This window comes from Hymenobacter aranciens (genome assembly GCF_030580865.1).
In the GTDB taxonomy this organism is placed as follows: domain Bacteria; phylum Bacteroidota; class Bacteroidia; order Cytophagales; family Hymenobacteraceae; genus Hymenobacter; species Hymenobacter aranciens.
Genome location: NZ_JAUQSY010000002.1, coordinates 114,368 through 170,263 on the forward strand (window position 1 = coordinate 114,368; position 55,896 = coordinate 170,263).

55 protein-coding genes (2 of these 55 only partly in view) are annotated in these 55,896 nt (G+C 62.0%); 18 read left to right on the forward strand and 37 right to left on the reverse strand.

What is annotated here, in order from left to right; all coding sequences use genetic code 11:
• Positions 1–594 carry the beginning of a hypothetical protein gene (locus Q5H93_RS02650; RefSeq protein WP_305004933.1) on the reverse strand. 1,017 nt of this gene lie to the left of the window's left edge, so the window shows 594 of its 1,611 coding nt (coding positions 1–594); its start codon is at positions 592–594; its stop codon lies beyond the left edge, outside the window.
• Positions 595–732: 138 nt separating this feature from the next.
• On the opposite strand from Q5H93_RS02650, the gene Q5H93_RS02655 reads away from it, so the two are divergent.
• A complete protein-coding gene (locus Q5H93_RS02655; protein ID WP_305004934.1) occupies positions 733–2,394 on the forward strand; it encodes a hypothetical protein in 1,662 nt (553 codons plus the stop codon).
• Between the two features lie 29 nt (positions 2,395–2,423).
• Here the strand turns inward: Q5H93_RS02655 and Q5H93_RS02660 are convergent, their stop codons facing one another.
• Positions 2,424–3,149 (reverse strand): spheroidene monooxygenase, encoded by a 726-nt coding sequence (locus tag Q5H93_RS02660; RefSeq protein WP_305004935.1) that lies wholly within the window; start codon positions 3,147–3,149, stop codon positions 2,424–2,426.
• Between the two features lie 169 nt (positions 3,150–3,318).
• A complete protein-coding gene (locus Q5H93_RS02665; protein ID WP_305004936.1) occupies positions 3,319–3,834 on the reverse strand; it encodes a pyridoxamine 5'-phosphate oxidase family protein in 516 nt (171 codons plus the stop codon).
• A gap of 130 nt (positions 3,835–3,964) precedes the next feature.
• Between Q5H93_RS02665 and Q5H93_RS02670 the strand changes: the two genes are divergently transcribed.
• Positions 3,965–4,561 carry an acyl carrier protein phosphodiesterase gene (locus Q5H93_RS02670; protein WP_305004937.1) on the forward strand — a complete coding sequence of 199 codons (597 nt, stop codon included), beginning with the start codon at positions 3,965–3,967 and terminating at the stop codon, positions 4,559–4,561.
• Positions 4,562–4,683: 122 nt separating this feature from the next.
• Here Q5H93_RS02670 and Q5H93_RS02675 read toward each other — a convergent pair whose 3' ends face one another.
• The 7 genes from Q5H93_RS02675 to Q5H93_RS02705 form a co-directional block, all read right to left on the reverse strand.
• A complete protein-coding gene (locus tag Q5H93_RS02675; protein WP_305004938.1) occupies positions 4,684–5,199 on the reverse strand; it encodes an FKBP-type peptidyl-prolyl cis-trans isomerase in 516 nt (171 codons plus the stop codon).
• Between the two features lie 261 nt (positions 5,200–5,460).
• A complete protein-coding gene (locus Q5H93_RS02680) occupies positions 5,461–7,443 on the reverse strand; it encodes an AAA domain-containing protein (RefSeq protein WP_305004939.1) in 1,983 nt (660 codons plus the stop codon).
• Between the two features lie 145 nt (positions 7,444–7,588).
• Positions 7,589–9,892: a beta-1,3-glucanase family protein gene (locus Q5H93_RS02685; RefSeq protein WP_305004940.1), complete on the reverse strand. Its 2,304-nt coding sequence runs from the start codon at positions 9,890–9,892 to the stop codon at positions 7,589–7,591.
• Between the two features lie 363 nt (positions 9,893–10,255).
• Entirely contained in the window at positions 10,256–10,615 is a 360-nt protein-coding gene (locus tag Q5H93_RS02690; RefSeq protein ID WP_305004941.1) for a hypothetical protein, read from the reverse strand.
• Between the two features lie 129 nt (positions 10,616–10,744).
• The gene (locus Q5H93_RS02695) at positions 10,745–11,395 is read right to left on the reverse strand and encodes an alpha/beta hydrolase (protein ID WP_305004942.1); all 651 of its coding nucleotides are present in this window, start codon (positions 11,393–11,395) and stop codon (positions 10,745–10,747) included.
• Between the two features lie 5 nt (positions 11,396–11,400).
• Positions 11,401–11,898 carry a cytidine deaminase gene (locus Q5H93_RS02700; protein WP_305004943.1) on the reverse strand — a complete coding sequence of 166 codons (498 nt, stop codon included), beginning with the start codon at positions 11,896–11,898 and terminating at the stop codon, positions 11,401–11,403.
• Positions 11,899–11,960: 62 nt separating this feature from the next.
• Positions 11,961–13,085, reverse strand: a complete 1,125-nt coding sequence (locus Q5H93_RS02705) for a hypothetical protein (protein ID WP_305004944.1) — start codon at positions 13,083–13,085, stop codon at positions 11,961–11,963.
• A gap of 114 nt (positions 13,086–13,199) precedes the next feature.
• Here Q5H93_RS02705 and Q5H93_RS02710 point away from each other — a divergent pair, with 114 nt between their 5' ends.
• The 4 genes from Q5H93_RS02710 (at position 13,200) to Q5H93_RS02725 (ending at position 17,093) form a co-directional block, all read left to right on the forward strand.
• The gene (locus tag Q5H93_RS02710) at positions 13,200–14,546 is read left to right on the forward strand and encodes a saccharopine dehydrogenase family protein (protein ID WP_305004945.1); all 1,347 of its coding nucleotides are present in this window, start codon (positions 13,200–13,202) and stop codon (positions 14,544–14,546) included.
• Between the two features lie 78 nt (positions 14,547–14,624).
• Positions 14,625–14,984 carry a TlpA family protein disulfide reductase gene (locus Q5H93_RS24115; RefSeq protein ID WP_369810979.1) on the forward strand — a complete coding sequence of 120 codons (360 nt, stop codon included), beginning with the start codon at positions 14,625–14,627 and terminating at the stop codon, positions 14,982–14,984.
• A 242-nt stretch (positions 14,985–15,226) separates the two neighbouring features.
• Entirely contained in the window at positions 15,227–16,189 is a 963-nt protein-coding gene (locus Q5H93_RS02720; RefSeq protein WP_305004947.1) for a hypothetical protein, read from the forward strand.
• Positions 16,190–16,400: 211 nt separating this feature from the next.
• A complete protein-coding gene (locus Q5H93_RS02725; RefSeq protein ID WP_305004948.1) occupies positions 16,401–17,093 on the forward strand; it encodes an ABC transporter ATP-binding protein in 693 nt (230 codons plus the stop codon).
• A gap of 68 nt (positions 17,094–17,161) precedes the next feature.
• Here Q5H93_RS02725 and Q5H93_RS02730 read toward each other — a convergent pair whose 3' ends face one another.
• The gene (locus Q5H93_RS02730) at positions 17,162–20,920 is read right to left on the reverse strand and encodes a fibronectin type III domain-containing protein (protein WP_305004949.1); all 3,759 of its coding nucleotides are present in this window, start codon (positions 20,918–20,920) and stop codon (positions 17,162–17,164) included.
• 107 nt (positions 20,921–21,027) lie between these two features.
• Positions 21,028–21,750: a tRNA1(Val) (adenine(37)-N6)-methyltransferase gene (locus Q5H93_RS02735; RefSeq protein WP_305004950.1), complete on the reverse strand. Its 723-nt coding sequence runs from the start codon at positions 21,748–21,750 to the stop codon at positions 21,028–21,030.
• Positions 21,751–21,876: 126 nt separating this feature from the next.
• Between Q5H93_RS02735 and Q5H93_RS02740 the strand changes: the two genes are divergently transcribed.
• Entirely contained in the window at positions 21,877–22,956 is a 1,080-nt protein-coding gene (locus Q5H93_RS02740; protein WP_305004951.1) for a T9SS type A sorting domain-containing protein, read from the forward strand.
• Positions 22,957–23,089: 133 nt separating this feature from the next.
• On the opposite strand, the gene Q5H93_RS02745 is transcribed toward Q5H93_RS02740, so the two are convergent.
• From Q5H93_RS02745 to aroQ, 5 genes are all read right to left on the reverse strand, one after another.
• On the reverse strand, positions 23,090–24,229 hold the full coding sequence (locus Q5H93_RS02745) for an acyltransferase family protein (RefSeq protein WP_305004952.1): 1,140 nt from the start codon (positions 24,227–24,229) through the stop codon (positions 23,090–23,092).
• A complete protein-coding gene (gene rnhA / locus Q5H93_RS02750; protein ID WP_305004953.1) occupies positions 24,226–24,711 on the reverse strand; it encodes a ribonuclease HI in 486 nt (161 codons plus the stop codon). The genes Q5H93_RS02745 and rnhA overlap by 4 nt, the downstream gene beginning before the upstream one ends.
• Positions 24,712–24,880: 169 nt before the next feature.
• Entirely contained in the window at positions 24,881–25,441 is a 561-nt protein-coding gene (locus Q5H93_RS02755) for a MarC family protein (RefSeq protein ID WP_305004954.1), read from the reverse strand.
• Between the two features lie 217 nt (positions 25,442–25,658).
• Complete coding sequence (locus Q5H93_RS02760) at positions 25,659–26,735, reverse strand: aminotransferase class V-fold PLP-dependent enzyme (RefSeq protein ID WP_305004955.1); 1,077 nt, start codon at positions 26,733–26,735, stop codon at positions 25,659–25,661.
• 362 nt (positions 26,736–27,097) lie between these two features.
• Positions 27,098–27,544, reverse strand: a complete 447-nt coding sequence (aroQ, locus tag Q5H93_RS02765) for a type II 3-dehydroquinate dehydratase (protein WP_305004956.1) — start codon at positions 27,542–27,544, stop codon at positions 27,098–27,100.
• A 189-nt stretch (positions 27,545–27,733) separates the two neighbouring features.
• Here aroQ and Q5H93_RS02770 point away from each other — a divergent pair, with 189 nt between their 5' ends.
• Positions 27,734–29,170, forward strand: coding sequence for a dihydrolipoamide acetyltransferase family protein (locus Q5H93_RS02770; RefSeq protein WP_305004957.1), 1,437 nt, complete (start codon positions 27,734–27,736; stop codon positions 29,168–29,170).
• A gap of 125 nt (positions 29,171–29,295) precedes the next feature.
• Positions 29,296–29,484, forward strand: a complete 189-nt coding sequence (locus Q5H93_RS02775; RefSeq protein WP_305004958.1) for a hypothetical protein — start codon at positions 29,296–29,298, stop codon at positions 29,482–29,484.
• Positions 29,485–29,552: 68 nt separating this feature from the next.
• On the opposite strand, the gene Q5H93_RS02780 is transcribed toward Q5H93_RS02775, so the two are convergent.
• Positions 29,553–32,183 carry a valine--tRNA ligase gene (locus Q5H93_RS02780; RefSeq protein WP_305004959.1) on the reverse strand — a complete coding sequence of 877 codons (2,631 nt, stop codon included), beginning with the start codon at positions 32,181–32,183 and terminating at the stop codon, positions 29,553–29,555.
• A gap of 193 nt (positions 32,184–32,376) precedes the next feature.
• Positions 32,377–32,727, reverse strand: a complete 351-nt coding sequence (locus Q5H93_RS02785; RefSeq protein ID WP_305004960.1) for a 4Fe-4S dicluster domain-containing protein — start codon at positions 32,725–32,727, stop codon at positions 32,377–32,379.
• A 306-nt stretch (positions 32,728–33,033) separates the two neighbouring features.
• Here Q5H93_RS02785 and Q5H93_RS02790 point away from each other — a divergent pair, with 306 nt between their 5' ends.
• Together Q5H93_RS02790 and Q5H93_RS02795 are read left to right on the forward strand one after the other, a co-directional pair.
• Entirely contained in the window at positions 33,034–34,047 is a 1,014-nt protein-coding gene (locus Q5H93_RS02790; protein WP_305004961.1) for an acyl-CoA reductase, read from the forward strand.
• Between the two features lie 101 nt (positions 34,048–34,148).
• Positions 34,149–34,454, forward strand: coding sequence for a hypothetical protein (locus Q5H93_RS02795; protein WP_305004962.1), 306 nt, complete (start codon positions 34,149–34,151; stop codon positions 34,452–34,454).
• Positions 34,455–34,538: 84 nt separating this feature from the next.
• Here the strand turns inward: Q5H93_RS02795 and Q5H93_RS02800 are convergent, their stop codons facing one another.
• The 18 genes from Q5H93_RS02800 to Q5H93_RS02885 all read right to left on the reverse strand — a co-directional run bounded on the left by Q5H93_RS02800 (position 34,539) and on the right by Q5H93_RS02885 (position 53,279).
• Positions 34,539–35,423: a nucleoside phosphorylase gene (locus tag Q5H93_RS02800; protein ID WP_305004963.1), complete on the reverse strand. Its 885-nt coding sequence runs from the start codon at positions 35,421–35,423 to the stop codon at positions 34,539–34,541.
• 152 nt (positions 35,424–35,575) lie between these two features.
• The gene (gene trhO / locus Q5H93_RS02805) at positions 35,576–36,520 is read right to left on the reverse strand and encodes an oxygen-dependent tRNA uridine(34) hydroxylase TrhO (RefSeq protein WP_305004964.1); all 945 of its coding nucleotides are present in this window, start codon (positions 36,518–36,520) and stop codon (positions 35,576–35,578) included.
• Positions 36,521–36,621: 101 nt separating this feature from the next.
• A complete protein-coding gene (locus Q5H93_RS02810; protein WP_305004965.1) occupies positions 36,622–37,254 on the reverse strand; it encodes a NeuD/PglB/VioB family sugar acetyltransferase in 633 nt (210 codons plus the stop codon).
• 86 nt (positions 37,255–37,340) lie between these two features.
• Complete coding sequence (locus tag Q5H93_RS02815; protein WP_305004966.1) at positions 37,341–38,648, reverse strand: hypothetical protein; 1,308 nt, start codon at positions 38,646–38,648, stop codon at positions 37,341–37,343.
• A gap of 17 nt (positions 38,649–38,665) precedes the next feature.
• Positions 38,666–40,000, reverse strand: coding sequence for a DUF2851 family protein (locus tag Q5H93_RS02820; protein ID WP_305004967.1), 1,335 nt, complete (start codon positions 39,998–40,000; stop codon positions 38,666–38,668).
• Positions 40,001–40,067: 67 nt separating this feature from the next.
• The gene (gene lolA1 / locus Q5H93_RS02825; RefSeq protein ID WP_305004968.1) at positions 40,068–40,712 is read right to left on the reverse strand and encodes an outer membrane lipoprotein periplasmic chaperone LolA1; all 645 of its coding nucleotides are present in this window, start codon (positions 40,710–40,712) and stop codon (positions 40,068–40,070) included.
• A 185-nt stretch (positions 40,713–40,897) separates the two neighbouring features.
• Positions 40,898–43,960: a DNA translocase FtsK gene (locus Q5H93_RS02830; protein WP_305004969.1), complete on the reverse strand. Its 3,063-nt coding sequence runs from the start codon at positions 43,958–43,960 to the stop codon at positions 40,898–40,900.
• Between the two features lie 298 nt (positions 43,961–44,258).
• Entirely contained in the window at positions 44,259–45,164 is a 906-nt protein-coding gene (locus Q5H93_RS02835; protein WP_305004970.1) for a site-specific tyrosine recombinase, read from the reverse strand.
• 227 nt (positions 45,165–45,391) lie between these two features.
• On the reverse strand, positions 45,392–46,459 hold the full coding sequence (locus tag Q5H93_RS02840; protein WP_305004971.1) for an SDR family oxidoreductase: 1,068 nt from the start codon (positions 46,457–46,459) through the stop codon (positions 45,392–45,394).
• Positions 46,460–46,591: 132 nt separating this feature from the next.
• A complete protein-coding gene (locus Q5H93_RS02845; RefSeq protein WP_305004972.1) occupies positions 46,592–47,485 on the reverse strand; it encodes a helix-turn-helix domain-containing protein in 894 nt (297 codons plus the stop codon).
• A gap of 62 nt (positions 47,486–47,547) precedes the next feature.
• Positions 47,548–48,573 carry an Atu2307/SP_0267 family LLM class monooxygenase gene (locus Q5H93_RS02850; protein WP_305004973.1) on the reverse strand — a complete coding sequence of 342 codons (1,026 nt, stop codon included), beginning with the start codon at positions 48,571–48,573 and terminating at the stop codon, positions 47,548–47,550.
• A 1,067-nt stretch (positions 48,574–49,640) separates the two neighbouring features.
• A complete protein-coding gene (locus tag Q5H93_RS02855; RefSeq protein WP_305004974.1) occupies positions 49,641–49,937 on the reverse strand; it encodes a hypothetical protein in 297 nt (98 codons plus the stop codon).
• Between the two features lie 217 nt (positions 49,938–50,154).
• Positions 50,155–50,685 carry a hypothetical protein gene (locus Q5H93_RS02860; RefSeq protein ID WP_305004975.1) on the reverse strand — a complete coding sequence of 177 codons (531 nt, stop codon included), beginning with the start codon at positions 50,683–50,685 and terminating at the stop codon, positions 50,155–50,157.
• Between the two features lie 83 nt (positions 50,686–50,768).
• Complete coding sequence (locus Q5H93_RS02865) at positions 50,769–51,596, reverse strand: hypothetical protein (RefSeq protein ID WP_305004976.1); 828 nt, start codon at positions 51,594–51,596, stop codon at positions 50,769–50,771.
• A gap of 48 nt (positions 51,597–51,644) precedes the next feature.
• Positions 51,645–51,896 carry a hypothetical protein gene (locus Q5H93_RS02870; RefSeq protein WP_305004977.1) on the reverse strand — a complete coding sequence of 84 codons (252 nt, stop codon included), beginning with the start codon at positions 51,894–51,896 and terminating at the stop codon, positions 51,645–51,647.
• 12 nt (positions 51,897–51,908) lie between these two features.
• Positions 51,909–52,535 carry a hypothetical protein gene (locus Q5H93_RS02875; protein WP_305004978.1) on the reverse strand — a complete coding sequence of 209 codons (627 nt, stop codon included), beginning with the start codon at positions 52,533–52,535 and terminating at the stop codon, positions 51,909–51,911.
• A 13-nt stretch (positions 52,536–52,548) separates the two neighbouring features.
• A complete protein-coding gene (locus Q5H93_RS02880; protein WP_305004979.1) occupies positions 52,549–52,845 on the reverse strand; it encodes a hypothetical protein in 297 nt (98 codons plus the stop codon).
• A gap of 20 nt (positions 52,846–52,865) precedes the next feature.
• Positions 52,866–53,279: a helix-turn-helix domain-containing protein gene (locus Q5H93_RS02885; RefSeq protein ID WP_305004980.1), complete on the reverse strand. Its 414-nt coding sequence runs from the start codon at positions 53,277–53,279 to the stop codon at positions 52,866–52,868.
• Between the two features lie 27 nt (positions 53,280–53,306).
• Between Q5H93_RS02885 and Q5H93_RS02890 the strand changes: the two genes are divergently transcribed.
• The 7 genes from Q5H93_RS02890 to Q5H93_RS02920 form a co-directional block, all read left to right on the forward strand.
• Positions 53,307–53,642: a hypothetical protein gene (locus Q5H93_RS02890; protein WP_305004981.1), complete on the forward strand. Its 336-nt coding sequence runs from the start codon at positions 53,307–53,309 to the stop codon at positions 53,640–53,642.
• Between the two features lie 10 nt (positions 53,643–53,652).
• Positions 53,653–53,781 carry a hypothetical protein gene (locus Q5H93_RS02895; protein ID WP_305004982.1) on the forward strand — a complete coding sequence of 43 codons (129 nt, stop codon included), beginning with the start codon at positions 53,653–53,655 and terminating at the stop codon, positions 53,779–53,781.
• Complete coding sequence (locus Q5H93_RS02900) at positions 53,778–53,990, forward strand: hypothetical protein (protein WP_305004983.1); 213 nt, start codon at positions 53,778–53,780, stop codon at positions 53,988–53,990. Before Q5H93_RS02895 ends, Q5H93_RS02900 begins: the two co-directional genes overlap by 4 nt.
• A complete protein-coding gene (locus tag Q5H93_RS02905; protein ID WP_305004984.1) occupies positions 53,987–54,433 on the forward strand; it encodes a glucosaminidase domain-containing protein in 447 nt (148 codons plus the stop codon). Before Q5H93_RS02900 ends, Q5H93_RS02905 begins: the two co-directional genes overlap by 4 nt.
• Positions 54,434–54,693: 260 nt before the next feature.
• Positions 54,694–55,227 (forward strand): hypothetical protein, encoded by a 534-nt coding sequence (locus Q5H93_RS02910; protein WP_305004985.1) that lies wholly within the window; start codon positions 54,694–54,696, stop codon positions 55,225–55,227.
• A 234-nt stretch (positions 55,228–55,461) separates the two neighbouring features.
• Positions 55,462–55,695 carry a hypothetical protein gene (locus Q5H93_RS02915; RefSeq protein ID WP_305004986.1) on the forward strand — a complete coding sequence of 78 codons (234 nt, stop codon included), beginning with the start codon at positions 55,462–55,464 and terminating at the stop codon, positions 55,693–55,695.
• 194 nt (positions 55,696–55,889) lie between these two features.
• On the forward strand, positions 55,890–55,896 hold the 5' end (the start) of the coding sequence (locus Q5H93_RS02920) for a replication initiation factor domain-containing protein (RefSeq protein ID WP_305004987.1). The gene runs 1,109 nt beyond the window's last position; 7 of the gene's 1,116 nt are visible here — the first part of the coding sequence; its start codon is at positions 55,890–55,892; the stop codon falls past the right edge of the window.

Genomic DNA, 55,896 nt, shown 5'->3' on the forward strand with positions numbered 1-55,896 from the left:
GAAGCGCTCGGAGGCCGGGCCGAGGTCGGCAGCATCGGGGCGCACATACACCAAGCGGGGGCGGGCGTGGGCCACGCCCGCCGCTGCCGCCAGCGGCGGCACCGTGAGGGCGGCGTAGGGGTTGGCCGCCGCGGTGGCATCGCGCACCACGTTGAGCAGAAAGGTGCGGCGCAGCCAGCCGGGCAGGGTTTTGCTGGGCTCTTTGTCGAGGGCACGCAGGGCGTACTTGCGGCCCTGGGCGCCGTTCAGCGTCATGCTGATGCTCTGGTAGCCACCACCCACTTTGCCCGCCTGCAGGCCGCCGGGGGCGGCGGTTTTCAGGTTTAATATCGGCGCCAGCACCGGGGCGGCCCACACTGCCCGGTAGTGCCGTCCCATAAACCAGTGGTACACCCGGCCGTGCCGGTCGTAGTGCCGCCCGGCGGTGGCCAGCACGGAATCAGCTTCTTGGGGAAGGGGAGAGGCTGCGGCCGTACCCACGCGGGCATCGGCCTGGGCAAAATTGCGCCGGGCACAATTACTCAGACCACCAGCAAGCAGCAGCAGAAAAAGCAGGCGAAGAAAATGGGTAATAGGAGTGGGGTAAACAGGCATCCAGGGCTACGCGAAGGAGGTGCGAATGCTCTTAAACGCAGCCGGGGCGCAAAAGTCAGCGCCGGGGCGCATTTTGGTTAATTGAAAAGCAGGCCCGCCCGAAAAGCTGCGCCGCGAACACAACCGTAGGGCCCGGCTTTGCGCTATACCGGCGCCGCCCGCGCCCCGGCCGGGGCGCGGCGTTTCCCCGACAAGCTGCCCGTGCCTGCTCCTGCTCCCGTGTTTACCTGGATACTGCTGCTCGGTAGCGGCGTCGGCCTGTGGGGCTGCGCCTCGGTCCGCAACACGGCCGGCGGCTCCCCCGAGTGGGCTGCCGACTCGGCCACAGTGCGGGTGGCGGCCGGGCCCGAGTATCAGCGCGGGGCCAGCGGCCGGTTTTTCTGGGGCGAGCACTACCGGGCGGTGTGGGCCGCCCCGGTTACGGTGCCGGTGGTCACGCTGGCCAATGCCCTGCCCGGCGGCCTCGTGCCGCTGCAGGCCGGCGGTAGCTACCAAAGCCAGACCCTGCGCCTGCGCAGCCCCGCCACCGGCCGCGAGTACGTGCTGCGCTCCGTCGACAAAGATGCCAGCAAGGCCCTGCCCGCCGGCCTGATGCGCAGCCTGCTGGGCGGCGCCATGAAGGACCAGACCAGCGCCTCGCTGCCCTACGGCGCCTACATCGCCGCCCGCCTGGCCGAGGCCGCCGGGGTGTATCATACCAATCCACGCCTGGTTTTTCTGGCCGATGACCCTAAGCTGGGCGAGTTTCGGAAAGCTTACGCCCACGCGCTTTATCTGCTCGAAGAGCGGCCCGACGGCGACCAACGCGCCGTGCCCAGCTTCGGCCGCTCGACCCAGGTGGTGAGCTCGGCGCACATGCTCACGGCCATTCACCAGCGCCCCAGCCAGCAGGTGGCGGCCCGCGCCTACCTCCGCGCCCGCCTGCTCGACGTGCTCATCGGCGACTGGAGCCGCCGCGAGGACCAGTGGCGATGGGCCAGCTTCCCCACGCCCGACGGCGGCACCGAGTTCCGCCCCATCCCCCGCGACCGCGACCAGGCCTTCTTCAAGTTCGACGATGGCCTCCTCACTTGGCTGATTTCCTGCGTCCGCCCGCGCTTCCAGACCTTCCGGGCGAATATCCGCCCCGGCGTGGTCGACGACCTCACCGAAGCCGCCCGCAACATGGACCGCACCCTGCTGGCCTACCTCAGCGAAGCTGACTTTCAGCAGGAAGCCGACTCCCTGCAAAGCCGCCTTACCGATGCCGCCCTCACGCACGCCCTCACCGCCGGCCCCGCCGAAACCCAGGCGTCGATTGCCGCCGATTTCCTGCCCATCCTGCAGGCCCGTCGCGCCCAACTGCCCGGCGTGGCCCAGCAATACTACCACCTGCTGGCCCGCGAAGCCTGGCTCATCGGCACCGACGCGCCCGAGCGCTTCGTCCTCCGCGCCGAGGGCCTCGGCCGCGTCAAAGTGCAGGTTTTCAGTACTGCCGACAGCATCCGGCCCCGCCTGCTCGGCCAGCAAACCTTCGACGTGCGTCACACCCGCCGCGTCGATTTATTTGGCCTCGGTGGCGACGACGTGTTTGAACTGCGCGGCCCGCTGCGCCCCGGCTTCGCCATCGGTTTCCACGGCGGCAATGGCCACGATGACGTAAATGCGCAGGGCACCGCTGGCTCCTCCGGCCTTACCTGGTATACCAGCAGCAACCCCGACCCAGTGAAGCCCAAGGATGTGCGCGTGAAGATGGACCCGGATAAAGGCGTGAATTATAATGCGGCCAGCTGGTTGAAAAGGTATCGGCTGGATGATTAATAGGTGTTGGGTAACCGTTATCCGAATACCTAAAACCTAACACCTGATACTGGATTCTTCCCATCTATCATTCCGGAACTTCCGATTACCCAAAACCGCGCAAACAGCTCTTCCTTATACCACTGCTCCTTGCGCGTGAGCTGAATAACCTCCCGGTGCCGGGCATCGCGGTACGCATACTGCTGCATGACCGCCACCGAGTCCCAGATGCTGAACGTGGCCTGCCGCACCAGCGGCAGCTCCCCCAGCCCGATGGCCAGCCGCACGCCCGGCACCGTGGCCAGCGCCGCGCTCGTCGGCTCCACGAAACCCCAGAAGCGTGGCACCTTGCGCCAGCGAATGGCGGCGCGGGTGAGCACGGCCACGGGGGCATCGGCCGGCAGCTCGGCCGCAGCTCCGCAGTCGAACGGCTGCTGCCCATCCCAGAGTCCGTGGGCCTTCAGCGGCGCCAGCTGTGCCTGCCACATTTCGCGGCTGCGCTGCTCATACTCCTGCCACAGCGGGTGTTGCTGAAAAAAAGCCTCGGCCGCGGCCGCCGATTCCCACACCGCCAGCAAGCCGTAGCGGTCAAAATTCGGCCAGCTGCCGAAGCCACTGGCTGCGCCGCTGCCTAGCAGCTGGAAAAACCGCAGGCCCGCCACCCGCCGCAGCTGGCGCGGCGAGGTGCCCATCTGGGCCAGCCCCCAGCGCCGGTTGCCGGGCCGAAGGGTAAAAATCGTAAGCGTCGTCAACGCGCCGCCGTGCCTCTGCGTCATCTGCGAAATCTTCTGCGTCCTCTGCGGTGAAATCCGTTCGGGCGCCTTTACAAAGAAAAGGGCCGGAATCGCTCCCGGCCCTTTCATTGAGTTATGAGTTTTAAATTATGAATTATGAGTTATCAGAACCGCAACTCATAATTCATAACTTAAAACTCATAACTAAAACCTACTTAACCTGCACCTGGGCGTGCTCGTTCACGTCATCGTCCTTGCTGCGCTCACCGGTGGCCAGCGCCCGCACGTAGCCATAGGCCTGGCTGAGGAAGCTGCTGGGCGAATCCCAGTACTCGCCCTTGTCGATGTCAATCTTGAGCACCGTGATGTTCGGGTCGTCCTGGCCTTTTGGGAACCAGGCGCGCATGGGCTCGCTCCACAGCTCCTTGATTTTAGCCTCGTCGCGGTAGGCATTGGCCTTGCCCGAAATGGACACGTACACGTTATCGTCGGGGTTGGCGTAGCTCAGGTTCACTTGGTGGTCGCGGTTCACTTCGTATACCTTGGCCGAGTCGGCATCGGTGAGGAAGTACAGCGCGCCGTCGCTGCCGTGCTTAATGGTGCCCATCGGTCGGCTGCGGAGCTGGCCTTGGTCGTCGGTGGTGGTGAGCATGGCAATACGCACGCTCTCAATTTTCTTAAACAGCTCGTTAACGTCGTGAATGACGGGGGATTTCTCGGATGACATACGGATGGGTGGTTGGTTAGGAAAGGTGAAAGAAGCAGCCGCCAGCGAGCCGCTGCCCGTTCCTTTACGGCCCGTGCGCGCCCGGGGTTAAATAACCTGACTCACCCCCGTCGGTTTCTACCGCAGCCCCATGAATTTCCTCGCCCACCTCCTGCTCGCCGGCCCGCCCACCGCGCCCGACTATGTCGGCCTCCTCGTCGGCCAGTTCATCGCCGACAGCGTGCCCGGCCGCCAGTTCGAAAGCTACCCGCCCGCCGTGCAAGCCGGTATCCGCCTGCACCGCGCCATCGACACCTTCACCGACCAGCACCCGGTGGTGCGCCGCAGCACCCAGCGCCTGCGCGAAGCTGGCTACGGCAAGTACGCTGGCGTGGTATCCGACATCTTCCTCGACCACTTTCTGGCCCATAATTTCCGCGAATATTCGCCGGAGTCGTTGCCTGCTTTCACCCAGCGCATCTACGCGCTGCTTAAAACGCAGCAAGCCCTGATGCCCGAGCATGCCCAACGCACCTTGCACTACATGGCCCTGCACGACTGGCTAAGCGGCTATGCCTTGCTGGCCGGCATCAACCGTGCTCTCAACGGCCTCAGCCAGCGCGCCCGGCCCGGCTCGGGCATGGAAACGGCGGGGGAAGAGCTGCAGCGCAAATACGCGGCGTATGAGGCTGATTTCCGGGAGTTTTTCCCGGAGCTACAACAACTGGTAGAAAGTATGTTAAAATAGAACGTGTCATGCTGAACGCAGTGAAGCATCCTCTCGCGCCAGAACCAGTCGTTTGGGCGTGAGAGGATGCTTCACTGCGTTCAGCATGACAGTTCTACTAGTCAGCCGAAAACAAATAGGGTCTAGTGGTGGTGCCCGCCTTCGCCATGTACGTGGCCGTGGTCGAGCTCCTCGGCCGTGGCCGGGCGCACCGATTCCACTTTGCCGTCGAAGTGCATCACCATGCCCGCCAGCGGGTGATTGAAATCCATCTGCACATTGGTGTCGCCGATGCTTACCACTTTGGCCTGCATGTGGTTGCCTTCGTTGTCGGCCATGGGCAGGAAGTTGCCGGGCTGCAGCATCTCCTCGTCCAGCTTGCCGTCGATGAGGAATACTTCCTTGGGAATTTCCACCACGGCCTGCTGGTCGTATTCGCCGTAGGCTTGCTCGGGCGTGAGGCTGAAGCTGAACGAGTCGCCGGCGTTTTTGCCGTCGAGCTGGCGCTCAAATTCCTCCGGCAAGCCGCTGAGGCCGAAGATGAATACCATCGGCGCATCGGCCTCGGCCGATTCTACGAGGACTTTCTGTTGGTTTTCGTCGGTCACGCTCAAGTCATAGGTGATGGTGACGACGGTGTTTTCGCTGATGGCAGCCATTGGGTAGGAGTGAGGGTTAATTGGTGGGACGAAGTACGGGAATTGTGCGGGAATGGGCGAAACTCCCCTCCTTGGAAAGGAGGGGATGTCAAGCCGTAGGCTTGACGGGGGTGGTTCGCCCGGTCGCGCCGGTAGGTGGCGTCTGGGGGGTTGCTGGTGCAAAAGAATTACTGCGTCGTTCTAACGGCGCGAACGGGCGAACCACCCCCGGCGCTCTTCGCGCCTCACATCCCCTCCTTTCCAAGGAGGGGAGTTGTCGTTCTATTCCTGCAGCTCCCAGGCCGTGCGGTAGCCGCCAATCAGCTCCACGTACTCCAAAAATGCTTTGTAAAACGGGTGCGACCCCAGCGTCGACGAGTCGCCGATAAGCAGAAGCTTCTTGCGCGCCCGCGTCATGCCTACGTTCATACGGCGGATATCGGAGAGGAAACCGATTTCTCCGTGCGAGTTGCTGCGGGTGAGGGAGATGGCAATGATGTCACGCTCCTGGCCCTGGAATGAATCGACGGTGCCTATGCTCAGCTGCCGGTGCAGCAGCAGGCCGCTGAGCTCGTCGTTTTCCTCAACCGCATCTTTCAGATAGTTGATTTGGGCGCGGTAGGGGGCGATGACGCCGATGCTGAGCGGGTCGTCTTCGTGGTCGGCGGCGTCGTAGGGTTCCAGCAGCTGGGCCAGGCGCTTGAGCAGTAAGTCAGCTTCTTCCGGGTTGGCGGTGGAGCGGCTTTCGGGGATGGTAATTTCCTGCATGCCGAAGCCGGCGGTGTCCAGGAATTCGACGGGCAGGTCGGGGGCGAAGCGCAGGTCGTAGGCATCGAGGCCGGCGTGGGCCACGCCTTCGTAGGCTTCGAGGCGGCCTTCGTAGAACTGCTCGCTGGAGAACTGCATAATCTGCTCGTGCATGCGGTATTGCACGGTCAGCATCTTGCTGACCTCGGGCTGGCGCTTGATACACTTCTCAAATAGCGTTTCGCGCAGGGCCCCGGCTTTGTCGCTTTTCACGGTGGGCGGCAGCTGCTGGTGGTCGCCGGCCAGCACCACGCGCTGGGCCTTGGCAATGGGAATCCAGCAGCCCGGCTCCAGCGCCTGCGCGGCCTCGTCGATAAACACCGTTTCGTAGTTGAGGTGGCGGATGGCGCGGTTGCTGGCGCCTACCAAGGTGCAGGTAATCACCTGCACCGACTCCAGCAAATCCTCGGTGATGTAGCGCTCCAAATCGTCGGCCTGCTGGAAGAGCAGGCGGGCTTCCTCCTTCAGTTGGCGGCGCTGCTGCTGCTCCTCCCAGCCGAAGTTGCGGACGTGCTTGCTGGCGGTTTCGCGGTATTGGTCGGCGGTCTGGCGCATGGCGCGCATCTCATTATAGCTCTTGTGCGCCATAATCTGGGCGTCGAGCGTATGGTCGAGCAGCAGGTCCGAAACCCGCGAGGGGTTGCCCATGCGAATGACGTTGACGCCGCGCTCAGCCAGCTTTTCGGTGAGCAAATCCACGGCCGTGTTGCTGGGCGCGCACACCAGCACCCGCCGCTCGCGCCGGATGGTTTCCAGAATGGCCTGCACCAGGGTGGTGGTTTTGCCGGTGCCGGGCGGGCCGTGGATGATGGCCACGTCCTGCGCCGCCAGCACGTGCTTCACCGCCGCCAGTTGCGAGGCATTCAGTGGGCTGGGGTAGAACAAGTCGCTGGCTTTTTCTTCACGGAAACGGGCAGGCTTGGCACCCAGCAGCACATCGCGCAGCTCGGCTAATCGGTCGCCGTAGGCGCCCATCACCTTGCCCAGCGCGTAGTCCATCTCGCGGTAGCTCACTTCATCAAAAGTGAGGTCGATGCCGAGCTTGCCCCCTTCGTCGAGCCAGTCGGGCAGCTCTTCCTTATTGGTGGCCAGCAGCAGCTTATTGCGCCGCACGCTGGTGATAACGCCGTTGAGCGTGGGCCGGTCGGTGGCCGAGCGGCCGGGAATGTTACCAAACAGCGCGGCATTCTTGCCCACCTGAAACAGGTGCAGCCCTTGCTGCCCGGCGGGCCGCTCCAGCTCCAGCACTACCTTGCCGCCGAAGCCCACGTCTTCCTTGGTAATCGTGACCGGGTACCAGGTCAGGCCGCGTTGCTGGCGCTCCGAGATGCTGGCCTTGGCGTTCTTGATTTTGAATTGTTCGAGGTCTTCGGCCTGCTCTAGTTTCAGCAGGGCCTGGACGTTGCGCAGCTCCTTTTCGAGGGCGTAGGGCGCGGTGTAGTCGGGTTGTTCGGGCAAAATATCTTCGTTTGAAGCTGCAATAACAGCGAAAACGGGGAAAGGGTGGCAAGAACAGCTAATTTGGCGTTGAACGAGCCCGCATAAAAAAGGCGGCCCGGAAACCGGACCGCCTTTTTGCGTGAAAGAATAGATTAAGTGTGGCTTAGAGCTTCGTGAAACGCTTGGTGACGGTCTGCTTATCAGCGGTGGTAACTACCAGCATGTACAGACCGGCGGGCAAGTTAGCCACATTCAGCGTATTCCCGAGCTGGCCGCTGCCCACGGCCTGGCCCACCGAGTTGAGCAGGCGGTAGCTGCTGCCGGCCAGGGCGGGCGTGGTTTCGAGCTGCAGCTTTTCGGCCACGGGGTTGGGGTACAGGCTCAGCTGGCTGGCCAGCTGGTCGTTGGCGGTGGCCAGCGGGCGGGCGCCGGCGGCTTTCGTGATGCGCACGTAGTTGAGGTTGTAGCCGCCCGTTTGGGCGTAGATGCCGAAGTTGTAGGTGCCGGCGTTGATGGTCACGTTCTTCGATACCGTGGTCCAGTTCTGCCAGCCGCCGGTGCCGGCGATGGTCGAGTTGCCGAACTGGATGTTGCCGGCGTTCAAATCCGAAGAGATGGTGCCACCGCTGGCGCCGCTGGCCACGCGGTATTCGATGGTGTAGGTGCCGGTGGTGGGGAAGTTGATGCCGTTCCACACGAGGTAGTCGCCGGCATCAATGTAGCCGGCATTCTGGCCGCCGCCGACGTCGGTGCAGGCTTCCATGGTCATGCCGTTGTTCACGTTGGCGGCTTCGGCCTGCAGTGTCACGCTGAAGGCCGACGAGGCCGCCACGAAGTTCAGCCAGTTCACGTTGCAGCCGGTGGAGGCCGAGGCGTGGAGGCGCAGGGTCTGGGTGCCGGCGGGCAGGGTTACGTTGGTGCTGATGGTCTGCCAGTTCTGCCAGCCGCCGGTGTTGCCCACGTTGATGGAGCCCAGCACGGTGCCGCTGCTGTTGCGCAGCTGCAGGGTGGCGCCGCCGTTGGCGCTGGCCACGCGGAACTGCGCGGTGTAGGTGCCGGCGGTAGCCACGTTCACGCTGTAGTCGAGCCAGTCGCCGGTTTCGTACCAGTCCACGTTGCGGCCGCCGCCAGTGTCGGTGGTAACTTCAGAATCGGTGCCTTGCTGGGCGGTAAAGCTCTCGGCCTCAATCTTGCCGGGGATGGCCTGCGGCGTAACCGAGCCCGCGAAGCCGCCCCACACGGCTACCACTTTGGTGGGCGCGGTGTTTTGCAGGGTCGACGACTGGTCGTTCACGTCGTCATAAGCAAAACCGTAGCTGAAGTTATCCACGCTGATGCCGGGCAGGTGCCAGAAGCGGGCGTAGTAATTCATCGGGGCGGTCTGGAAGTAGGTCGAGGCATTGTAGAAGTCCTGCTGGCCGGGGCTGCCCGCAGCCGTGCTAATAATGTGACGGTTGATGGCCGCCGCTACCTGCGACTGCACCACCAGGTCTACGGTTACGTCGCTCACGCCGGTGGCGAGGGCGCCGCGGGCTTCCAGCATGTCAAGCTGCGTGGGCTTGGAGGGAATGATGCCCGTGCGGCCCGTGAAGGCGCCCGACTGGCCCACCACCACGAGGCGGTTGTTGGCATCGACGCGGCCCTTGAACACGCCCGCGTTACCGGCGTAGAAAATCAGGTCGGTCGTCTTGTACTTGGTCCAGATGGCGTCGATGTAGGAGTTGAAATAACCAGCCTGGGCGCCGCCAGCCTGGAAGGCGGGCGACTTGCCGGGGCAGTAGATGATGCCCGTGCTCGCGTTAGCCAGGCTCTGGAACTCGCTGGGGACGTTGGCCTGGTAAGCGGCCAGAATCTGGGCGGCGGTTTTCAGCTCGCCGGTGCGCTTGTAGTAGCCGCCGCCACCGAAGAGTTCCAGGCCCATAGGGTAGTGGAAGGCATCGACGCGGGACGTGTTGCAGAAGATGCCGCCGGCGTTGTTAGTCAGCTCAATTATCTCGTAGATGAGGCCCTTGTTTGGGTCGTTGGGGTTTTGCGGGTCGGGGGCCGAGTAGCCCGAGGGCGCGCCGCTGGCGCCGAAGAAGTAGAAGTACAGCTGCGACTGGCGCGAGATGTAGACCCGGCAGCCGGCGATGTAGGGCAGGTTAAACGTCTTGTTCGGGATGGTGCTCAGCTTGAAGAAGCAGTTGGCATACTTCGAGTTGGCGCCGGGGCCGGTGTTGCCATTGTAGGTGGGGCCCGTTACGGTGTTGTAGCTGCTGCTCATGGGCAGCACCTGGCTGTTGGTGGGGTTTATCCAGCAGTGATTGCCGTTGCCGTCGATGCCCACGATGGCCACGTACAAATCCGCGTCGGGCGTGGTGGAGGCGTTGGTAATCTGGAAGGGGAGGGCCGGGTTGCCGGCCCAACTGGCAAAGGGCAGTAGCAGCGCTACCAAGCCCAACAGGAATGAAAGTGCGGGTTTCCTCATGGTGGTGGGAGTTTGGTGATGAAGAATGGTGAGATGGTAACTACTCCGGCCGGGAGCAGCTTCACTCGTTACCAGCCGCATCGGGCAGGTGGCAGCGGGCGAAGCCGGACCAAATGTAGGGCGGCGTGCGAATAAAAAAAATGCGAACAAACGGCCTTTAAAGCTCATTTTTCGCATCTTTTTCGCTTACTACACACGTGGCACCCGCTTACTGCACCCGCCGGGCTGCCTTTTTTGCAAAGCAGTGCCTGCAGTCCCGCACAACACCTCTGCAAACGTTCCCGGGCACCTTTGTTTAAAAAACAATGCTGCGTGCCTAACTTTTTTTACCTGCCCTTCAGCAAGCCGCCCCCGGCCCGGGTCTTACTCAAAATAATCGGACGGGTCGGTCTGATTAAGATACTTCCGGAACTTCTCAAAATCGCCGAAATACGGCAATACGCAAGCCATAAACTCGCGCACGGCGGCCGGGCTGTCGGCATACAGCAGCAGCGTTTCGCCCACCGAGTCGAATTCCAGGTGGTTCAGTAGGTCGGGCCGCTCATCCTCGATGATAGTTTCAAGGTGCTCCTGCCAGCTGGTTACCCCGCCGCCGTAGCCAAAGTCCTCAAAGAGTTTGGCGTAGCCGTCGAGCTCGCCCACGGGTGCCAGGATGGCAAACTGCCGGGGCGAGTCGGTGGCGGCTTTGGCAGCGGCCACTTGGAAAGGGAAAGTCAGTGTCATGCCGGCAAGATAGCAGCTTCGGCGGCCGCAAGCGGGCTACTTGCGCTGCCGGAGTTTGCCGGCCTGCCGTAGCAACGGCTCCTGGCCATTCCTGCCCTGCTCCGTTTCAGCTCACCTGGGCTTATACGCCTAGCGTCCAGCCAGCCGCCTGATAATGGGCCGCTTCAACTCGTGGTAGCCCTCAAAGGTGCGCACCGCAGGCCGGCCACCCAGCTGGGTGAGGTATTCGGCTTGCTGAGCCAGCTTCTCGGGACCGAAATACCCGTCGGAGTCGCCGGCCACCAGCGTTAGCTTCAGATTGGTAAGCAATAAGGTAGCGGCGGCGGGTTCGATGTCGGCGGGAAAGTCGCCGGCCCACAGCACGAGATGGGCGGGGCGGCGGCCGGTGTGGGCCAGCCAGCGGCTCACGGTGGCCGTGCCTTGGGAGAAACCCACCACGGTGAGTTGCACTTCGGGGCCGCACTGGGCCAGCAGGTGCTGGGTGAGACTTTCGAGGTAGGCTACGTGGTCGGCAATTTCGCTCAGGCGGTCGTCGCTGGTCATCCACGACGCACCCACGCGGCCGCTCGTGCCCTGCAGGTAGAAACGCGACAGGCCTTCGGGGGCCACCACCACGGTGCTGGGGTCGTCATCGGCCAGCCAGGCAAAGTGACGCACGAAAAAGTTGGCCAGGCTGCCGTAGCCGTGGCATACTATCCACAGCTCTTTGGTATCGGCCGAGGGGGTGCCCCGCTGCTCGTAGCGCGCCGTGCGCGGGGTGGTGAAGTGAAAATCGGGCATGAAGCTTAGACGCTGGGCAAATCGTCGGCCGCAAAGTTAAAGGGCATCAAATCGACCAGCGCGGCGAAGCGCAGGATGGTGCCGTGCCGGCTGGGCAGCAGCAGCGGAATGGGTTGGCCCTGGCGCGCTTCCGATTCCAGCATCACCTGGCGGCAGGCGCCGCAGGGCAGGGCCGCCCCGAAGTCGCCCTGGGCCGGGCGGGCCGCCACGGCCATGCCCACGATGGGCGCGTGCCCCGGCTGGCTGGCCGCCAGGCCAAACAAGGCGGTGCGCTCAGCGCAGAGGCCCGAGGGATAGGCGGCGTTTTCCTGGTTCGTGCCTTGGAAAATACTACCGTCGGCCAGCAGCAGGGCGGCTCCGACGTGGTAGCCGGAGTAGGGCGCGTAGGCGTGGTCGGTAGCGGCGCGGGCGGCTTCCCACACGGCCTGCTCGGCGGGCGTGAGGTCGTGGGCGGAATCCAGCTCTTCGTAGGGCAGGTGCAGCGTGCGGGCGTGGCGGGCCATATAAGTGGCAGAAAATTAGGGGCGGCGAAGATAATGCGAAAAATGCGCGCGTTGCGGGCAGGTTATTTTCGGGTCAGGAGCTTGCGTTCGAGCAGGAGAGTGGTCAGGGGGCTGTCGGGGCGGAGGATGGGCAGGAGCGTTTCGTAGGGAATTTCTACTTCGATGGTCTGGTCGGCGTGGTAGGGGCCAGGAAAGCTCAAGCTTTCGTCGTCACGTTCATCGTAGGTAAAGCTCAGCCCCGTAGCGGTTACCAGGAAGCCGCTGGCGGGTAGCTTGCCATTGGCGCCCACCTGGTCGTAGTGAGGGTTTTCCCAGACGGGCTTCAGCTGCTGTAGCAGCAAGCGGCGCAGCTGCGGCCCGTAGTTGGACCGCAGCAGGTCGGGCAGGGCAAGGCGGCGGCCGGTGCGCAGGTCGTAGGTGCTGCGGCGACTCCGTTGGTGAGAGTAAGCATCGTCGTCGTAGTGGAGGGTGTTGAAATGCTCGAACTGCACCACCGAAAACAGATAGTTGCTGTTGTACAGCACGTACTGGTAGCCGGTGAAAGAATAATCCGACCGTACCTCCTGCTTCACGCGCAGCAGGGAATCGAGATAATGGCCCATGCGCCGGACGGGGGCAGGGCGGCGGAGCGCCTGCTGAATTTGGCGAGTAGCAGCGGTAAGCGGCTGGCGGAGCCGTAGGTAGCTCTGGTGAAAAGTAGCGGAGTCGATGTTGGTGTTGGGATGATAGGGGCTGACCACGAAGCGGTTGAGCTCCCAGGTTTCCTCATCGTAGGCGAGCGCATCGGCGTAGGTTTCGTGCAGGGCGAGCGGCAGGCGGCGTTTGCCATCCGGGCTGCGCCAGGTGCCGCTGAGCTGGACGCCGATTGGCTTGTTGAGCTCAAAATAGCCGGTGGTAGCAGATTCCACGGTTTCGCGTAGCGTTAGCTGATTTCTTTTAGTAGGGCCTTTTTCTGAATACAGGTGCAGTTCCCGGCCCCGGCGGTCATAGTAATAGCTGCCGGAGTAGCCCCAGCGGTTCGAGTCCAGCTGCAGCGTCACGGCTTGCCCGCCAATAGTGCCGCGCCAGCGGCGCGGGCCGTGGTCGGTGTAGTGCTCCAGGCGGTTGACGGGCAGGCGTTTGGCTTGCCCGCACACATTCAAAGTGTTGAGCAATAAGGCAGCCAGCAGCCAGTGGAAGCCTGTCATAAGCCTGAGGTGGTGGAGTGGTGAAAACGCCCGGTGAAGGCAAGGGAGTAATCGGGTAAAGATACTGGCCAGGCCCAGTGGGATGCTATTCGGCCGGTCCCGTACTTTTGCCCGATGAATTCCCGTCTGCTACTTCTCGGCGCGGGCCGCTCGGCCTCGTCGCTCATTCAATACCTGCTGCGCCACGCGCCCACCGAAAACTGGTTTCTGACCGTGGCCGATGCCAACCCGGCCCACCTCGCGCCGGTGCTGGCCGCGCACTCCGAATACGCCCGCGTGCTGCCCTTTGCCCTGGAGGATGAAACCCTGCTCGACCAGCTGGTGAGTGAGGCCGACGTGGTGATTTCCATGCTGCCGGCGCTGTTTCACCCGGTGGTGGCGCGGGCCTGCCTGCACCACGGGCGGCACCTGGCCACGGCCAGCTACGTGAGTGCCGAAATCCGGGAAATGGGGGCTGAGGCGGCGGCGCAAGGGCTGACGTTTCTGATGGAATGCGGGCTCGACCCGGGGCTCGACCACATGTCGGCCATGCGCGTGATTGAGCACATCCGGGCCCGGGGCGGGCGGCTCACGTCGTTCAAAAGCTACTGCGGCGGCCTGCTGGCGCCGGCGGCCGAGGGCGACAACCCCTGGAAATATAAATTCACCTGGAACCCGCGCAACGTGGTGCTGGCCGGGCAGAGCACGGCGAAGTATCTCGAAAACGGCCACCTGCGCTTTATCCCGTACCAGCAATTGTTTGCCCGCACCGAGACGCTGGCCGTGCCCGGCTGGGGCGAGTTTGAGGGCTATGCTAACCGCGACTCGCTGAGCTACCGCGCACCCTACGGGCTCGACGACATCCCGACCATCCTGCGCGGCACCCTGCGCCGCCCCGGCTACTGCGCCGCCTGGCACGCCCTGGTGCGCCTGGGCCTGACGGACGATGCCGTGCGCCTCGGCAACGCCGATACGCTAACGTGGGAGCAGCTTATCGAAGCCTACCTGCCCATTGCCAAAGCCCCGGGCCTCGACCTGCCCACCCGCCTGGCTGCTTACCTGAACCTGGCCCCCGAAAGCGAGGAAATGGGTCGCCTGCACTGGCTGGGTTTGTTTTCGGACCGCCCCGTGGGCTTGCCCGATGCCACGCCTGCGCAACTGCTGGAAAAGCTGCTGACCGAAAAGTGGGCCCTGCAACCGCACGACCACGACCTTATCGTGATGCAGCATTTGTTCGAGTTTGAGCTGGATGGGCAGCGGCGCCGCGCCACCTCCTCGCTGGTGGTGACGGGCGACGACGCCACCCACACCGCCATGGCCAAAACCGTAGGCCTGCCGCTGGGCATGGCCGTGCGCCGCCTGCTGCGCGGTGAGCTGACGCAGCGCGGGGTGGTTATTCCGGTGCAGACCGATTTATACGAGCCGATTCTCAATGAATTGGCGGCTGATTACGGCATCACCTTCGTGGAGGAGGAAAACTAGCCTTCGCTCATAAAGGCTATGACCTGGGGCTGGGTAAGGCGCAGTGTGCTGGGCAGCGCATGTATGCTGCTGACCCCCATGACCCAGGCGCAGCCGGCCCCTGCGGGGCAACATAGCGCACGCCCCAGCGCGGGCGTTTTGATTGCTGCACTCACTGAATTGGGTGGCCATGCGCAAGAATACGGCCATCGTGCGGATGGCTGCCACCGGCGACTTCAGCACCACTACCTCGATTTTTGGGCCAACTGGTGCAAGCCCTGCCAGGCCGGGCAGCCGGTACTGCTGGCCTTGCGCCGGCAGTTTGCCGGGCGGCCGGAGGTGGTTTTCGTGGGAATTTCCATCGATACCAACCTGGCGCCCTGGCGCAGGAGGCGGCGACTGATGCGCCGCTGGCCCTGCAGCGGCAGTTTATTAGCCAGCCCGGCGACACCGCGCTAGGCCAGCTTTTCCAACAGGGAGAGGTGCCCCAATACTGGCTGCTGGGAGCCGACGGGCGCATTCTGAACAGCCGCGCGCCCCGTCCGTCGCATCCGGGCGCGGCGGCGGCCATTGAAGAAGCTATTCGCCAGAACCAGGTGCAGGCAACCGGTGACTCGCGCAAGGCATCCGGAAAGTAGAAATTTCCGGCTTGTGGATTTGGGCAGCTCAGGTAGCTGGCCGTGCCTCCCAGTTGCTCACTTATGCAAACGCTCTCCATTTACTTGAAGCTGCGCGGCCGCCTGCTGGGCCGGCAGCTGCGCGAAATCGGCTGGCTGCGCCTGCTGCTGCTGTTGCCCTTCCTGCTGATGGCGGGTAGCAAGGCGCTGGCCGCGCTGGCCCCGCACCCACTGGGCCGCTGGGTGGTGCCGGGGCTGGTGCTGGCCGGGCTGGCCAGCGCCCACCGGCAGCGCGCCGACTTACGCTTTCTGACCACGGTAAACCCTGCTTTCCAGCCGTGGCTGGCCGTGGAATATGCGCTGCTGGCCTTGCCGGTGGCTTTGGCCTTGCTGGTGATGGGCGCGTACGCCAGTGCCGGAATCACCTTGCTGGTAGCCCCGCTGGCGGCCTGGGCGGGCGCGGCCAGCGCTGGCCGCTCGACCCGCCAGCGGCCACGTAGTCTGCTTCGTAGCGAAGCCTTTGAGTGGGTGAGTGGCCTGCGCGCTACCCGGGCCGGGCTGCTGTGGCCGGCGCTGCTGGCCTTGGCCGGGTGGCAGCAGGCCACGCCGCTGGGGCCGCTAGTGGCGCTGGGCGTATGGCTGCTGGTAGTGCTGGGCAGCTACGGCACCCCCGAGCCGCTCACGATGCTGGCCCTGACGGGCAGCAGCGCCCCGGCAGTACTGCGCCGCCGCTTGCTGCTGGGTTTGGGCTACGCCGGGCTCACGGCGGCGCCGTTCGTCTGGCTGCTGGGCTGCGCGGGCGGCGTGGGAGCGGGGCTGGCCGTAGGGCTGGCCTGGCTGGGGCTGGTGGCGCTGATTATCCTCACCAAGTACGCCTTCTATCCCAACGGCCTGCAAATCCGCATCTCGCAGGCGCTGCTCATTGCCATCACCTTCACTTTGCCCGGCCACCCGGCCTATCTGCCGCTGCTGCTGGTGGCGGCGGGCGGGCTGTGGTGGCAAAGCCAGCGCCGGCTGCGACAGGTGCTGGGGGGAGCGCAGACTTAGGGGTTGCGCTATCCAGTAAGTCCAACTCGCAGGTTCACCCAGATGCCATACGAAGCAGAAATACCCCCTTCAGTCACGCCCGCTAAGGCCCGGCCTGCCATGCCACAAATTTATTCTACAGAAAAATTTGTGTGAAGAATTGCCACAAGTTTTTCTGTAGAGAAAACTTGTGGCATGGCAGACTGTGCCAAATCCAAACCTCCACTACTCAATGCTTGAAATCCGAAACCTCCGCAAAGCCTACGGCCGCCACCAGGTGCTGCACGATGTGAGCCTGACCTTGCATCCCGGCCGCATCCACGGCCTGGTGGGGGCCAACGGCGCGGGCAAAACCACGCTCATCAACTGCCTCTACGGCCTGGAAACCGACTTCGAAGGCTCCATTCGCGACACCGCCGGCCCTGAGTTGCGCCAGCGCACCGGCCTGCTGCCCTACGAGCCCTATTTCTATCCCCGCCTCACCGGGCGCGAGTACCTGGAATTCTGCCTGCAGGCGCGGGGCCGCCCGGTGCCCGATTTCACGGGCTGGAACCAGCTGCTGGAGCTGCCCCTTGACCAGTACGCCGACGAATACTCGGCCGGCATGCGCAAGAAGCTGGCCCTGCTGGCGCTGCTGGTGCAGGATTTTCAGTACCTCATTCTCGACGAGCCCTTCAACGGCCTCGACCTCGAAGCCAACCTGCTGCTGCGCGAAATGCTGAAGCGCCTGCGACAGCGCGGTACCAGCATTTTGCTCACCTCGCACATCCTGGGGGCCATGACCGACGTGGCCGATGAAGTAACCGTGCTGGTGGCGGGCCGGGTGCGCCGCCACTACCAGGCCGACGAGTTTGGCACCCTCGAAGCGGATTTGCTGGCCGATTTGCACGGCGAAAAGCTGGCCCAGCTGGCGGCGCTGCTGTAGCGGGCAATGGTAACCGGCAGTTGGTGGTAGCGCGAAGCCAGTGCCTCGCGCTACCACCAACCGCGGCGCTATTCTACGAGCAGGCGCTTCGTGGCCAGGCCTTGTGCCGTAACCACCTGCACGAGGTAGAAACCGGCGGGCAGCGTGGCCAGGCTCAGGGTGAGGGAGGTATCGGCGGCGCTGGCGGGCAGGGTGGTGCTTTGCAGCACCTGGCCCAGCGCATTGCTCAGCTGCACTACCGCGCCCCGCCGGAGCAGCAGGGTGCCGGGCAGGGTGAGCGTGGCCTCGTGGTGCGCCGGGTTGGGGTGCAGGCCCAGCTGCGCGGCCAGGGCGGCGGAGTGGGTACCCAGCGGCGCCGTAAGGGTGGTAGTAGCCGAGGAACCATTGTTGTAACCGCAATCCGTAGCTACCGCAAAGGTGTAGCTGACTCCCGGCACCAGCGTCAGGGTGACGGGGGAGATGACCGGCGCGGGCACTACCTGCAGCGAGCCGCCGCTGGCAGTGTAGTTCACGGCGTAGCCCCGGCCGTTGGGCGGGCCGGTCCAGGCAAAGCTGTAGGTATTGGCGCGGCCGGCGACGGGCGTCAGGGTAAGGTTGGTGGCGGGGGCGCAGGGCAGGGCGGTGCTGGCCGTGGCGCACAGCGGCGGGGCCGAGGTGGTGCCGCCGGCGCAGTTGCTCACCAGGCACACCTCGTAGCTGGTGTTGGGTGTCAGGCCGGTAATCGTCAGCGGCGAGCTCACGTTCGCAACGGTAACGGTGGGGCCGCCCGCCGTGGGAACGTAGGTGAGCGTGGTGCTGCTCACGCCCGGCGTGCCCGGGGTAAAGCTGACATCGAGGCCGGTGAGCGGATTTAGAAAGCTGGTAGTGACGCTAAGGCCAGTGGGCGGCGGACAAATCGCAATGCGCGGTACGCAGTTGAGCGTCAGCTCGAACGTGCCAAATGCCGGGATAGACTGCCGGGCACTCACGAAAATATAGTACGTGGTACCAAGCTGGCTCAGAAAATTGTACTGACCATACTCCGGGTTGGCCGGGCAGCCCGAGTTGCCCGAGCTTTGCCCCACGCAGGTCAGAGCGCCGCAGGTACCGCTGAATACCCGGATGGAATTAGGAAAGTCGGTGAGTGGCCGGCAGGTGCTCAGCTTGATGCTGTCGCCGGTGCCTACGAAGCGGTAAAACAAGCCCGCAGAGCCACTACCGCCACAGGACGTGGCCGGCAGCGTCACGGGATGAGCATTGAAGGTCGAGGCAATAATGGTTTGCCCGCAAACGACGGGCAGCGCGCCGGCGCACTCCTCGTTGACGGGCCCCACCGGCGTGGTGCTGAAGGTCAGCGTCACGGGCAGGCTCTGGCCGCTGCCGCAGCTGCTCACGATGCTGGCCGTGTAGGTGGTGCTCGGCAGCAGGCCCGTGAGCGGAATGGGCCGGGCCGTGGTCGTAAAGGTTGAAGTGAAGCCCCCGGCGCTGGTGAGCGTGACGGTGTAGCCGGTGCTGCCCGCTGCCGGCGAAAACATCAACCGGGCCGAGCTGGCGGTCAGGGCTTCCACACGGGCATTGGTAATGTTGTTGCACGCGGCGGGCTCGCTGATGCAGATGGCAAACGTGTCGGCCGGAATGCCCAGCAGGTCCTCATCGTAGCCCACGCGCACGTAGTAGGTCGTGTTAGGCGTCAGATTGCGCAGGATGAGCGGCGCCGCCGCCTGCGCCACGCCCACCGGCCCGCTGCTGCCCGTGGTGCAGCCTAGCTGCGCGAAGGTGCCGGTGCAGCTGGCAGCGCTGCCCGCCGCCAGGTGCGTGGCCGCGGCCCCCGTAACGACAATGCTGGCACCCTGGCTGCCCGCCCCGGTAGCGGGCGTCGTGAACGTGAACCACACGTCGCGCGACGGATTCTGCGCGCCGCACAAGCCCAGCGCCGCCACCGACTGGGTGGCCCCCACCAGGGTGCCGGTGACCGGGGCGGTGCAGCTGGCGCCGCCCATCGGCACGGCAATGGCGCCGCAGGGCTCGTCGTTGGCCAGCAGCTGGGTTTGAATGGATACCGGTCCGCTGAGGGTGCTGGGGCCGTCGGCGCCGCAGTCGCGGCGCACGTAGAAGTCGTAGGCCTGGCCGGGCGTCAGGGCCGTGGCCGTGTAGGTGGTGCTGCTCAGGCCCGGCACCCGCGTAGCGCCCGGGGCCGAGGTGCCCGGCACAAAGCCCGCCGGGCCATATTCAACAATGAACGTGCCGCCCGGGCCGGTGGCCTGCCAGTCGAAGCGGACCTCCGTCCGGCTCAGCAAAGTAACCTGCAGGGCCGTGGGAGCGGGGCAGGCCGGGGCCGGCGTGAGGCAAATGGAGAATTGACTGATGGTGCTGGGGCCGCTTATGTACGACGTAGTACCTCCCGACACGGCCAGGAAGTACGTGGTGCCCGGGCTCAGGCCCGCCACCGTGAGCGGCGGAGCCACCGACAAACCATCCGAGATGCTGCACCCCAGCTCGGTGAAGGGGCCATTGGCGCCATTCAGGCTGCTGAATACCCGCAGAAAGCTTCCATTGACGCGGTTCGGGGGGCTGGCTACGGTGGCGGTGATGCCCCGGCTGCCCGGCCCGGTAGCGGCAGTGGTGAAGGAAAACCATACATCCCTGGAGCTGGCGCTGTTGGCCGAGCAAGGGGAGGCCCCGTAGCCGTTGGGCACGGTAGCGGTGGCCTGGCGCAGCGAGCCCACCACCGGCTGGCAGGTGGCCGCCAGGGGCAAGGCTACCGCCCCGGCCGGCTCGTCCTGCGGATTGCCGGACATAAACGTGCGGGTGATAATCGTGCCCGGCCCGCCACTGGCGCAAATGGCCTGCAGCGTGACGGTGTATTCCGTAAGCGGGGTCAAGCCAGTTAGTTGGATAGGTGTCGTGGTCGGGTTGGGCGTGAGCGTAGTAGCCGGGCCGCCCGCCGTCGGGGCATACGTCACGAGGTAGCTGAGATTACCCGGCCCCGGCAAAAACTGCAGCTGCGCCGTAGCCGCCGTGATATTAGCCAGGTCCACGTTGATAGGGTCGCCGCAGGCGGGCGGGTCGGCTATGCAAATCGTGAAAGGGCCCAGGCCTACATTGTATTGCGATACCCGCAGGTAGTAAGTAGTATTAGGCGTGAGGGTGCCCAGCACCAAAGGCGGCGCCGTCTGGCTGGTGAATGTACCAGCAGTACAGGCTATTTCGGTGAGCGGAGCGCCGCAGCCGCCCCCCGCAAATAGGCGCAGCTCGCCGGCCGTGGCGCCCGCGACGGTGATGGTCGCGCCCGTGCTGGCCGGTCCCGTTGCCGCCGTGGTGAAGCGGTACCATACGTCAAAGGGCCGCGTGTTCGAGCAGCCGGCTTGGGAGTACCCATTGGCCGGGCTGGTGGTGGCCCCGACGAGCGTGCCGGCGGTGGGCTGGCAGGTGGCTCCGCTCAGCGGCAGCACCTGGGCCGTGCAAGGCTCATCGTTGAGCACAGACGTAGTGAACGTGAGGGTAGAGGCCGGACTGACGCCGCCCCCGCTGCAATTGCTGCTCACGCTGACGGTGTACCTGGTGTTGGGCAGCAGGTTGGTAAGGCTCACCGGCGGGGCCGTCGGGTTGGGGCTCACGACCACCGCCGTGGTGCCGCCCGGATACGTGTACGACACCGTGTAGCTCAGCGCCGCGCCCGGTCCGGTGAAAGCCAGCGTGGCGCCGGTGCCCGTGAGGTTGCTGACGGCCAGGCCAGTCGGGGCCGGGCACTGCCCCCAGGCCATTGATAAGCAGCCAAACCACAGCAGCACCGGCAGCAGCTGGCGGCAAATGGTTGAAATGGTAGATGAAGTAAGGGTTGTTTGCACAGCAGAAGTGAGAGATGAGGTGAAAAATCGGCACTAGATACGACCTTTTCTGCGAAAGCCCGCTTACAACCGGCACCCTTGGGAGCGGCTTACGGCTAGCCGGTTGCCTAAAGCGCCAGGTAAAACCCCGCCAGCAGCGCCCGAAACGCCGGCGAGTAGTCCTCGCCCGCCGTTGCCCGGATAGCCAACTCGGTTTCCACTACCGGCCCCGCCACCCGCCGAAACCCCACGATGTGCCGGAGCACGCGGCTGCCCGCCCGGTGCCGCACCACCAGCCGCGTGGCCGGGTGCAGCTGCACCTGCCCGGCCTCCCGCTCGAAAGCGGCCATCTCAAGGGGCGGCAGCAGCACCGTCAGCAGGCCGTTTGAGGCGAGAAATTCCGCCGCGAAGCCCGCCAGCTCAGCAAAGGAAAGCGTATCGGGCGCGGTGTGGCGGGCGGTGCTGCGCGCCGCATCGGGCGAGCGCAGCGACTGCTGGAAAAACGGCGGATTGCAGATAATGTGGCTAAATGAAGCTGGCTGTGTGCCCGCATAAGCGGCCAGACTCAGCGGCTGCACGCGGATGCGGCTGGCCCAGGGGCTGGCGGCTACGTTTTCGGCAGCTTGGGCAGCGGCGGCTTCGTCAATTTCGATAGCTTCGATGTCCACGCCGGGGTGGCGCTGGGCGGCCATCAGCGCCAGCAGGCCGGTGCCGGTGCCAATGTCGAGCAGGCGGGTGGCGCCGTGCAGGTCGGCCACGGCGCCGAGCAGGCAGGCGTCGGTGCTCACCTTCATGGCGCAGGCCGCCTGCGCGATGCGGAACTGCTGGAACTCAAAGTAGTCGTTGGGCATAAGCTGCAAACATACTGCCTGCCTATGCGGGCCGCTGAACAAAGCAAAACCTTTTTAGAGATAGGAGGTTCGGGGTGAGGTATTCCATACGCTTTCACTTCATCTTCTCATCACTTACTTGCCCCTATGAAGCCAACACGTTTACTTATTGCCTTACTGCTGCTGCTGCCCGCCCTGCGCACCGTGGCGCAATGCTCCTTCACACCCACGGTTACGCCCAATAACCTGATTTTGTGCCCGAATTCACAGGATACCATCTGGACGCAGGCCTACGATTCTTACCAGTGGTATAAGGACAACGTGCTGCTGCCGGGCGCCACCAACCGCTACTACGTGGTCGATGCTTTCCAGGACTCCGGCAGTGAGTTTAAGGTGGCAGCCACGCAGGCGGGCTGCACGGCCACCTCGGCCAACGTGCTCGTCGATGGCTGGGCGTTTCTGCCGGTCAGCGTGGTGTCGCGCGGCGGGGCCACGGGCTTTGCCATCGACCCCAACAACGGCTCCGTCATTCTCTGCGACTCGACGCGTCTGCACGACCGGGACACGCTGTATCTGAGCGTAAACGCGCCGTACACCACGAACATCAAGTGGTACCACAACGGCGCCTTGCTGCCGGGCGCCAGCAGCCCCACCCTGACAATAGCGGAGACGGGAAGCTATTACGTGGAAGGCGCACCGGCCAAGTGCCCGAACTACGTGCAGCGCAGCCTGCCCGTGGATGTGGTGGTGCGCCAGCCCACCCGCCCACTCATCACCCAGGTGGGTTCGCAGCTGCAGGCCAATCCGCCCGCCGGGCAGGCACTGAGCTCCTACCAGTGGTACCTTAATGGCGTGGCCATCGGGGGCGCTACCGGCAACGTGTACAATCCTACCGCCCTGGGAACCTACTGGGTACAGGCCGAGGACCCGTACTGTCACACCATTTCGAGTCCGTTTCAGCTCACCACACTGGCCGCGCGCGGCAGTGCCCTGGCGCAGCAAACTAGTGTGTATCCGAACCCCACCCGTGGCGTGGTGTACCTCGCCTCGCCCCTGCGCCTGACGGCTACGCTCTACTCGCTCACCGGCCAGACGGTGCGCGCGGCGGCCCCGGCCACCAGCCTCGACCTGAACGGCTTGCCCGATGGCATGTACCTGCTGCAACTTCGCGGGCCGGATGGGACCATTGTGAAAACCGAGAAGCTGGTAAAAGTCGCGCAGGAATAACCGGCCGGCCTGGTTTCGCGACGCCAAAGCCCCGTTTCCCCGCCGGAAACGGGGCTTTTTTGTAGCACCGTGCCCGTTCAGGCCGGCGTAGCGGCGGAGTTCATTAGTTCATAAGCAGTTTAGCCGTCACCAGCTAGCCCGGCAGCTGCGGGGCGCCTTTGTGGCGATGCCAGCGCTGCAGCAGCCAGCGGTGGGCCGGCTTTTCCAGGCCATAGTACAGCCCGATGGACGCCAGCCACAGCAGCGCCAGCAGCACCAGCGTGGCTACCGGCGGCGCCAGGGCGGGCACCAACCAGGGCCGCAGCCACTGCGCCACCACCCCCATGTGCAGCAGATAGAAGCAGTACGAAGCGCGCCCCAACAGCTGCAGCGGGGCCGAGCCCAGCCCGCGGCTTAGCCAGGTGGTTTCGGTGGCCAGGCCCACCAGCAGCAGGCCGGTGGCCCAGGGCAGCAGCAGGTTATTGGCCAGCGCGCCGGGCAGCACCACGATGCTCACGCCTACACCCGCCGCGTGGTGAATACCCGTCAGCAGCGCCACGGCTAGCCCCAGCGCCAGGCTGCCCAGCAGCGTCAGCCGCCCGCGCTTCGGGGTTTGTTCCGGCGTTTCCCGGAAAAAAAACCAGGCGAAGCCCGCGCCCACCAGGAACTCGGTCAGGCGGCCGAATATCGTCGCTTTCAGCACGAACATGTAAGTGCCCAGCCCCGGCAGCAATGCATAAACGCCCAGGCCCAGGCCGGCCAGCCCCAGCGCCAGCAGCGGCCAGGCCCGGCGCGGCCCGAATCGCCAGCCCAGCCAGAACAGCACCGGCGCCAGCAGATAAAAGCCTTCTTCCACCGTGAGCGACCAGGCCGGGCCGATGCCGGTGAGATACCATTCTTCGGTGAGGCCTTTGAGCAGCGTTACGTTCACGATATACAGCTTCAGCCACTTACCGAACGCCTGGGGCACCTCGAAATAGCTGGCGAGGAAGGTGGCCGTGGTCAGCACCACGTACACCGGCGCGATGCGCGCCACCCGGTGCACCAGGTAATCGAGCCAGACGCGGGGCGTGAAGCGGCGGCTGGCGTAGCGCCGCGTGAGCAGAAAGCCGCTCAGGGTGAAAAACACCGACACGCCAATGTGCAGCTCGCTGATGACGGCCCGGAAGTCAGTAGCCAGCTTAGGCGAGCTAAACCACGCCACCCCGCGCTGATGAAACATAAACACGGCCAGCGCCGCCAGCGCCCGCAGGCCCGTCAGGGCCGGGTAGTACGCTGGGGAGGTTTGCCTCATAGCAGGGGAGCGGCGGCCACGATGCGCTCGTAGCCTTCGTCGGGCAGCAGGCCTTTGCCGAGGGCGCTTTGCACGGCCAGCACGTCGCAGCGCTCGTTTTCGGCGTGGCCGGCGTGGCCCTTTATCCAGCGGAAGGTGACGGTGCGCTGCCGGTACACTTTCAGGAAGCGGCGCCAGAGGTCTTCGTTGGCTTTCTTGGCGAAATCGGGCTTGCGCTCCCAGTTGAACACCCAGCGCTGAACCACGGCATCGACCACGTACTTGGAATCGGACACCACCAGCACCGGGATTTCGGGGCGCGTGACGGCCTCCAGGCCCACTATCACGGCCAGCAGCTCCATGCGGTTGTTGGTGGTGAGGCGAAAGCCCTGGGTGAGCTCCTTTTCGTGGGGGCCATAGCGCAGGATGGCGCCGTAGCCCCCCGGGCCGGGGTTGCCGCGGGCCGAGCCGTCGGTGTAGAGGTGAATGGTGGGGGAGGACATGGGAGAGGAAGGGAGACGGAGAAAAAATCAGAACGTCATCCTGAGCGCAGCGAAAGGACCTCGCCCGCTTCGTTGAACGATGACGGCAGAACGATTTTGATTACTGCCACACGAGGCGCGGGCGAGGTCCTTTCGCTACGCTCAGGATGACGTTCTATCGAAGACGTTCTTAAAAATTCGCTTTAAATAGCTTGATGGCAATAGCCAGCAGAATCACCCCGAACACGCGGCGCAGCACGTTCTCGCCGGCCTTGCCGAGCTGGCGCTCAATCCAGGGGCTGGTTTTGAGCACGACGTAGACGAACACCAGATTGAGCCCGATGCCGACGAGGATGTTGGGCACCGAGTAGGCGGCGCGCAGCGAGAGCAGCGTCGTCATGGTGCCGGCGCCCACGATGAGCGGAAACGCCAGCGGCACAATGGAGCCGGTGCTGTCGTTGAGGTCCGACTTAAACAGCTCAATGTTGAGCGTCATCTCCAGGCCGATGAGGAAGATAATGACCGCGCCCGCCAGGGCAAAGCTCTGGTTATCGACCCCGAACAAGCCCAGAATACTCTGCCCCAGAAACAGGAACGTGACCATGATGCAGCCCGCCACGAAGGTGGCCAGCTCGGGCTTGATGCGGCCCTCGCGCTGCCGAATCTGGATGATGATGGGGATGGAGCCGATGATGTCAATCACGGCAAAGAGCGTGAGGGTGACGGATAGGATGTGCTTGAAAACGAGCATAGGCAGAACGAAAACTCCCCTCCTTGGAAAGGAGGGGATGTGAGCCGCGAAGAGCGGCGAACGGGGGTGGTTCGCCCGCTCGCGCCGTTAGGGGAAGTTAGTGGTGGCGGGAGGGTCGTTCTAGCGGCGCGACCGGGCGAACCACCCCCGTTCAGCCTGCGGCTGAACATCCCCTCCTTTCCAAGGAGGGGAGCTTGTCGTTCTTTCAGCCCTTTACCTACCCCGGAAACTCCTTCACAAAAAACTGCACCAGCGCCTCAAACGCCGCATCGGGCACGGCGGGGAAGTTGGCGATGCGGATGGTGGTGTTTTTGAGGGGGCCGTAGCCGCTGCCCAGGTGCAGGCCGGCTTCCTTGGCTTTGGCCTTGATTTCGTCGATGAGGGCGGCCTCGCCGCGCAGGCCGATGACGGTGGTGGAGCGGGTTTCGGGGTTGGTGATGAGGGGCGTGAGGGGCGTGTTGTGCTCGAAGAAGGCGTAGAGCTTCTCGGCGCGGTCCACGAGGTGCTGGTGCACGGTTTTGATGGGCTCGCGCTCGGCCAGCACCCGGCCCAGGAGGTAGATGCCCAGCACGTTGGGGGTGTAGTTGGTCTGGTGGTTGAGCATCTGCGAGAGCATGGCCGGCAGGGCATTGTAGTGGGCGCGGTCGTTGACGGCCTTGGCCTGGGCCACGGCGCGGGGCGAGAGCACCAGGATGCCCAGGCCGGCGGGCAGGCCGAAGCACTTCTGCACCGAGGCCAGCCACACGTCGGCCTTGATGAACTTGAGGTTGATGCCGGCCATCGAACTGGTGGCATCCACGGCCAGCAGGGCGTTGCCGAGGCGGTTGAAGAGGTTCAGGATAAAGCCCTCGCGCAGCTGGGTGGCGGTGCTGGTTTCGTTCTGGGTGATGGCCACGAGGTCGTAGCTGTCGAGCGGCTGGGGCAGGGTGGCGAAGTTGGGCACCTCATCGAGGCCGAAGACCACGCCGGTGCTCTCGGGGCGCTGGGCCTGGGCGTATTTCAGCCACTTGTGGCCGAAGTCGCCGTTGTAGAGGTGAAACGAGCGGCGCGGGGTGAGGCTCTGCACCAGGATTTCCCAGCACTCGGTGGCCGAGCCGGTGAACAGGACCGTGTAGTCCTGCGGGATGTTGAGCTTGGTTTTGAGGTCGGTCACGGTCTGGCGCACCAGGTTGGTGACCTTTTCGGAGCGGTGCGGGGCGGCGAGCCAGCCCTCGTCAAAAGCGTCTTGCAGGTAGCCGCGCACGGCGGGATAAACGGCCGAAGGACCGGGGTTGAAGGTGTAGGTAGCAGCCACGAGGCGAAAGTTTAAGGGTTGAAGGGGAACGCGGCGCAGGCAGTTCCGACTCCACAAAGGTACGGCAGGGGGGAGGGCCGGCCGAAGGATTTACGGCCTTTATTGGAACAGAAAAGCAAGCACGGCTAGCCAAATGTTTGGCCGCGCACGTTTGGCGTCAGAACCAGGCCGTCCCGCATCCGGGGAAGGCATCCTTGGCCCCAAACCAAGCCATCCAAACGTCGGGGAGGCCATCTTTGGCGCCAAAACCCTCATCCCACATCCGGTGACGGCATCTTTGGTCTCAAAACCTTCATCCTACATCCGGTGAGGCATACTTTGGGGCCAAAGATGCCTTCCCCGGATGTGGGATGGCTTCTTTTTCACACCCGAAACCCTACCCGCTTGGGCCGCTGCTGCTGAAACCAGTGCAGCGCCAGCCGGTAGCTTTCGAGCCCGAAGCCACTGATGCTGCCCGCGCAGTGCCGCCCGAGGAGGCTCTTTTGCCGGAAGTCCTCGCGGGCGGCCAGGTTGCTCAGGTGCACCTCCACGACCGGGGTGTTGATGGCCGCCACGGCATCGGCCAGGGCCACGCTGGTATGGGTGTAGCCGCCGGCATTGAGCACCACGCCGTGGTAGCTGAAGCCCACTTCGTGCAGCTTATCAATGAGCTGGCCCTCGTGGTTCGACTGAAAGTGGGTGAGCGTAAAGTCGGGGAAGGCCGCCGTGAGCTCGGGGAAGTAGTCCTCGAAGGAGCGGTTGCCGTAGATGCCGGGCTCGCGGCGGCCGAGCAGGTTGAGGTTGGGGCCGTTGAGGAGGAGAATTTCCATGAGAAGGGGAGGTCGTTGTAGCGCGAACTTTGTAGTTCGCGTCCCGGAACGCCCAATCGGCGCGGGGACGCGAACTACAAAGTTCGCGCTACAATGGCACACGGCGCTTGGCGGCGGCGCGGCAAGGGCTACCTTTGCCCCACCAAATTCCCATCCCACGCTTTTCCTTTTCTAAATCCCGCACACCTTATGGCACGAGTGGAAATGACGATGCCCAAAATGGGCGAATCCATCATGGAGGGCACCGTCCTGAAATGGCTCAAACAAGTCGGCGACGCCATCGAGCAAGACGAATCGGTGCTCGAAGTAGCCACCGATAAAGTCGATACCGAAGTCCCCGCCATCTACGCCGGCACGCTGGCCGAAATTCTGGTGCAGGAAGGCCAGGTGGTGGCCGTGGGCGCCCCCATCGCCATCATCGAAACCGAGGCCGGCGCCGCCACGGCCGCTCCCGCTGCCGCCGAAGCTGCTCCCGCTGCCCCGGCCGCCGCCGCCACGCCCGCCGTGCCCTACCTGCCCGAAGCCGGCGACCCGCAGGCCGCCCAGCAGGCCACGGCCACTACCGGCGGCACCTACCAGCCCGGCCGCTTCCTCTCGCCGCTGGTGCTCAGTATCGCCCGCGAAGAAGGCATCCCGGTAGCCGACCTCGACTACCTGCCCGGCACCGGCAGCGAGGGCCGCATCACCAAAAAAGATATTCTCGACTACGTGGCCAAGGGTAAGCAGTCGCTGCAAGGTGCCCCCGCCACCGTGGGCGACCAGCCCCGCGAAACGCCCGCCCAGGCCTCGCACGCTCCCGTCAACGAGGGCACGCCCAAGCCCACGGCCGCGCCCAGCGCCCCGGCCGCGGCTCCTGCCGCCCCGGCCGCTCCCCAGCCTGCCGCCACCGGCAGCAAGCCCGCCCCGTCGGTTTCCGGCGGTCAGGAGCTCATCGAAATGGACCGCATGCGCAAGATGATTGCGCAGCGTATGGTCGATTCCAAGCGCATCTCGCCGCACGTTACGAGCTTCGTAGAAGCCGACGTGACGGAAATCGTGAACTGGCGCAACAAGCATAAGGACGGTTACAAGAAGCGCGAGGGCGAAAACCTCACCTTCACGCCCATCTTCATTCAGGCCGTGGCGCGCGCCATCCAGGATTTCCCGATGATTAACGTCTCCATCGATGGCGACTACATCATCAAGAAGCGCGACATCAACATCGGCGTGGCCGTGGCCCTGCCCAGCGGCAACCTCATCGTGCCGGTCATCAAAAACGCCGACCAGCTCAACCTCAACGGCCTCAGCAAAAAGGTGAACGACCTGGCCACCCGCGCCCGCGCCAACAAGCTCAAGTCGGAAGACCTCGAAGGCGGCACCTACACCCTGAGCAACGTCGGCTCGTTCGGCAACGTGATGGGCACGCCCATCATCATGCAGCCGCAGGTGGCCATCCTGGCCGTGGGCGCCATCAAGAAAAAGCCCGCCGTCATCGAAACCGCTCAAGGGGATTTGATTGGCATCCGCCACTTCATGTTCCTCTCGCATAGCTACGACCACCGTGTGGTCGATGGCTCGCTGGGCGGCATGTTCGTGCGGAAGGTAGCTGATTACTTGGAGCAGTTCGACCCGAATACGGCTATTTAGGTCGATGTGGTAGTACGAATTCCGCGCAGCGGTTCGTACTACCACTCTGTCGTTGTTAAAACCGCGCAGCCGACAAAGTGGTAGTACGAACCGCTGCGCGGAATTCGTACTACCACACCGCTCCCATGAAAAACATCCTTTTCCTCATCGCCCTCGTGCTCTCGCTGGGCCTCATCGGCTACCTCTCGCTCCAGCTCAATAACGTGGAAAAGCGCCTGGCCCTGGCCGAGCAGCGCTTTGCTGATTGCCAGCAGGTCACCTTCAAGCTGCAAAACCAGCTTGCTATGGAGCACAAAGAGCAGCAAGGGAAATAAGAACTGCGCATAAAAAAGGCGGCCACCCCAAACCGGGATGGTCGCCTTTTTTGCGTCCAAATAAAGACTTACAGCCCTTTCAGCGCCGCTTCCAGCGCGGCGATTTTCGCCTCCGCGTCGGCCAGCTTCTGGCGCTCGCGCTCCACAAGGTCAGGCTTGGCGTTGGCCACGAATTTCTCGTTGCTTAGCTTCGCCGAGGTGGCTTTGTGGAAGCCCTGGGTGTATTCCAGCTCCTTTTCGAGCTTCACCCGCTCGGCGGCCAGGTCGATGTGGCCTTCGAGCGGGATGAAGAACTCGCTGCCACCCTGCACGAAGCTTACCGCCCCGGCCAGCCCGGTTTCGGCAAAACTGAGCTCCGAGAGGCCGCCCAGCTTGCGGATGATGCCTTCGTAAGCTGTGAACAATGACTGCTCGTCGGTTTTGGCGATGAGCTGCAGGGGCTTGTTGGGGCCGAGGCTCTTCTGGTTGCGCACCGTGCGGATGCCTTGCACCACGGCTAGGGCCTGGTCCATACCGGCGATGATATCGGCGCTGTCGGCTACCGGCGCCGGCTGGGGCCAGGCGGCCACGGTCACGTAGTCGCGGGCGTCGCGCGCGGCCAGCTCGTGCCACAGCTCCTCGGTAATGAATGGCATGAAAGGGTGCAGCAGCTTGAGCAGGCTTTCGAGGTAAGCCTTGGTCTGGCGCAGCGTCTCGGCGTCGATGGGCTGCTGGTAGGCGGGCTTAATCATTTCGAGGTAGTTGGCGCAGAAATCGTCCCACGTCAGCTTATACACCGTCATCAGCGCATCCGAGATGCGGAATTTCTCGAAATGGTCGTCCAGCGTCGTCACCGCGTCGGCCAGCTTGGAGCCGAACCAGGTTACGGCCTTTTCATTGGCGAAGGGCAGCGTTTCATCCACTTGCCAGCCGCTGATGAGGCGGAAGGCGTTCCAGAGCTTGTTGCAGAAGTTGCGGCCCTGCTCCACCAGCTTTTCGTCGTAGAGCAGGTCGTTGCCGGCCGGGGCCGAGAACAGCATGCCCGTCCGCACCCCGTCGGCCCCGAACTGCGCGATGAGGTCGAGTGGGTCGGGCGAGTTGCCGAGCTGCTTGCTCATCTTGCGGCCCTGCGCGTCGCGCACGATACCAGTCAGGTACACGTTCTTGAACGGGATTTCCTGGCGGAATTCCAGCCCGGCCATAATCATGCGCGCCACCCAGAAAAACAGGATGTCCGGCCCCGTCACCAAATCGTTGGTCGGGTAGAAGTAGCTGATGTCGGCATTGTTCGGGTCCTTGAAGCCGTCGAACACCGAAATAGACCACAGCCAACTCGAAAACCAGGTGTCAAGCACGTCCTCGTCCTGGCGCAGGTCGCTGAGTTGCAGGCTGGCATTGCCGCTCTGCTCGCGCGCCTGCTCCAGGGCCTCGGCGGGCGTGAGGGCCACCACGAACGAGCCGTCGGGTAGGTAGTAGGCCGGAATCTGCTGGCCCCACCACAGTTGCCGCGAGATGCACCAGTCGCGCACGTTTTCCATCCACACCCGGTAGGTGTTTTTGAACTTGGCAGGGTGCAGCTTCACGGTATCGTTTTCTACCACGTCGAGCGCGGGCTTGGCCAGATGCTCCATTTTCAGGAACCACTGCAAGCTCAGCTTCGGCTCAATTACGGCCTTGGTGCGCTCCGAGGTCTGCACGATGCTGGCGTACTCCTCGATTTTGGCAAGCAGGCCGGCGGACTCCAAATCGGCCACGATGTTGCGGCGGGCCGCAAACCGGTCCTGCCCCACGTACAGTACAGCCTTTTCGTTGAGCGTACCGTTGTCGTTCAGGATGTCAATAACTTCCAGGTTGTGCTTCACGCCCAGGTTATAGTCATTCAGGTCGTGCGCCGGGGTCACCTTCAGCGCGCCGGTGCCGAAATCCACACTCACGTACTCGTCGAAAATCACCGGGATTTCGCGGCCCAGTAGCGGGATGCGTACCTTTTTGCCGGCGAGGTTTTTAAACCGCTCGTCGGTCGGGTTCACCGCCACGGCCACGTCGGCCATGATGGTTTCGGGGCGCGAGGTGGCCACGGTCAGGTACTCGCCCGGCTGGCCCACGATTTCGTAGCGCAGGTGGTACATCTTGGCCGTAACGTTCTTCGGAATTACTTCCTCGTCCGAAATAGCGGTGCCGCCCTGCGGGTCCCAGTTCACCATGCGCACACCGCGGTAGATGAGACCCTTGCGGTACAAATCCACGAACACTTTCAGCACGGCCTCCGTCAGGTCGGGCTCCATCGTGAAGCGGGTGCGGTCCCAGTCGCAGCTGGCGCCCAGCTGCTTGAGCTGCTCCAGGATAATGCCGCCATACTTGTCTTTCCAGGCAAAGGCGTGCTCCAGGAACTGCTCCCGCGTCAGGTCTTTCTTCTCGATGCCCTGCTCTTTAAGTAAAGCAACTACCTTAGCCTCAGTGGCAATGCTGGCGTGGTCGGTGCCGGGCACCCAGCAGGCCTCCTTGCCCTGCATGCGGGCGCGGCGGATGAGCACGTCCTGAATGGTATTGTTCAGCATGTGGCCCATGTGCAACACGCCGGTCACGTTGGGCGGCGGGATGACGATGGTATAAGGCTCTTTCGCGGGGTTGGGACTGGCTTTGAAAAAGCCCTGCTCCTGCCAGCGCTGGTACCATTTGGCCTCAACGTCGGTGGGAGAATAGGTGGTGGCTAGGGACATGGTGGGGTAAGATATTTGGGCAAAGGTAACTGTCATGCTGAACGCAGTGAAGCATCTTTTCACGCCAGAAGGACGGCATCGCAAAGATTTGCTGCCTCGTTGAGGCGTGGGAGGATGCTTCGCTGCGCTCAACATGACAGAAAAAAGGCCGCTCCCTTGCGGAAGCGGCCCGATTTGTTGACGTTACTGGCTTCTAAGCAGCCAAGTGCAGCCATTCTTTTTTCTCCAACAAGCGCTCACGGGACTCGCGCAGGTCGGGGTCGTCGACGCAGCAATCCACCGGGCACACGGCGGCGCACTGCGGCTCCTCGTGGAAGCCGACGCACTCGGTGCACTTATCCGATACGATGTAATAATACTCGTCCGACACTGGCGTGTGGGGCTGCACGCCGGTTTCGTGGCGGCCGTCGGCGGTGGTTACTTCCTTAAGCGAAGTGCCATCGGCCCAGCGCCATTGGGCGCCGCCTTCGTAGATGGCATTGTTGGGGCATTCCGGTTCGCAGGCACCACAGTTGATGCACTCGTCGGTTATCATGATGGCCATAGGGCGTCGAAAATCTAATCTGGCAGGGTTAAAACCAAAGCGTATGCGCGGGGCTTTACGTAAAAAGCGCGGCCGTGGTCAGGCGTTTGGGCCTGCAAAATTACGGAACACGCGCCGGGTTCGTATCGTTTGGCCGAAATTTGTATTTCCAGCACGTCATCCTGAGCGCTGAAGGCGCGAAAGGACCTCGCCCGCGCCGGTCGCGGCAGTAAATAATTACTACCACAGAGAAGCGGACGAGGTCCTTTCGGCTCGCTGCGCTCACCTCAGGATGACGTTCTTACTCGTTTCGTACTTACAAACTGCATGAACCACTCCGACCGCCTCGCTGCCTTCGCCGCCCTCGGCCAGCGTCTGGCCACTATCTCTACCGACGAGCTGACGCCCCTGGCCGCCCGCGCCCGCAACCAAAACTCCTGGTTCGACCTGCCCAATGTGACGGCGGCCGTGCGCGGCATTGCCCACCTGCTGGCCGAGGAGCCCCTGCGCCATTGGGCCGCCCGCTACCCGCCCGAGCCCACGGCCGTGCGCCAAATCGGCGTGGTGATGGCCGGTAATATTCCCATGGTCGGTTTCCACGACATGCTCTGCGTGCTGCTCAGCGGGCACATCCTGTTAGCCAAGCTCAGCGCCGACGACACGGTGCTGATGCTGTGGCTCATGGAGGAGCTTGCTGCCATTGAGCCCCGTTTCAAGGAAGCTATCCAGGTGCTGCCGCGGCTGAATGCGGCCGATGCTTTTATTGCCACAGGCTCCGATAATACGGCGCGTTACTTCGAGTTTTACTTCGGGAAGAAACCGAACCTTATCCGCCGCAACCGCACCAGTGTGGCTGTGCTCACGGGCCAGGAAACCGACTCGGAGCTGGCGCTGCTGGGGCCGGATATTTTCCAGTATTACGGCCTGGGCTGCCGCAATGTGAGCAAGCTCTTCGTGCCCGAAGGCTACAGCTTCGTGCCGCTGCTCGATGCGCTGCAAATCTGCGAGGGCGTGCTCAACCATCACAAGTACCAGAACAACTACGACTACAACAAGAGCATCCTGCTGGTGAATGCCGTGCCGCATTTCGACAACGGTTTTCTGCTCATCACGCGGGGGCTGGCGCTGGTATCGCCCATTTCAGTGCTGCACTTCGAGGAGTATGCCCACGAGGTTGATTTGGCCGACAAGCTGACCGATTCGGCCGAGCGCATTCAGTGTGTGGTGTCGGCGGCGGGGCGGTTTGCGGGCAGCTTTCCCTTTGGGCGGGCACAAAATCCGGGCGTGGCCGATTATGCCGATGGTATCGACACGATGGAGTTTCTGGCTACGCTAACCTGAAAAACTTCTGCTAGCAAATAGCCGCATCCTGGTAATTTTGCGTTAATTCGAATTTAGAAAGGCCCCGCACCGGGCCTCTCCGTCGCACCAAAAGCTTCACTATGTCTTTTATCCCTGACGCCGCCACCGTCGAAACCGTAGAGAAAGAAGAAATTACCACTCTACACTTCGGCCACGACGACGTACTGCACGACCTGCCAGCCCAACAGCGCCGCCGCCACGATGCCGAGCGCGCCGCTACTCTTGGCAATGCCTATCACGGCAAGCTCGACATTTACTTTCAAACGGCCGATGGTGCTACCAAGCGCGTCGCCACTACGGTTTGGGAGGTCGACAGCGAATTTGTAAGCCTTAAATCCGGCATTGCGCTGCCATTGCGGGCCGTACTGGGCTTCGATTTTTACTAAAGCTGCACCTATTAAGCAAAAGCCCTGACGGGGCACCACCGATTGGTGGTGCCCCGTCAGGGCTTTCGTTTGTAACAGCCACGCTTATACTCCCGCGCTGACCAGCCGCTGCAATGTCTGCTCAATCAGCGAATCGGTCAGGGCCGTTGGGTTTTCGGCAAACTCGCCGGTGGCGCGGTTGGCCAGAATGGCGTTCAGCGACAGTACTTCGTGGCCCAGCAACTGCCCCAATGCGTAGTAGCCAGCCGTTTCCATCTCAAAATTGCTGAGACGGAACTCGCCCTCGGCGCTGTGGTGGCGGAAATCGCGCAGGCGGGCTAGGTAGTCCGGTTGGCGCAAATCGAGGCGCAAAACGCGGCCCTGGGGCCCGTAGAAACCGGGGCAGGTGAGGGTGTTGCCGGTGAGCATGCCAGCGCCAAGCTGCTCGCGCAAAATATCGGAGCCACGCACTACGTAGGGGGCAAAGGGTAGCTGCAACGACTGTTGCAGGCCGCGGGCAATTTCTGTTTCCAGCCCCGTTTCCACCAGCGGGTAGAACTGCATCAGGCTGTCCATACCCACGGCAAACTCAGTGGCCAGCAACGACCCCACCGGCACATCGGGCTGCAGGCTGCCGCTAGTGCCCAGCCGGATAATGCGCAGGCTGATGCGCTCCTCGGCCGGCCGCACGGTGCGGGCCATGAAGTCGATATTGACCAGCGCATCCAGCTCATTAAGCACAATATCAATGTTATCGGTGCCCATGCCGGTGCTCAGCACCGTGAGGCGCTTGCCCTGGTAATACCCCACGTGGGTCACGAATTCGCGGTGCGTGATTTCCGTTTCCAGCGAGTCGAAGTGCCGGCTCACCTGGGCCACCCGGGCCGGGTCGCCCACGGTCAGGATGGTGTCGGAAATGTGGTCGGGCTGCAGGTTGAGATGGTATATACTACCATCAGGGTTGAGAATGAGCTCGGATTCGTGTAGCATCAGCGGCGCTTGTGCAAAGGTGGGGTGGGAGGAAAGGGGGCTTTACGTAAACGGAGTTAAAAGTTGAGAGTTAAAAGTTAAAAGTTAAAAACCAGTACGAACTGATTTTTAACTTTTAACTCTCAACTTTTAACTTCCGCGGTACGAAGGCGCTATGAGGCCTTATAAGAGGCCAGGCCCTGGGCGGGATTATAGTGGTTGCTGATTTTCGGGTAGGTGCCGGTGCCGTCGTACGGCCGTTTGTCCGGATGCTCGGCGCAGGCTTCGGAGCAGGCGCCCTGCAGCTGCCCGGCGCAGGCTTCGCAGAGCGGCAAGTGGGCGTTGCAGTGCGGGTTGGCGCAGTTCACCATGCGGTCGGAGGGCGTGTGGCAGTGGTGGCACTCGCTGATGATGGTGGGGTTGACGCTGTTGACGTCCACGGCCACGCGGCCGTCGAAGACGTAGCACTTGCCGTCGAAGTCCTCGCCGCCGGCCTCCAGGCCGTACTTGATGATGCCGCCGTGGAGCTGGTACACGTTTTCAAAGCCTTGCTCCAGCAGGAAAGCGCTGGCTTTCTCACACTTGATGCCGCCAGTGCAATACGTCAGAATCTTCTTGTCCCTAAACTCCTGCAGGCGCTCTACACGCTCCGGGAACTCGCGGAAGTTCTCAATGTCCAGCGTCACGGCGTTTTTGAAGCGGCCGAGGTTGTACTCGTAGTCGGAGCGTACGTCCACAATCACTACGTCGTCGCGGTCCTTCATGGCCTTAAACTCGGCCGGGGAGAGGTGGGTGCCGGTGCGCTCGTAGGGCTTGATGTGCGGCAAGTCGACGTGCACAATCTCGGGCTTCACCCGCACGTGTAGCTTCTGGAAAGTGTGAGCTGGGGCTTCTTCAATCTTGAATTCCAAGGCCTCAAAGCGCGGGTCGGCCTTCACGGCGGCCATATAGGCGGCGCAATTCTCCACGGTGCCTGATACAGTGCCGTTCAGCCCCTCGCCGGCCACGATGATGCGGCCGCGCAAATCGAGGCTGAGGCAGAGGCGGTGGTGCTCGTCGCGGAACTGCTCGGGGTGCGCGAGCGGGGTATAACAGTAGTAGAGAAGAACGTGATACATGATGAGTTATGAGTTAAAAGTTATGAGTTATGAGTTGGCGGCTGTGAGTAGAGTTTACTCGGGCAAACTCATAACTCATAACTTTTAACTCATAACTCTTCTCACACTTTCGCTGCTGGGTTGCCAAATACCGTCTGGCCCTTAGCCACATCGGCCACCACTACCGAGCCGGCGCCAACGCGGGCTTTATCGCCGATTTTCACGCCGGCTACCACCACGGCGCCGGCGCCGATAAAGGCCGATTCGCCCACCGTCACGCCCGCGCCCACGAGGGCCCCGCTGCCGAGCTGCACGTAGTCGGCGAGGGTGGCTTTGGCTTCTACAACGGCATTGGCACCCACGAGGCAGCCGTCGCCGAGGGTGGCGGTGGCGGCCACCACGGCATTGGGACCGATGTAGTTACCGTGGCCTAGTGTGGCGTGTTCCGATACGCTGGCGCGCTGGTGAATGGCATTCACCGGCACGGCTTCATACTCGGTGCGCAGCATTTGGGTGAGGCTGCGGCGGCTGGCGGTGTCTTCGGTGGCTACGAATACTTCACATTTCTTACCCAGCAGCTTCAGCAGTTCGGCATCGTCGGTGTTGCCCATCACGGGCACATCGAGTAGTTCGCTGTTTTGAAGGGTTTTATCGTCGTCGAGCAGGCAGTAGACCACTACTTCGTTCGAGAGAAAGGCATCGAGGGCGGCGGTGCCTACGGCTTGGGCGCCCAGGATGATAACGGGATTTTCCATGAAATCGGGATAGCAGGATTGGCAATTGCCCTGCCAAAAGGCGGATAATCGCAGGGCAAAGGTACGGCGCAACGCCGCGCAGCCGGTTAACCCGGATTGCTGGCGCCGGGTTTCCGAAGAGCAGGGCCGGCGTTCAGGCGTAGGCGAGTCAGCACGGCGGCCGCGTAGTCATTTTGCAGCAGCAGCAGCAGCAAAAACGGCAGCAAGCCACTGCGGTAGCGGCTAAGCGAGCCCAGATTGGGGGTGCTCAGGCCCAACAACACTGCCAGCGCCAGGCAGTAGATGCCCAGCGCCAGCCCCAGCGCAAACGGCAGGTGCCCGGCCTGGCCCCGTAGCCCGGCCACCGCTGCCACCGTCAGCAGCGCTAGTAGCACGAGGTTTTCGAGGCCGCCCATCAGGTAAGGTCCTTGCCACGATTCGCCCAACCAGGGGCGGGTGAGGGCATTGAGGGCGGCCAGGGGAGCGTGTTGCAACATGCTTTCGGGCGTAGGGCGCAGGTCGGGGTATTCGAAGTGCGGCCGATTGAGCGAAGCGTGAAGGTGACGGTCGTAGATGCGCACGGTCTGGTTAGTCAGCTTGTTAAGGCGGAAAGCCACGCTGACTTCGGCCGCCAGCCAGGCACCACCAGCCAGTATGCCAATCAGCAGCAGCGTCTGCGCCCAGCGGCTCCGCGCCACCCCCAGCGGCTGAAGCAGGCGCAGCATTGCCAGGCCCACCAGGGCCCCCAACAAGGGCATGGCAAAGAAATAGCGCGTCTTGAAATACACTATTGCCAATACTAACAGCCCGATAATTTGAGCAGTACGCTTAAGAGCTGACGTTTTTTCAGTTCCCCAGAATAGCCGGATAACCAAGGCCAGCAGGCCCGCTCCGCTACCCAGAAATACGGCCTCCTTGCTAATGCCCGTAGCCCAGAACAGTACCGTTGGCCAGAGCACAAAAGCCACCAGCCCTGCGCCGGCCGGCGTGCCGGGCAGGGTGCGGGCCAGCTCGCGGGCAAGTAGCCAGCAGCCCAGAAAGCTCGCCAGTGCCAGGTATAAACCATTCAGCACCGTCGAACCAGCGGAGAAAAGATTCAGAAATCCCAGTAACTTCATGATAAAAAAAGTGTTGGACATTCCGTAGTACACCAGGTGCAAATCCTGGAAATGTACTTCGTTGCCCAGCAGCGTCTGTAGTGCCGCTCCCGGCGAGGCCCAGAATTGGTCGGTCAGCAGCTGGCTGCAACCCGCCATGAACGCGGCATCCTTTATTGGGTGCCAGCCTTTGAGGCCGCCCACGAGCAGGCGCCCGCCCAGGCCCAGCAGCAGCGCCGCCCGCCACGGCCTGTCAACCGCTTGCCACTGCCGCCGCAGCCACGGCAGTAACCAGGTCAGCAGTAATACATTCAACACAATTGCCAGCGCAATACTCATCCCACAATGCGAGGTTGGCGCACCAAACGACTACCGACGGCGCAGTGCAGGCAGCGGCGCGGCGCGCAGTAATTTTTATGCAAAGAAAGCAAGCCCTGTGAGTCGGCTGCCGAGCGGTGCGTAAAGCCCAGGGCCTCGTACACATCCGTAAATTGATTATGCTCAGCGGGTAGTTCTGTCAGCAGTGCGACGCTGCTTTCGACCAGCGCCGACTGGCCTACGTGGCGGGCATAGGCCACGCGTAACGGTAGCACGACGTTGGTAATGAGCAGGTCGATGCTGCTTTTGCCCAAGCTGGGCACCTTGCCGGCCCGGCCCGGCCGGAAGTGCGTGCGCCAGTATTCCGGGGCCGGCGCCTGAAAAAACTCCGCCAGCGCCGCCACGCTTTGCGCAGTAAGCAAAGCGTCGAACAAGGTTGGCCGGGCGTGCAGCAAGCCCACTAGTTGCCCCAGGCGCACGGGTGGAAAATTGGCTGGTCGCAGGCGCAGATAGTTCCACTCGTGCACTGCCAGGGCGGCCTCGGTTAAGTCGTATTTGTGGCGCAGAAAGGCATATTCCTGCTTCAAATCCTGAATGTAAGCATCAGCCTCGGTTTCTTCATTATCAACCAGAAACCCGGCCTGGCCGAAGAGCAATGCCTCCAGCTGGCGCTGGTCGTGGCGGTGGCGGCGCAGCACGGCCAGCGGTAGGGATTTGGCCAGCCGGGCCAGCGGTTCGCTGTTTTTCTGGAAGCCGAACGCAGCCATCAGGGCATGGTAGGCGGTGGCCTCCCAGTCGTCGCCGAGGTGCTGGTGGAGCGCCGTTAGCGCATCAGCTTTGAGTTCGACGCGCTCCAGCAGTGCCCGCTCTACCATCATGGTGCGGGTAATGTCGGGCACCTGGCTCAGCAGCGGGGCGCAGGGCAGGGGAGCGGCGGCGGGGGCCTCCATCAGCTGCTGGTAGCGGCGCAGCAGCTCGGGCGCAATACGTGGGCTGAGGGCCAGGGCCGGAATCGGGCTGCCGTTGGTGCGCGTCACGTCGGCGTCGTGGCTGCCCACGACGTGCAAAACTACCTGGTCGTATTTCGGGTCCAACTGGTGATTATGACGCTCCCAGTCGGAAGCCCGAAGGTGTATTTCGACCGCGCCATTCCACTCCACCTCGCCCACCCGCAGGCGGGCACCGAGGAAATCGGGTCCTGCGTCGGCGTTGCGGTGGCCGGGCTTGAGCACCTGAATTTCCTCGCCGCCGGCCGTGCGCAAGTCGGTTTTGTCGAAGTACTGGTACTGCCAGAGGTAGTGGAGGAAATCTTCTTTCATGGGCTGCCCATTCTGCTCCGCAAAGTAAGACAAAATAGTAACAAAAGCGGCCCGCTTCCAGGGAAACGGGCCGCTTGATAACTCTTCAGGAAGCTGGATGCTAGCGCAAATCCACCACTTTCACGCCTTTATACTTGGCCTTGTCGAAACTGAAAGTGCTGGCCGTCACCGGCACGTTGGGCTTGAAGTTTTTGATGGTGAAGGTGTAGCGGTTGCCGTTTTTCTTAAACATCTCCCAGCTTTTCACCGAGTTGTCCTTCTTGCGCACCTTGATGCGAACTTTGAACACGTCGTTCGTACGGCTTTCGGGCGTCAGCTCAATCACGTCGATAGCCTCGCCGGCTTCGGTAGCCGCCTGGGCGTAGGTGTATTTGTAGCCCTTTTTATACATGGTATAAATCTGGGAGGGCGACATGTCTTGCGCGTCGGGGTCAGTGTCCGAGATGTTTACCTCGTTCTCATTCTTGAGGTACGTCCAGGTAGTTTTGCCGTCGTTAATGACTTCCTGGCCGCTGAGCTTGAGGCGGAATTTCTGGCCAGCCACGATGATGTTGCCGCTCAGATTCTGCTTTACTTTGGCCGAGGTGTTTTCCAGCGTCTGGGTAAAATCGGCTTGGTAAGATTTGTAAGCCTGGTACTTGGTGCTCATGGCATCCAGAATTTTGCCGGCTTTGGGGTCTTGCTGAGCCACGGCGGGCAGGGCCAGCGTGGCCGACAGCAGGAGGAGGGAGAGGGTTTTCGTCATGAGGTAAGAAAGAAGCGTTTCGCGCTTGAATTGCGCTGAGTACGGAAACGCTTTACAAAAGGCTGGCCAAAGTTAAGCTCATCGGCAAAGAGTCGGACTTAAAAGTTGCGGGTTAAAAGTTAAAATCCCTGACTTCCGCAAAAGAGGCCAGGGATTTTAACTTTTAACCCGCAACTTTTAACTTTCTAAACCAGCGACTTCAGATGCATCTCCAGCGCATACTCGTCCGGAATGAGTACGGCCCGGGCCTTGCTGCCCTCAAACGGCCCCACAATGCCGGCCCGCTCCAGTTGGTCTACGAGGCGGCCGGCACGGTTGTAGCCCAGCTTCAACTTGCGCTGAATAAGTGAGGTAGAGCCTTGCTGGTGCAGCACGATGCAGCGGGCCGCTTCCTCAAACATCGAGTCACGCTCGCCGCCATCATCTTCGTCGAAGCTGCCGCTGCTGTCGCCGTCGGCGCCGGCTACTTCGGGCAGCAGGTAGGCGTCGGAGTAGCCCTGCTGCTCGCCGATGAAGTCGCAGAGCTTGTCCACTTCGGGCGTGTCAATGAAGGCGCACTGCACCCGGATGAGGTCGGAACCGGCCGAGAACAGCATGTCGCCCTGACCGATAAGCTGGTCGGCCCCGCCGGTGTCGAGGATGGTGCGCGAGTCGATTTTGCTGGTCACCTTGAAGGAAATCCGGCAGGGGAAGTTGGCCTTGATGATGCCGGTGATAACATTCACAGAGGGGCGCTGGGTGGCCACAATCAGGTGAATACCAATGGCACGGGCCAGCTGGGCGAGGCGGGCAATGGGCTGCTCGACCTCTTTGCCGGCCGTCATCATGAGGTCGGCCAGCTCGTCAATCACCAGCACGATGAAGGGCATGTAACGGTGGCCTTTCTTGGGGTTCAGGCGGCGCTCCACGAACTTGGCATTGTACTCCTTGAGGTTGCGGCAGCCGGCTTCCTTGAGCAAATCGTAGCGCCGGTCCATCTCCATGCACAGCGAGTTGAGCGTGTGCACCACCTTCTTGGTGTCAGTGATGATAGGCTCCTCGGTGTCGGGCAGCTTGGCCAGGAAGTGGCGCTCGATTTTATTGAAGATGCTCAATTCCACCTTCTTGGGGTCCACGAGCACGAATTTCAGCTGGGCGGGGTGGCGCTTGTAGAGCAGCGAGGCCAGAATGACGTTCAAGCCCACCGATTTACCCTGACCGGTGGCACCAGCCATCAGCAAGTGGGGCATTTTAGCCAGGTCGGCCACAAACACCTCGTTGGTGATAGTGCGACCAAAGGCCACCGGCAAATCCATCTCGGAGCGGGCAAACTTCTCGCTGCCCAGCACCGAGCGGATGCTCACCATCTCCTTTTTCGTGTTCGGTACTTCGATACCGATGGTCCCTTTGCCGGGGATGGGCGCGATGATGCGAATGCCCAACGCGGCCAGACTCAGCGCAATATCGTCCTCCAGACTCTTGATTTTGGAGATGCGAATGCCGGCCTCGGGCACGATTTCATAGAGCGTGACCGTGGGGCCGATGGTGGCCTTGATGCTGGCAATGGCGATGCTGTAGTGCCCCAGGGTTTCGACGATGCGGTCCTTGTTGGCTTCCAGCTCTTCCTTGGTTACCTGGGCTTTGGGGGTGCCGTAGTCGCGGAGCAGCTCCAGGGTGGGGTACACGTAGCGCGAGAGGTCCAGCGTGGGGTCGTAGTTCACGTTGGGCATCACGTCGGCATCCTCGTCCTCGTCGGCTACGGCGGCGATGTCGGCCCCGGCGTTGGGGTCGAGGTCGTCGCGGTTGGGGATGGTGATTTCCAGCGGATTTAGCGACTTGGGAACCTGGAGGGCCGGGGTTTTGGCGGCGGGCAGTTCGGCGTCCTCGTCGGCCAAATCGGCCATGGAGAGAGGAGTGGGCACGCTGGCGGTGGGGCGCGGCGCGGTGTTGAACTCCACTTCCGGCTCGGCATCCGGCATTTCGATAGAGAAGGCGGGGCCGGTGCTGCTGGCGGCCGCCGTGAGGGCGCTGGCGGCGACAGTAGCGGGTGCGGTGGCCGCGGCCGTGGCGGCGCTGCTCAGGCCGGTGGCCACGGCGGCGGCCGTTGCCAGCGGGCCGCTGACGTCCAGTGCCATTGCGGCGGTAGCCGGTGCTTTGGGCGCGGGCTCAAACTCGGAGGCTTCGGGCCTTGGTTCTGCCGTATCGTCGCCCAATTGCAGGGCAGGGCCGGTACTGGCGGGCTTCGTCGTCGGGGCCGGCGTGGGCTGGGGGGCCTCGGCGCCGGCGGCCGTGACGGTGGCGCTGGAGTTGGCGCTGGAAACCTGCGGGGCTTTCTCCGCCACCGGCATTTTGGCGGGGGCGGGGGTGGCCACGGCGGCCAGCTGCTCGGCTTCGATTTCGGCGGCCAGCTCGGCGTCTTCGTCGGCATCGGCTTCGACGCCGCTGCCCAGGAAACTCAGGTTGAGGCTGGTGACGTTGAAAAAGAACACCACGAACGAAATCAGGGCGAAGGCCAGCAGCAGCACCGTGCCCCAGCCGATGAGGCTGGCCAGCCAGGTGGCGGCCTCAAAGCCCACGCCGCCGCAGAGGAAATCGAGGCGGTGGGCCAGGGCAGGGTCGGCGCCGGGCTCGGCCAGGCTTACCACCACGTAGCCGAGCAGGGTGCTCAGCCAGGCCATCGTGAACAGGCCCAGGGCCAGCACGTAGCTGACGGAGCCCCGGGCGCTGCGGAACACGATTTTATACCCCAGAAAAAACACGATGGGAATGAGCGCAAACGCCGCAATGCCAAACAGCTTGTAGATAAACAACTCGGCGGCCCAGGCGCCCAGCAAGCCCAGCCAGTTGCCGGATTCCTGCCCGGCTTCCTTCGCGGGCAGGGTGCTCAGGGCCGCCACCACACTCTGGTCGGCGTGGCCGGTGAAGAGGAAGGAGGTGAAGGCAATGGTGAGGTAGAGGCTGCCCAGCAGGAAGCCAAACCCGATGAAGAGGTGAAAGCGGCGGTCGCGCAGGATGCTCAGCGCTTTGCCCACGCCGGGCACGGGGCCGCGGGGCTCGCGGGGAGCTTTCGGGGGCTTGGCCGACGCCGGGCCCTGGTTGGGCGCGGCGGCCTTGGCGGCTTTTGGGGCGTTGGTGGCGGTGGGGCGGGGTTCGGGGCGGGCGGAGTCGGGCGCGGCGGCCCGGGGCTCGTTGCGCCGGGGGGGGCGCGGGTCGGGCGGGCGGTTGTCGGCGGGGCCGGCAGGAGGGTTTCGGTAGCGGTTGTCGGCCATTCGGGGGCGGCGTAAAAATCAAATTTACGCACGGCAGGGGGTTGGAACGATAAAATGGGGGCGGCAGAACGAGAAACTCCCCTCCTTGGAAAGGAGGGGATGTTTTGCCGCAGGCAAAACGGGGGTGGTTGAGCTGGTCGCGCCGGTAGGGCTTTCGAAAAGCCTGGCGTTGTTCTGGCAATGGAGATTACTGCGTCGTTCTGCCGGCGTGGACGGGCGAACCACCCCCGTTCGGCGCTCTTCGCGCCTCACATCCCCTCCTTTCCAAGGAGGGGAGCTTGTCGTTCTACCGCTCCGCCTAGCTGCGCGGGTGAAACTCAGTGATGACCTGCCGCAGGTAGTCCCTATCGAGGTGAGTGTAAATCTCCGTCGTTGTGATGGAGACGTGGCCCAGCATTTCCTGCACGGCGCGCAGGTCGGCGCCGCCCTCTATCAAGTGGGTGGCGAAGGAGTGGCGCAGGGTGTGGGGGCTGATGGTTTTGCGCAGGCCGGCCAGCTCGGCCAGCTCCTTGATGGTGGTGAAGACGGTGATGCGCGAGAGCTGCCGGCCGCGGTGGCTGAGAAAGGCCAGGTCCTCGGCGCCGGGCTTGATGTCGAGGTGGCCGCGCACGCCGCTGAGGTAGAAATTGAGGTGCTTGAGGGCTTCGCGGCCGATGGGCACGAGGCGCTCCTTGTTGCCCTTGCCCAGCACTTTCATGTAGCCCTCGGTGGCGTTGATGTTGCTCAGGCGCAGGTCGCAGAGCTCCGTCACGCGCAGGCCGGAGGAGTAGAGCACCTCCAGGAAGGCGCGGGCGCGCAGGCCGGCATCAGTGCTGAGGTCGGCGGCGCCGAGAAGCTGCTCAATTTCGGGGTAGCTGAGGGTATCGGGCAAGTGGCGGCCCGATTTGGGGGCAGCCAGGGTGTCGGTGGGGTCTTCGCGCAGCAGGTCTTCAGTGATAAGGAACTCGAAAAACGCCTTCAGTCCTGATACAATGCGGGCCTGCGAGGCCGTGCCGAGGCCCAAATCAGTCAGAAACACCAGGAACTCGCGTAGCGTAGCGGTATCTACCTGGGCCGGGCCAAGGTGGCGGCGCTGGCTTAGCAGAAACTGCTGGAGCTTGGTGGCATCGCGCATGTAAGCTTCCACCGAGTTCGGCGAAAGGGCTTTTTCGAGGCGCAGGTAGCCGTCGAACTGTTTCAGAGCCTGGGGCCAGGTAATGGTCATGCAGCAGGGGTGGGGTTGAAACTGCAAAGGAACAGCCGGAACGGGGTCTTTGGCCGTTAGCACGGCAATGGGGCACTGCGATACTGGCCACGCGGCGGCAAACCAGCCCGTCTGCCCCAAACCATGCTAACAGGGCAGCCGGGTGGTAAGCCGTATTGTTTGGAAAGGCTGAAATACAAAAGGACGGCCACCGGCCGCCCCTGTACAAACGTCTGTCGGCAAATAATCTACGGAATAAGCCGCTCGGCCCGCAGTTGGGCAAAGAGGTCAAAGAAGGAATCTTCGGTGCGCTGATAAACGTGGAAGCCCGCCTGGCGGCTCTTCGACATGTCAGTCATCACTTCAATGGGGCGGCCCAGGTCCAAATCGGTGTGCCAGGCCGAGGCCAGCTGCCTCAGGTCGGGCTCGGCCAGGTGGTGGCGAGTCGCTATTTCCTGCCAGATAGGGGCGTCGTTTGCCATTTCCGCTTCCAGCGGGTGCATGGTGCCATCGAATCCCACGGCCTCGACGCCGAACCAGGCCGCCAGCCGGGGCCACAGCCAGCTCCAGCGAAAGTAGTCGCCGTTGACGATGTTGAAGGCTTCATTGCGGGCGGCTTCGGTGGTGGCAGCCCATACCAGCTGCTTGGCAATCACGCGCGCGTCCGTCACGTCAGACAGGCCGTTCCACTGGGCCCCGGAGCCGGGCCACTGAAACGGGCGGCCGGTTTCCTTACAGATACTGGCGTACACGGCCAGCGTAGTGCCCAGGTTCATAAGGTTGCCCACCGCCAAGCCAATAACGGTGTGCGGACGGTGAATACTCCAGGTGAAGCCATCGCGGGCGGCGGCAGCGTACACCTCGTCTTCCTGAGCGTAATAGAAATTGTCGACGGGCAGGCGGGGCATTTCCTCGCGCAGGGGCGTGGGCGGCAACGCGCCGGCCCGGGCGTAGGACTCAAATGGCCCGAGGTAGTGCTTAAGGCCGGTCACCAGAGCCACGTGCTGCACCGAGTGCTTGGGCGCCAGCGCCGCCAGCAGGTTGCGCACCATCGCCCCGTTCACGCGGATGTTCTCGGCTTCGGTGTCGTGGCGCAGCCAGCTGGTCAGAAAAACATGGGTGGGAGCAATTTCCGCCAGCGCCGTGGTCAGGCTGGAGGGGGCGAGCAGGTCGGCCGCCACCGGGTGCAGGCCCGCGATGTCACTTTTGGGTCGGCGGGCCAGGCCGTAGGTGGTCCAGCCCTGGGCGAGCAGCTCGCGGGCTAAGTTGCTGCCCATAATGCCACTGGCTCCGACAATTAGCGCGGTTTTATCCATAATTAATAAGGGAATACCTCAGCAACAGACGAAAGATGAAAGAGCCGGGCGTCGGTTGATTTTGGGTTTCCGGCCAGTTGCGCTGCAAAATTACCGGCCCGGCCTACTCACTTCTTTGCATCGATTGCCTAACTATTTGTACCCCGTAAACTGGGCCCGGTAGGCCGAAGGCGTTTGCCCCACGGCCAGCTTAAACCAGCGCGAAAAGTGCGCCACGTCGTAGAAACCCAGCCGGTAGCCGAGCTCACTGATGGGTAGCGGCGTGGCGGTGAGCAGCACTTTAGCTTCGGTAGCCACTTTTTCCTTGAGCAGGTCGGTGGCGCTTTTGCCGGTGGCCTGGCGGCACAGCTCGCTCAGGCGCTTAGGCGTCAGAAACAGCGCCTTGGCATAAGGTTCCAGCGTGAGGGCGGGGGCGGCGTCGGCCAGCCGGCTTTCTGCCAACTGCAGAAACTGTTGCACCTGAGGCGACAACCCGGCCGCCGGCTGGGCCGGGGTCCACTGGTGCACGTCGGCCAGCAGCAGGCGGAGCGCGTGCCGGGCTTTTTCGAGCTGCGGCTGCTGGGCCAGCAGCTGCTCGGCGGCTTGGTGCAGGGCCGCAAACTCGGCGGCGGTGCAGGCGTGGTACACGTAGGGCGCGGCTCCGGCCAGCACCGCGTGCAGCTGGTAGCCGGGCAGCAGGCCCGCATTATAAAAGGCGGCCGAGAAAAAGCTGTAGAGTCCCGTTTGGGCCCCCGCGTGCAGGTGCCAGCCCAGGGCCGTGCCGGGCTTCACCAGCAGTAGGGAGCGCGGGGCCACCTCCACCACCTCATCGTTGAGAAAGAACCTGCCGCCACCCTCCTGAATCAGCGCGAGCTTATAAAAGTGGCGGCGGTGCTGCTCCATGTGCTGGCGGCAGGTGGCAAACCACTCTTCCCGCCGGTAGGTCACCAACTGCTCCAGCGCCTCCGTGGTGGTGGCGTGGGGCACGGGTCCGGTTGCCTGCGGGTAGGCATCGAATCCGTACGTGGGAATCAAGGGCTTTTCCATCTACCCTTAACCCGGGGGGCGGTCAATAGTTGGCCTTGGTATCGGGTAGAATTAGAAAATCCTTATTCCTGGCGCAGCAGCGGAGCCACACGGGTGCCCAGCAATTCCGTGGCCTGCAGTATTTTTTCGTGCGGTAGCACGGCCACATCCATCTGAAACGTGACGCGGCCGATGCCGCCCAGCGCCGCGCTATGCCGCTTAATTTTAGCGGCTACCTCCTCGGGGTTGCCTACCAGCAGCGCCCCCAGCGGGCCGGCCTGCGCCTCCACATGAGCCCGTGTTGGCGGAAATCCGCCGCGCTCGCGGGCCCGCTGGCCGAAGGTCTGAATGTAGCCGGGCGCGAAATCGCGCAGAGCTTCTTCGGTGGTGGGCGCTACGTAACCCAGCGAGTGCAGGCCCACTTTGAGCTGCTCGGGGGCGTGCCCGGCCCGGCGGCCGGCTTCACGATACAAATCAATCAGGGTCCGGAAGCGGTGGGTGTCGCCGCCGATGATGGCCACCATCAGCGACAAGCCCAGCGTGCCGGCCCGCACGAACGACTCGGGCGTGCCGCCCACGCCCAGCCAGATGGGCAGCCGCGCCTGCGCCGGGCGCGGGTACACGCCCTGGCCCGTGAGCGCCGGCCGGAACCGGCCCTGCCAGCGAATTCTCTCGGTTTCCCGGATGGCCAGCAGCAGCTCCAGCTTTTCGGCAAAAAGTTCATCATAGTCGTTCAGGCTGAAGCCGAAAAGCGGAAAGGCTTCGGTGGAGGAGCCCCGGCCCACCACCATCTCGGCCCGGCCCTGCGAGATTAGGTCCAGCGTGGCAAACTCCTGGAACACCCGCACCGGGTCGGCAGCCGATAGCACCGTGACGGCGCTGGTGAGGCGAATGCGCTTGGTGCGCTCGGCTGCGGCGGCCAGTATCACGGCCGTGGCCGAGTCGAGGTATTGGGCCCGGTGGTGCTCGCCAATGCCAAACACATCGAGGCCCACCTGGTCGGCACGCTCAATGCGGTCGAGGAGCAGGCGCATAGCTGCAGTACCGCTCAGCTGCTCGCCGCCGTTTTGCAGCAGGTGGGAGGCAAAGCTGTCAATTCCAATTTCCATAAGATGTTAGAGGTGAGCGATGTGTGCTTAAAAGCCTGGCTCTGCGAGAAAGTCGGGCGCCGAAGTGTTAACCCCGTGAGGCGGCAACTGTTTAAGTGGTTACTGCGGCTTTGCCAATGCGAAGTATCGGCTTGATAGTGGCGCTATTTCCAGAATCTTCGGCAGCCTGGCTTAGCTGGCCAAGCTCGTAGAGCTTTATTATTAAGATTGGGCAGATAATTGCTCTGCTGGGACCGCGCTATTAAGCTCGGTATGAAAATGGTGGGCACGCTGTCGCTTTCCAGCGTGCCTTTTAACGTCCCGTATCGGTGGCTGCGGGGCGGCTCATGGCTGCGGCAGTGCAGGCAATAGCAGCCGTCGGCCACAACTGCCATTTATTCAATAAGTACCCTGTTTTGTGGCTAGCGGCCCTTCTCAAATATCTCGCTCTAGTAGCACTGATTTGGGCTGGCTACTGGTCCGGCTTCGCGTCAGGTAATTGGTCTGGCGTAATTCTTCGTAGATTTGTAGGCTGCCTGGTGCATCACAAGGTCAGGCCTGCGCCGGCTCCAACTTTCATTTAGTATTTAATTTAGCAACAAAAAAGCACTTACGAGGCTGACCTCATAAGTGCTTCACTTTTAAGTAGCGGGGACGAGAGTTGAACGCGCCGTATAGAACGACAAACCCCAATTGCAGCCTGCAATCGGGGTTTTTGCTTTACGTTTGGGGTAGTTCTGAACCCTCATTTGTGATAAAATTGTGAGCACCGAGAAGCAAAAATTTCCTTGGCTGAAGGCCGGGCTGGTCTTGGCAGGTATCGCGCAAGGCTTCTTCGAGGCTCGCGCTCGGCGGGAATCCCGCGGCAATGCTGCCCCAGTACCTGATACCACCACCGACGTTGACCGGATTGCGAACGAAATGGTCCAATCGGTACATGCCGCTCTTGGGCATCGCCCCGACAAAACCTTACGGGCGCTCGCAGAGCTAACCCGAGTAGCCAAGTTTCTAGGTGCGTTAGGAACTGCTGAAGGTGAAATCGGGCTGAGTTGGATTCCGCCTGACAATCCTAGCCGCACTATGCCAACTTAGCGGGGTTCCTGCGCTATGTCACGTCCTGCTTTCTTGATACTTTCAAGGCCACCTACTCGGTCACCAAGTAAGCTCATTGTCAAATCAAGAGCGTATTTTTTCAAATTCGCAACAGTACGAACCTCAGGGTTAGGTCTCATTTGTATGAGGTAGCGGTAAATAGCTGCCGAGCAGTTGTCAATCATTTGCTCTTCCAATTCTTCCTCGTGAGAAAGCATGGCTTTTTTTTGTGCTGCCATTTCCTGAATGGCATTCGCGAAACCTTGGTACGCGTCGGATTTTGGGGTATTCATAAATTACATTCGTGAGTAGGAGCGGGCCACCTTGGCAGAGGTGGCCCGTTTTATTGTGAATGGTGACAGCACCACCGGCGCTGAGCTGCGCGCTGCAGCAGCGCCAGGCGCTACGAAATGACAGCAAAACGCGCCCGGGCTTGGCCGACGTCGACGAGATTCTGACAGCGTTTTGCGTTGGCCACGTCGCACCAGGTGCGCGGAAATGACAGCAGTTTTACTCTGGCTTTTCCTCTTCTTTTCCGAATACCAGTTCACGAGGTATCGGCATGAACTCAACCATAAACTCCTTGGCCGCTTCTAGCTGCTCTGGGCTACCGAGCATTCCAGCCATACCCGTCTGCGCTTCCTGTGCTTCATCGCTCTTCAAGAAGTCAATCAAGCTGCGAAGGCCTTGAAAATCTTTTTTCTTTAGAAAAAAGGCAGCGATTGATGACCAAGCAGCTACAATTTTGGGCTGCGGATTAGATTCCTGAACGTCGTATTGCGCGAGCTGCGTGGTCCACTCCAACATCAGCCCGATAGACGCCCGCGTATCTTGGTGCGCTTCTAGGGCTTCAGCTTCACCGCCCATGAGGAAATTGCCTTTGGGCTGTAAAGCAGATTTGAGCTTGTCGCCATCTGGCCGCTGAAGCGCATTATAGTCAGCCATTAAGCGACCTATCTGTGCAAAATCATTGTTGGCAAAAGCAGTAGCGAACTGCATCATGGCTTCCTCGTCGGAAGCGTTTGCTAGTATTGAATTCATGAGTTTATTGAATTGTGCCACGCACACGGCGAAGCAGTAAGTAAATGAGTAGGAGCGGGCCACCCTGGCAGGGGTGGCCCGCTTTATTGCTTTCCGACATAAACCCCGTTTCTCTTCCCCATTTCATTGACACCCATCTCATCTCTGTAGAAAAGAGGCTCTATCGCTGTCAACACATCCTCGCTTGGTACAGATTGCAATTCTAGCAAATTGAAGAGGGAAGTCCCCCTCTCTGTTAATACCATCATGCCAGGGCCAAGAACAGTTAATGCTCCGGGAGTGCTACTGGTAGAGGATTTTATCATGTTGCTCTGAAACAGGTCCCAAGCGCTCTGAATCGCATTCCATGAGTTTAAATGGAATACTTCTGGAGGGTACCCATAGAATCCTTCTACCATAATGGGAAAGCTCGCAAACTCTTCTTTCCTACCAAAGTAGGCAAGCAAACAAAGTTCCTGATAAGTTAAGCGCTCAGCGGTGTTTAGAGCTTGATTGGCAGTTTCAATAGAGATGCTCTCATCAAAAGCTGTGTTCACGGCAATGTTAGCAATCAGCTTCACCTTTCTCTCCTGATATTGAATCTGGCATTTCAGCAATACCCCCTCAAGAATTTCGTCTGCATTGCTCGGCCTATCAGCGCCATCGAAGAAATCATCTTGGCGTAGCCTTATTCTTGCTTCCAGCTTTTTCCTCATGCCAGCTTCTATATGAGCTGCTGCTAGGTCAACCCGCTTTCTCTCACGAGGCGAGAGCACGCGGGCCAACACGTCCTTGATGCCGTTGGCAAGCATCGGCCCGATGGCTGCACCAGCATAAGCACCAGGAGGGCCAGCCACCGCCAGCCCAATACCAGCCCCGACCAGGCCGCCGGCCATATCCGCGCCCGTATTGGCTATGTCGTGCTTATTCATGTGAAAGTGAGTAGGAGCGGACCGCCCTGGCAGGGGCGGCCCACTTGGCTATTTGATATTTTCAGCAAATCGTTCAGCGTGGCCGGTACCCACCAACTTATCGTTTTCATCATCCTTCTCTAAAAGGAAGGTGATAACATACCAGCCCGTTTTTTCAGTAGAACAGCCAGATTGTGAAATCTTAATCACACTGTAGCCAGCTTCAATAGCTGCATTCACTTTGGGAAATTCTAACTCCTGAAAATGCTGCTTAACAGGAGCATCAGCGAAACCAGTAACAGTGATTACTTTTTGTGCCATTTGAGGAATTGTTTAGTGTAGAAGCATCTGAGTGAAGCCGCCCAGCGCGTGCCACACGGAATTTGCATGTTCAGTAGTGAAGGCCCATTTGAAACCCTGACCGATTACCTGACCAACCAAGAGGTCGTAAAACTTTTTCTTAGTAAGAATCTTAGCGTCATTTGGGGCCTCACGCACATTAGCGCTAATAGCCTCCTTCGCCTCAGCTGGTATGTCTAATGCAGCGATGCGTTCCTCAATAATTTGCACTCTTTCAGTTAGTATCTCAATTTCACGCGCTGAAAAGCGCTCGTCAGACACATCATTGTCATCAGTTAAGAATGATGATTTTTCTTGAAGAGTAGCCCAGTTATCAGGAACCCCTAATTCATCAGTTAACGACTGAAGCCAAAGGGCAAAAGCATCAGCAACTTCATCCCATGTTCTCCCCCAATAGTGCACGACTATCATACCATCTGGTCGAGATTCTACGTTATAACCTAAAGCGTCAGAGGTTTGAATGCTGAACCAAAACCCAGGTTCTGACGTGGTAATCCGGCACTGACCGGGTCTGTTATTCAGTATGCAAATGCCAGGAGCAATGTTCTTGCTCTCGATAAGTGCTAATAGCTCATTGCGCTTTTCTCTATTGATTGCCATTGTTTTAAACAAGTTACTGTTCAATAATCCGCCCCCCGTGGTACTCCCCATCATCCCCCAGCATCGTTTGCTGGTCGTAGTCGGCGAGGTCGTCGGTATCTAGGTTCTCGGCGTCGGGGTGGGCTTCGCGGATTCGGCTGATGATGTCATCGGCCATAGCGGCATCGCGCTGGGGGAGGCGCTTGCTGAGCAGGATGGCGAACTCGGCAATGTCCCGGCTTTTCTGGTCGCGGCGGATGCTGGTTTCATACTTAATATGTGCCCATGAGGCGACGCCACTAATCAGTATGGCTAGAGCGAAGATGCCCAAGATGTGAAGAGGCTTGATGCTCATACTGTCTCTTGCACCTTCGGCGCGTTAATGTTGGGCGTGCTCATCTGAATGATTTGCTGCTGAAGCGCAATAATCGTCCGCTGAGCTTCTACAAGCTGCTGCCAGCAAGAAGCATCCGCAATTGGCTCTGCGGCCGATGATTTCGGGAAAAATATTTCGCGGCTTAGACCGAAAACCTGAATCAGCTTTTGTAGCTGAGTTTCCTTGAATTCCTCCTTCTGATAGAGTGCTGTAAACGCTTGACGTGTAGCGTAACCCATTTTAGAAGCAGCCTCTTCTTGGGTCATTCCTGACCGCTCTACTGCCTTCTTCAAAATCTTGCCTTGGTGAGCCATAATCAAAAGACTTGGCTTGTTTCCTTGCAATGCAAGAACATTGGCAATACATTTGCCGTTGCACTGAAAGAACAAGCGTAACCAATCTAATAAATTTTACTCATGCAAGCAGCAAGCCAAACTGCCGAAGCTGAAAAAGTTCCGGCCCGAAAAAAGAAGCAGCGCCGTGGTCCCGATGAAGGCAACATTCTCTGGAAGCTCTATTCGGAGCTAGGCAGCGTGCGCCGAGCTGAATTCCAAGCACTACTGAAGGAAAATAGCATCCACCCGTTTACCTTCAACAGCCAAACGGCCGCCACCTTCAACGTCTCGCGGATGCGGGCCTCGTCGTTCAAACTCTATCGGGATTTCTTCCTCGAATCGGGCGTGGACCTGAACGACCACGCCACCGCCACCGAGCCTGCCCAGGGCACGCAGAAGTTCGACCACAACGCCTAAGCGCCGGGCCATGCTTACCCAGCTATCAACCCAGGAATGGTTGCGCGGCCTGCTCATCACGCTTTTTCAAATCGTGGTGGTGCTGGCCGTGCTGCGCGGCTGCTGGCTCATTGTCCGCTTCAATCACCGCCGCCGATGAACGCCGAGCCCATCACCCGCGCCGAGCTGCTCGACCTACTGCAAGAGCAGTTGCCCACCGTGGCCGTGCCCGAGTTGGGCCGCCTGGCCACCGTGCTCCACCTCGTGCTGAAGGCCGGCAAGCTGGCGAAAGCCGCCGCCCCCAAACAGAAGCAACGCCGCTACACCGAAAAACCGCTGGCCGAGCGCCTGCACCTGAAGCGCCCATGACCCGCCCGCAATTCGTCACCAAGTTCTGGCCGCTGGCGGCCGCCGTCGGCGAGCAATTCGGCTTGTCACCGGTGGCTATCATCGCCCACGCGCTGAAGGAGGCCGGAGCCAACAACGCCCGCGCCGCCGCCCGGCACAACTACTTCGGATTCCTGAAGGACGGGAAGCATATGGTGTTCACCAGCGACGAAGCCGGATTCACGGCCTACGCCCGGCGCATGAGCACCAAGTTCGCGGCCGCCACTGCCAAGAGCACCGACGCGGGGGCATTCAGCCTGGCCGTGGCTTTTAGTAGCTACCTGCGCGGTAGCCAGGCCGTGAAGCACGCCTACGCCGATAGCCTGGCGAAGATTCACCGGGCCGTCGCGGGCGACGTGGCCCGGCTCCGGCTCGACGCGCCCCCGCTCGCCAGCGGCGCCGCTCTCAATTCTGATGTGATGTAGAACACCGGTCCTGGCTTGGCGCACCCCACAATTGAGAGAAGCGGGGCGGGGGTTCGACACCCCCCAGGACCACAACCGCCGAGGGTACCCGGGCTCTGCCAGGGATGACAACCCGGTAGCGTAGGCGGTGGCACGACCGAAGGGTGACCAACCTTTTGTTCAATGCTTTGGCGACTAGCACAGTCTATAAGTCGTGGCAGTGGGGGGCGTCCGGCCGGCGCCCCCCGCCCCTAGTCCGGTCGGCCTTCATCACTCCCGCCATGTCCAACCGCTACAGCGTTGTTTACGAAACGCCCACCTTCAGCAACAAGCATTACTTCGACACCTTGCAGGAGGCATTGGCTGACCAATCAGTGCCCCGTCACAAGTACGACGAAGCAACCAGCACGATTGACCGGTGCGGCGCGTGGATTGCCAACACTGGCACTTATCAGGGTTCGCCGTTTGTCGCTACCATCTACCCACCGAAGCCGGAGGCCGAAGAGGTAGAAGATTTTTTGGGGCTCGACCCCGAAGGCGACGACGAGGACGTGTACGGCGAAGGGGCCGACGGCCGCGCCCACCCGAGCGAACCCGACGACGACGAGGTGCTGTGCCCGATATGTGGGGGCTACGGCGGGGAGAGCTACGGTAGTGATTACGGTACCTGTGGCGAATGTGGGGGAAGCGGCGTGGTAGGTGAAGGCTGGGGCAAACACGAGGCCGACGAGTGCCCTGACTGCGGGGCAGATGTTGAGGACTGCGCTGTCTGCCCCGGTTGCGGCCGAATCATGGGCATGGACGACGATGAATGACAGCACGGCCGCCCCTGAGCTGCGCGCTCGACGCAGTTCAGGACGGCACAAGTGACAGCATTTCGCCCCGGGCGCCGGCGCTGCAGCTCGAAGAAGTGACAGCAATCCGGCGCTTGGCCAGCTGCGGCCGCCGGCGAATATGACAGCAGAACAGCTGGGGCACTCTGAGGGAGTGCCAAACGACCAGAAAAATCCATGCCGCGCAAGCGGCAATCAATCCCACCCGCTACCGCAATGGCTGATTTTACCCGCATGAGCGCCGCTGAAGCCGATACCGAGCTCCGCGAAATGCGCCAACTGCTGCTGACCAAGCAAACCCAGCTACAAGCAGGAGGGAAGGAAGCCCGCGCCACCACGCGCCGCATTCAGGCTATCAACCGCGCTATGCAAAGCCTTGCAAACGAAGGTGCTGTGCAAGGGAAATTATTGGAAGTGCGGCCCACTCGCTTACCGGCCGAAAAAGAATAAATGAGCCACCGCCACGGCCCGAACAAACTAATTTCCACGGAAAACTACAAAAAACGGTGAGCGTCTCTCTTAAACAGTCTAACGGCCTAACGCTCAAATCGGGACGGGTTGACCCTGCCAAGTTATACAAGGGTCAACTTTACCGCGCCTCTCGCGGCGCTCTTGAAAATCCCCTATTCACGTTGGCGCTGGATATGCTCG

Excerpts from the sequence above, each read along its gene's own strand:
- Q5H93_RS02855 (WP_305004974.1), bottom strand. The coding sequence starts at position 49,937 with ATGAATACCCCAAAATCCGACGCGTACCAAGGTTTCGCGAATGCCATT.
- Q5H93_RS02860 (WP_305004975.1), bottom strand. The coding sequence starts at position 50,685 with ATGAATTCAATACTAGCAAACGCTTCCGACGAGGAAGCCATGATGCAG.
- Q5H93_RS02705 (WP_305004944.1), bottom strand. The coding sequence starts at position 13,085 with ATGACAGGCTTCCACTGGCTGCTGGCTGCCTTATTGCTCAACACTTTG.
- Q5H93_RS02660 (WP_305004935.1), bottom strand. The coding sequence starts at position 3,149 with ATGACGCAGAGGCACGGCGGCGCGTTGACGACGCTTACGATTTTTACC.
- Q5H93_RS02725 (WP_305004948.1), top strand. The coding sequence starts at position 16,401 with ATGCTTGAAATCCGAAACCTCCGCAAAGCCTACGGCCGCCACCAGGTG.
- Q5H93_RS02775 (WP_305004958.1), top strand. The coding sequence starts at position 29,296 with ATGAAAAACATCCTTTTCCTCATCGCCCTCGTGCTCTCGCTGGGCCTC.
- Q5H93_RS02710 (WP_305004945.1), top strand. The coding sequence starts at position 13,200 with ATGAATTCCCGTCTGCTACTTCTCGGCGCGGGCCGCTCGGCCTCGTCG.
- Q5H93_RS02695 (WP_305004942.1), bottom strand. The coding sequence starts at position 11,395 with ATGCCCGATTTTCACTTCACCACCCCGCGCACGGCGCGCTACGAGCAG.
- trhO (WP_305004964.1), bottom strand. The coding sequence starts at position 36,520 with ATGTATCACGTTCTTCTCTACTACTGTTATACCCCGCTCGCGCACCCC.
- Q5H93_RS02720 (WP_305004947.1), top strand. The coding sequence starts at position 15,227 with ATGCAAACGCTCTCCATTTACTTGAAGCTGCGCGGCCGCCTGCTGGGC.
- Q5H93_RS02735 (WP_305004950.1), bottom strand. The coding sequence starts at position 21,750 with ATGCCCAACGACTACTTTGAGTTCCAGCAGTTCCGCATCGCGCAGGCG.
- Q5H93_RS02690 (WP_305004941.1), bottom strand. The coding sequence starts at position 10,615 with ATGACACTGACTTTCCCTTTCCAAGTGGCCGCTGCCAAAGCCGCCACC.
- Q5H93_RS02835 (WP_305004970.1), bottom strand. The coding sequence starts at position 45,164 with ATGACCATTACCTGGCCCCAGGCTCTGAAACAGTTCGACGGCTACCTG.
- Q5H93_RS02915 (WP_305004986.1), top strand. The coding sequence starts at position 55,462 with ATGGCTGATTTTACCCGCATGAGCGCCGCTGAAGCCGATACCGAGCTC.
- Q5H93_RS02800 (WP_305004963.1), bottom strand. The coding sequence starts at position 35,423 with ATGCTACACGAATCCGAGCTCATTCTCAACCCTGATGGTAGTATATAC.
- Q5H93_RS02665 (WP_305004936.1), bottom strand. The coding sequence starts at position 3,834 with ATGTCATCCGAGAAATCCCCCGTCATTCACGACGTTAACGAGCTGTTT.
- Q5H93_RS02770 (WP_305004957.1), top strand. The coding sequence starts at position 27,734 with ATGGCACGAGTGGAAATGACGATGCCCAAAATGGGCGAATCCATCATG.
- rnhA (WP_305004953.1), bottom strand. The coding sequence starts at position 24,711 with ATGTCCTCCCCCACCATTCACCTCTACACCGACGGCTCGGCCCGCGGC.
- aroQ (WP_305004956.1), bottom strand. The coding sequence starts at position 27,544 with ATGGAAATTCTCCTCCTCAACGGCCCCAACCTCAACCTGCTCGGCCGC.
- Q5H93_RS02900 (WP_305004983.1), top strand. The coding sequence starts at position 53,778 with ATGAACGCCGAGCCCATCACCCGCGCCGAGCTGCTCGACCTACTGCAA.
- Q5H93_RS02865 (WP_305004976.1), bottom strand. The coding sequence starts at position 51,596 with ATGAATAAGCACGACATAGCCAATACGGGCGCGGATATGGCCGGCGGC.
- Q5H93_RS02785 (WP_305004960.1), bottom strand. The coding sequence starts at position 32,727 with ATGGCCATCATGATAACCGACGAGTGCATCAACTGTGGTGCCTGCGAA.
- Q5H93_RS02890 (WP_305004981.1), top strand. The coding sequence starts at position 53,307 with ATGCAAGCAGCAAGCCAAACTGCCGAAGCTGAAAAAGTTCCGGCCCGA.
- Q5H93_RS02675 (WP_305004938.1), bottom strand. The coding sequence starts at position 5,199 with ATGGCTGCCATCAGCGAAAACACCGTCGTCACCATCACCTATGACTTG.
- Q5H93_RS02685 (WP_305004940.1), bottom strand. The coding sequence starts at position 9,892 with ATGAGGAAACCCGCACTTTCATTCCTGTTGGGCTTGGTAGCGCTGCTA.
- Q5H93_RS02795 (WP_305004962.1), top strand. The coding sequence starts at position 34,149 with ATGTCTTTTATCCCTGACGCCGCCACCGTCGAAACCGTAGAGAAAGAA.
- Q5H93_RS02845 (WP_305004972.1), bottom strand. The coding sequence starts at position 47,485 with ATGGAAAAGCCCTTGATTCCCACGTACGGATTCGATGCCTACCCGCAG.
- Q5H93_RS02790 (WP_305004961.1), top strand. The coding sequence starts at position 33,034 with ATGAACCACTCCGACCGCCTCGCTGCCTTCGCCGCCCTCGGCCAGCGT.
- lolA1 (WP_305004968.1), bottom strand. The coding sequence starts at position 40,712 with ATGACGAAAACCCTCTCCCTCCTCCTGCTGTCGGCCACGCTGGCCCTG.
- Q5H93_RS02810 (WP_305004965.1), bottom strand. The coding sequence starts at position 37,254 with ATGGAAAATCCCGTTATCATCCTGGGCGCCCAAGCCGTAGGCACCGCC.
- Q5H93_RS02905 (WP_305004984.1), top strand. The coding sequence starts at position 53,987 with ATGACCCGCCCGCAATTCGTCACCAAGTTCTGGCCGCTGGCGGCCGCC.
- Q5H93_RS24115 (WP_369810979.1), top strand. The coding sequence starts at position 14,625 with ATGACCCAGGCGCAGCCGGCCCCTGCGGGGCAACATAGCGCACGCCCC.
- Q5H93_RS02830 (WP_305004969.1), bottom strand. The coding sequence starts at position 43,960 with ATGGCCGACAACCGCTACCGAAACCCTCCTGCCGGCCCCGCCGACAAC.
- Q5H93_RS02780 (WP_305004959.1), bottom strand. The coding sequence starts at position 32,183 with ATGTCCCTAGCCACCACCTATTCTCCCACCGACGTTGAGGCCAAATGG.
- Q5H93_RS02670 (WP_305004937.1), top strand. The coding sequence starts at position 3,965 with ATGAATTTCCTCGCCCACCTCCTGCTCGCCGGCCCGCCCACCGCGCCC.
- Q5H93_RS02870 (WP_305004977.1), bottom strand. The coding sequence starts at position 51,896 with ATGGCACAAAAAGTAATCACTGTTACTGGTTTCGCTGATGCTCCTGTT.
- Q5H93_RS02910 (WP_305004985.1), top strand. The coding sequence starts at position 54,694 with ATGTCCAACCGCTACAGCGTTGTTTACGAAACGCCCACCTTCAGCAAC.
- Q5H93_RS02755 (WP_305004954.1), bottom strand. The coding sequence starts at position 25,441 with ATGCTCGTTTTCAAGCACATCCTATCCGTCACCCTCACGCTCTTTGCC.
- Q5H93_RS02895 (WP_305004982.1), top strand. The coding sequence starts at position 53,653 with ATGCTTACCCAGCTATCAACCCAGGAATGGTTGCGCGGCCTGCTCATC.
- Q5H93_RS02700 (WP_305004943.1), bottom strand. The coding sequence starts at position 11,898 with ATGGCCCGCCACGCCCGCACGCTGCACCTGCCCTACGAAGAGCTGGAT.
- Q5H93_RS02740 (WP_305004951.1), top strand. The coding sequence starts at position 21,877 with ATGAAGCCAACACGTTTACTTATTGCCTTACTGCTGCTGCTGCCCGCC.
- Q5H93_RS02745 (WP_305004952.1), bottom strand. The coding sequence starts at position 24,229 with ATGAGGCAAACCTCCCCAGCGTACTACCCGGCCCTGACGGGCCTGCGG.
- Q5H93_RS02850 (WP_305004973.1), bottom strand. The coding sequence starts at position 48,573 with ATGGAAATTGGAATTGACAGCTTTGCCTCCCACCTGCTGCAAAACGGC.
- Q5H93_RS02840 (WP_305004971.1), bottom strand. The coding sequence starts at position 46,459 with ATGGATAAAACCGCGCTAATTGTCGGAGCCAGTGGCATTATGGGCAGC.
- Q5H93_RS02875 (WP_305004978.1), bottom strand. The coding sequence starts at position 52,535 with ATGGCAATCAATAGAGAAAAGCGCAATGAGCTATTAGCACTTATCGAG.